Here is a 56,237-nt window from a genome sequence, read left to right as displayed (position 1 = left end):
TCTGACGGACTTCACCCACCTTGACCCGGCGCGCACCTACGTCGGCTCCTTCATGATGATCCAGAGCGGTCTGCTCGGCCGTACCCTGACCGGTTACAAAGAGGTCGGTGACGGCAGCATCCAGCTCGTCGGCGACCTCGCGACCGACTCGGGCAAGGACGTCGCCGGAGACTGCAAGACTTGGGAATTCACGCTCAAGGACGGCCTTAAGTACGAAGACGGCACCGTCATCACCGCTCAGGACGTGGCCTACGGCATCGCCCGCAGCTTCTCGCCCGAGCTCGCCGACGGCGCGCAGTTCCTGCAGAACTGGCTGCAGGAGAGCCGTGAGTACAAGGGCCCGTACGACGGCGCCGAGAAGGTCCCGCCGGGCGTCAAGGTCGACGGCAACAAGCTGACCTTCAGCTTCGACACCGCCCGTTGTGAGGTTCCCTTCGCGGTCGCGATGCCGAACACCACCCCGGTGCCCGAGGCCAAGGACACCAAGACCGACTACGACAACAAGCCGTTCTCGTCCGGTCCGTACAAGATCGAGTCGCGCACCCTCGGCGAGTCGATGACCCTGGTCCGCAACGAGCACTGGGCCGCCGACAGCGACCCGATCCGCCACGCGTACCCGGACAAGTGGACCTTCGAGTTCGGCACCGAGCCCAAGGACAACTCGGTCCGTCTCGACGCCAACGCCTCCGGCGATGAGAACCTGTGGTCGTTCACCGGTGTCCACCCCGACATCCTGGGCAACGTCACCGGCAACATGGACAAGTACAAGGGTCGTCTCGTCCACGGTGAGCAGAAGTACAACGGCTACCTGGCGATCAACAACCTGCGCGTGAAGGACCTGGCCGTTCGCCAGGCCCTGAACTACGCGGTGCCGCGTGACCGCTGGATCCAGCTGAACGGTGGCGAGTTCGCCGGTAAGCCGAACACGAGCTTCATGACGAAGTCCGTGCCGGGTTACAAGGAGTTCAACGTCTACCCGACCGACATCGAGAAGGCCAAGGGCCTCCTCGGCGGCAAGGCCACGAAGCTGCGCTACGCCTACTCCAACGACGGTGAACTGTCGGGCCAGATCGCCGACATGTTCAAGGAGGAGTACGCCAAGGCCGGTATCGAGCTGGAGACCATCGCCATCAGCCCGGACGACTACTACGGTCAGATCGGTGACCCGACCAACAAGTACGACCTGTACTGGGCCGGCTGGGGTGCGGACTGGCCGTCCGGCTCCACGGTCATCCCGCCCTGCCTGGGCGAGGACGGCCTGGTGCTCGACGCCAACACCGGTACGAACTACTCGTTCTTCACCGAGAAGACCATCGAGGACGAGATCGACCGCCTCAGCGGCCTGCCCATCACCGAGGCCCTCCCGGGCTGGGGTGAGCTGGACGAGAAGATCCTGACGGAGTTCGCGCCGTACGTGCCGCTGGACTCCAGCTACAACGTCTGGATCACCGGCTCCAACGTCGGCGGCCAGTACCTGCAGCAGAACCTCAGCACGGTCGACGTCACGAAGCTCTTCGTGCGCGACCCCGCGCTGAACGCCGGCTGATCACTCAGACAGGCGAAAGTACGATCGGCTGACCTGGTCAGCCAGGCGGGGCCACGCGTCACGGCGTGGCCCCGCCGCCCCGAAGGACAAGACAGCCGGGTCTCCGGCGCCGACCAAGGTGGTTTCATCCGATGCTGCGTTTTGTTGTGCGGCGACTACTCCTGATCGTCTTGACGCTGACGGTGGTCAGTTTCGGGACCTTCATGCTCTTCTTCGCCGCTCCCTCCGACCCGGCCCGGATCCTCTGTGGAACCCGGTGCCAGCCCGCACAGATCGAGGCGGTCCGCGACGGACTTGGGCTCGACCGGCCGATCATGACGCAGTACGTCGAGTACATGGGCGGCATCTTCGCCGGGCGGACGCTCGGTGAGGGTGACTGGGCCAAGGACTGCTCGGCCCCTTGTTTCGGCTACTCCTACACGCAGAACCAGGAAGTCTCGGAGATCGTGGCCCGGGCCCTGCCGGTCAGCGCCTCGGTGGCCATCGGCGCCTGGATCATCCAGACCCTGATCTCGGTCTCCTCGGGCGTGATCGCGGCACGCAAACGCGGAACGGCCGTCGACCGCGGCACCATCGCCGCGACCCTCATCGGCGGCGCGCTCCCCATCTACTTCGTCGGCCCGATGCTCCTGCTGATCTTCCGATATCAGCTGGAGATCCTGCCGCAACCCAGCTACACGCCGCTGCTCGACGATCCACTCGCCTTCGCCGGGGGCATGATAATGCCCTGGGCGACCCTGGCCATCGTCGGTTTCGCCTTCGACGCCAGGCTTTCCCGCTCGCAGATGCTGGAGACCTTGGACGAGGACTTCATCCGGACCTCACGGGCCAAGGGCCTCAAGGACCGGGTGGTCTTCTGGAGGCACGCGTTGCGCGCCTCGGCGACTCCGCTGGCGACGTCCGCCGGCCTCGGCCTGGGCGGCCTGCTCGGCGGCGCCGTGGTGACCGAGTCCATCTTCGGGCTCAACGGCCTCGGGAAGCTCAGCCTCGACGCGATCACGGCCCGCAACCTGCCGATCGTCATGGCGACCGTGCTGATCGCGGCGACCTTCGTGGTGTTCGGGACCTTCATCGTCGACATGTTGTACGCGGCCATCGACCCCCGTGTCCGGCTGAGCTAGGAGGCTTGGAGAGTTGAGCACCGTCACCACGGGCACCCCGTACCTAGAGGTCGAGGACCTGAAGGTCCACTTCAAGACCGAAGACGGCATCGTCAAGGCCGTTGACGGGGTCTCGTTCAGCGTCGAACGCGGCAAGACCCTCGGCATCGTCGGCGAGTCCGGTTCCGGTAAGAGCGTCACCAGCCTGACGCTCCTGGGGCTGCACAACATGCGCGCCACCACGGTCACCGGCCGGGCCTCGGTCGGTGGCACCGACGTGGTCGCCGCGCCGCACTCCACCGTGCAGAAGATGCGCGGCAAGGACATGGCGATGATCTTCCAGGATCCGCTGACCGCGCTGCACCCGTACTACTCGATCGGCCGCCAGATCGTCGAGGCCTACCGGATCCACCACAAGGTGTCCAAGGAGGTCGCGCTCAAGCGCGCCGTCGAGATGCTCGACCGGGTCGGCATTCCCGAGCCGCAGCGCCGGGTGAAGCAGTACCCGCACGAGTTCTCCGGTGGTATGCGCCAGCGCGCGATGATCGCCATGGCCCTGGTCAACGACCCGGACCTGATCATCGCCGACGAGCCGACCACGGCCCTCGACGTGACCGTCCAGGCCCAGATCCTCGACCTGCTCGGGGATCTGCAGAAGGAGTTCAACTCGGCGATCATCATGATCACCCACGACCTGGGCGTGATCACCCAGATCGCCGACGACGTGCTGGTCATGTACGGCGGCCGCGCGGTCGAGAAGGGCACCGTCGAGCAGGTGCTGCGCAAGCCGCACCACCCGTACACGTGGGGCCTGCTCAACTCGGTGCCCAGCCTGCACGGTGACGCCAGCGAGGACCTCAAGCCGATCCCCGGCAACCCCCCGAGTCTGCTCAACGTGCCTTCCGGCTGCGCCTTCCACCCGCGTTGCGCGCACGCCATGCTCGGCGGCGACGGTCCCTGCGCGAAGATCCGGCCCGAGCTGGAAGTGGTGCAGGGCCTGAAGAACCACACGGTCGCGTGCCACCTCTCCGAGGCCGTCCGCGCGACCATCAGCGATGAGGTCATTGAGAAGGTGGACGCCTGATGACGCAGACTGACGCGGCCGCGATTCCCGAACAGCGGGCGGCCGACGCCCGCGGGCCGATCATGAAGGTCAGCAAGCTGACCAAGCACTTCCCGGTGCGCGCGGGACTGCTCGCCACCAAGCAGAACGTCCGGGCCGTCGACGGGCTGGAGTTCGAGGTCGGCCGCGGCGAGGCCCTCGGCCTCGTCGGCGAGTCGGGCTGTGGCAAGACCACGACCGGCCGCATGCTGGTCCGGCTGCTGAAGCCGACCGCCGGTGAGATCGTCTTCGACGGCAAGGACATCACGCACCTGAAGGGTGGTTCCCTGCGCTCGCTGCGGCAGGAGCTGCAGATCATCTTCCAGGACCCGTACTCCTCGCTGAACCCCCGGCACACGGTCGGCGCGATCGTCGGCATGCCCTTGAAGGTCAACAAGATCAACCCGCCCGGCGGGGTCAAGAAGCGGGTCCAGGAACTGCTGGAACTGGTCGGGCTCAACCCCGAGCACTACAACCGCTTCCCGCACGAGTTCTCCGGCGGTCAGCGTCAGCGCATCGGCATCGCCCGCGCGCTCGCCCTGAACCCGAAGATGATCATCGCCGACGAGCCGGTCTCGGCGCTGGACGTGTCGATCCAGGCGCAGGTCATCAACCTGCTCCGGGAGCTGCAGCGCGAGCTGGACCTGTCCTTCGTGTTCATCGCGCACGACCTGTCGGTGGTCCGGCACTTCTGCGACCGCATCGCGGTGATGTACCTGGGGAAGATCGTCGAGGTCGGCGACCGGGTCCAGATCTACGAGAAGCCGTCGCACCCGTACACGAAGGCCCTGTTGTCGGCCGTTCCGGACGTGTCGAAGATCGGCGACAAGGCGACGGGCCGGATCCGGCTGGAGGGCGACGTGCCGACGCCGATCAACCCGCCGTCGGGTTGCCGCTTCCGTACGCGCTGCTGGAAGGCGACGGAGAAGTGCGCCACGGAGGAACCGCCGCTGGTGACCACGTCGACGGGCGCCACGGCGGCCTGTCACTACCCCGAGACCTACTGAACCGAAGGCTTTCCACCCGCACCTGACGGCCCCTCCCGTACCCACCCCACGGGAGGGGCCGTCGCGCTATGTTCTCAGCGTGATTGACGCGGCCAGACGAATCCTCTTCGTACACGCCCATCCCGACGACGAGAGCATCGGCACGGGCGCCACCATGGCCCTCTACGCCGCTGATCCGGGTACTCACGTGACTCTCGTGACGTGCACCCTGGGGGAGGAGGGCGAGATCCATGTGCCGGCTCTGGCGCAGCTGGAGGCGGCGCAGGCCGACCAGCTGGGCGGCTGGCGGATCGCCGAGCTCAACGCGGCCTGCGCGGCCCTGGGCGTCGAGGACCACCGCTGGCTGGGCGGGGCGGGCCGTTACCGCGACAGCGGCATGATGGGCCTGCCGACGAACGACAACCCGCGCGCGTTCTGGAGCGCGGACCTCGACGAGGCGGCGGCCCATTTGGCGGAGGTCGTGCGCGAGGTGCGCCCGCAGGTGGTGGTCACCTATGACGCGAACGGCTTCTACGGCCACCCGGATCACATCCAGGCCCACCGTGTCACGGTCCGCGCGATCGAGCTGGCGTCGGCGGATCACACGGTCGACAAGCTCTATTACACGACCGTGGCCCGCCGCGATCTGGCGGAGATGTTCGACCACTTCAAACAGTCGGCGGAGAACCCCTTCGCGGAAGTCGAACGCGTCGAAGACCTCCCTTTCGGAGCGAAGGACGAGGAAATCGACGCGCGGATCAACGCGACGGGCACGGGCGAACGGAAACTGGAGGCGCTGCGGGCCCACGCGTCGCAGATCCCCGGTGGGGACTGGATGTTCACCTTGGCGGCGGAACTGGGCGAGGCGGGCCTGGAAGTCGAGTACTACACGCTCGCGACGGGAAAGAGGGGCCCGGGAACGAGAACGGTGGAAGGCGGACCGGAGTGGGAGACGGACCTGTTCGCAGGTCTCGTTTAGTCCCGGGCCGAAGGCCCGGGACCGAAAGTCCCGGGTCCGGGGACGGAGTCCCGCAGCGGTCCGGACTCGGCGTGCCGACACGGAGCCCCCCGTGTCGCACACCCCCCTCCCATCCCCCCGAGCTACCCTCCCCAAGTGAGCACCGACACTTCCATGGCTTCCCCCGTGGATCCCAGCACGACCCCCGAGCTCCCCGCACGCACTCCGCCGCCCCCGCCGGCCCTGTCGCTGGCGATCCGCCTCTCGGGCGCGGCCCTCGTCGGTTCCACCGCCCTGGTCTTCGCGGTGATCGAGTCCTTCCTGGTCCCGTTGCGCTTTCACGGTGTCTTCCTCCCGGTCTCCGCGGCGATGGCCCTGATCGTCAACGCGGGTCTGACGATCCTCGCGGTGTGGCTGACGAACTGGCGCATCACCGCGCTGCTGCCGGGTGTCGTGTGGTTCGCGGTCGTCGTCGGCCTGTCGCGTCCCACGGGCGACGGCGATCTCGTGATCCCCGACGTCTGGCCGGGTTACGCGATGCTCCTGGCGGGCGCGGCCTCGGCGGTTGTCGCGGCGTACGTCGTGGTGACCCGGCGCCGCTGATTCCCCCAGAGGGCTTGCGCCGTGAGCTTCATCTCGGGTACATATTTGCCGTGAGCAATCCCCGCGCGCGCTGGATTCCCAGCGCAGTCTTCGCCGCCGCCCTCGTCGTCGTGTACGTCGGGGCCGCGTTCCTGATGAACAACAACGATTCCAGCAGCGAGGACGGTGACACGAACCTCGGCCTGGTCATGGTCGGGGTGATCGGTGTCCTCGCGATCGCGGCGGGCGTCTGGTGGGGCCGTCGTGGTTCGGTGCAGAACATGATCGCCGAGGCGGGCCTGGCGATCGTCGTCGCCGGGATCCTGTCGGTCGTGCTGGGGCCGCTCGCGGCGGGCCGCGGGCCTTTCGAGAACGGCCTCGGCGACTTCCTGGTCGCGCTGCTGACCTTCTGGGCGGTCACGATCGCGGGCGTCTTCATCGGCCTGATGGGGTTGACGCTGTTCGGCGCCGACTACCGCAGCCGCCAGCTGAAGAACACCGAGAAGTACTACTCGCGCGGCAAGCCGGTCAGGAAGCGCTAGGCGCCACGTAGTTGACGTAGGTGTGGTGGAGGGTGAACCCGAGCCGCTCGTAGAGCGCGATCGCGCCTTCGTTGAAGCTCTCGACCTGCAGGTAGGCCTGGTCGACGCCGGCCCAGGCGATGAGGGCGTCGATGACGTAGGTGGCCAGTCCGCGCCGTCGTGCCGCTTCGGCGACCTCCACGAGCGACAGCCCGAGCCAGCCGTCGCCGACGGCTCCGCGCGCGATGGCGAGGAGTTCGCCGTCGGCGCGCAGGGTCGCGAAACCGGTCCGGGGGGCGCCGGTGAGGACGCTCAGCGCGATCTGGGGGAGTGATCCGCGCCGGGCCGAGACCATGTTGAGGAAGTCCATGTTCGGGGCCTGCCCGATCGTCACCGGCGGCAGGTCGGGGCGGTCGGGTGCGGTCCAGTCGGTCAGGGACCGGGTCATCACGTGGGTGGGGGAGTTGCCGGTCCAGCCGCGCTCTTCGAGTTCGGCGCCGAAGCGCCGCCCGGAGGGCAGGGGAACACTGAACGCGGGGATCAGCCCGCGCCGCCGGTACCAGTCCTCGACTTCGGCGACGGCGTCGTCGAGCGGCATCCCGGGCTCACCGGCGGCGAGGGCGGTGTTGGCGCGGTAGGTCCAGCCGTCGGCCGCGCGCAGGATCCAGTCGCCGAGTTCGGCGGTGTCGGGGGCCGGCCAGTGAGCCGCGGCGACGCGTTCCAGCCGCGCGATGGCCGAGTAGCGGACCGGGCGCGGCGGCACCGGTTTGGCGGCCACGACCGCCTCGGTGTCGATCTTGAGTTCGGTGCCGTCGTCACGGCGGATCAGGAGAGAACGATCACTGATCTCCAGGAGCTCGCCGAGGACGTCGGTGAGCCTTTCGCGGCCGTCGCGCACCCCGGCATTTAGCCGGATAACGACCCGGCCCCCTACGTGTTCGGCCGTCAGTGAGGGCATGATGGGGCTCCCGGTTCGCGCGCGGACGTTGACCCACTAGTCTGGGCTTTCGGCAGCGAACCTACCTGCCGACGTGAGAGGACTGGCCGTGACATACATCATCGCCGAGCCGTGCGTTGACCTGCTCGACAAGGCGTGCATCGAAGAGTGCCCCGTCGACTGCATCTACGAGGGCAACCGGATGCTGTATATCCACCCCGACGAGTGCGTCGACTGCGGTGCCTGCGAGCCGGTGTGCCCGGTGGAGGCCATCTTCTACGAGGACGACGTGCCCGAGGAGTGGAGCGACTTCACCGGCGCGAACTACGAGTTCTTCGAGGAGCTCGGTTCGCCCGGCGGTGCCTCCAAGATGGGCAAGATCGAGAAGGACGCGACCTTCGTGGCCGGCCTGCCGCCCAAAGAGAACGCCGAGCACTGATCCTTGAGCCTGTCGGAGCGCCTGCCGGTCTTTCCCTGGGACCGGCTGGCACCCTTCGGTGACACCGCGCGCGCCCACCCCGGCGGCATCGTGGACCTGTCGGTCGGGACGCCCGTCGACCCGGTTCCGCCGCTGATCCGGGAGGCTCTCGAAGGCGCGGCGAACATTCCCGGCTATCCGCTGACCGCGGGCACGCCCGAACTGCGCGCGGCCCTCCGCGCCTGGCTCACGCTCCACTGTGGAGCGACGGGCGAGTTCGGGGTGCTGCCCACGATCGGTTCGAAGGAGCTCGTCGGCTGGCTGCCGACGCTGCTCGGCGTCGGGGCCGGTGACACGGTCGTGCTGCCGCGACTGGCCTACCCGACCTACGACATCGGCGTGCGCGTCGCCGGGGCCACCGCCCTGCTCGCCGACTCGCCCGACGAGATCCCCGCCGGGGTCCGGCCGTCGCTGATCTGGATCAACTCGCCGAGCAACCCGACCGGCCGGGTGTCCACTGAGGACGAACTGCGCGCCTGGGTCGCCTACGCGCGTTCAGGCGGCGCCGTGCTCGCCAGCGACGAGTGCTACCTGACTCTTGGCTGGGCCGCCTCGCCGGTCTCGGTGCTGTCCACTTGCGACGGTGACCACACGGGTGTGCTGTCGGTGCACTCGCTGTCGAAGCGCTCGAACCTCGCCGGATACCGCGCCGGTTTCCTCGGCGGCGATCCGAAGCTGGTCGCCGCACTGCTGGAGGCCCGCAAGCACACCGGCATGATCGTCCCCGCGCCCGTTCAGGCCGCGATGACCGCCGCTCTCGGCGACGAGTCGCACGCGCTGGCGCAGCGCTCGCTCTACGAGGGCCGCCGCGAGATCCTGCACGGCGCGCTGCTGTCGCGCGGGATGCGCGTCGACCACTCCGAAGCCGGGCTCTACCTGTGGGCGACCCGCGATGAGGACTGCTGGACGACCGTCGCCGAGTTCGCCGCCCTGGGCGTTCTCGTGGCGCCGGGCGAGTTCTACGGCCCCGACGGCGGCCGCCACGTGCGCGTCGCCCTCACCGCGACCGACGAACGCGTGAAGGCCGCCGCCGAGCGCCTCACGAGCTGACGACGCCATGCCCCGCCGCGGACAACTCGCCACGGGCGAGGACGAGTCGCGCTTCGCCACCCCGGCCAACGCCGACGAGCGCACGATGCTGGTGGCGCTCCTCGACGCCCAGCGCCGCACCTTCGCACTGAAGTGCGCGGGACTGTCGCCCGAACAACTCGCCACCCGAGCCGTCCCACCCTCGACGCTGTCCCTGCTGGGACTGCTCCGCCACCTCACCGACGTCGAACGCCGCTGGTTCCGCGCCGACATGGCCGCCGAGGACGCACCGCCGCTGTTCTCCTCCCCGGACGACCCCGACGGCGACTTCGATGGCGCCGTGGGGGACGCGGGCGTGGTTGAGGCCGCCTGGGCCGCCTGGCGGGCGGAGGTGGAGTTCGCGGAGGCCTTCACCGCCACCGCCGCCTCGCTGGACGTGGAGGGCGTCGACGGCTGGCGCGGGACACTGTCGCTGCGGTGGGTGCTCGCCCACATGGTCGAGGAGTACGCGCGGCACAACGGGCACGCGGACTTGCTGCGGGAGCGGGTGGACGGGGCGATCGGGTTGTAGGTCAGGGCCGCTCGGCGGCGGCGGCGTGCCAGAGGGCGGAGCGTTCTTGCGCCTCCTTCGACAGCTGGTGATCGGCGCCGAAGACACGGCTGGCGTTGCGGGCCATCTCCTCGTAGTCTCGTGCCGCAGCGACCGGGTTTCCCGCCGCTCCTTTCCATTCCGCGATGTTGCTTCTCGACACGAACGTATGCGGATGCTCTGGACCCAGTACGCGCAGACGATCGCGGAGTATCGCGCTGTGCGCGGTCAGCGCGCCGAGAGGATCACCGAGCTTGCCCACCAGTTGAGCCAGGTTGTTCCGGGTGATGAGCGTGTCGGGATGGTCCGGGCCCAGGAGACTGAGCCGGTCGCGGTAGAGCTCGTCGAACTCGACGTGTGCCCGCACCAGGTCTCCGGCGTCTCGACGTGCCGAGATGAGGTTCGAGCGTGCCTTGAGAGAGTATTCGTGATCAGGCCCCAGTCGCTCGACGCAGTCGCGGACCACCGCCTCCAGATGGCCGATCTCGCCTTCGGCGCTGGGCCCGGCACTTCGCCAGCGTGCGCGGTTTCCCGCGACGGCCAACGTGATCGCGTCAGCGGGTCCGAGAAATTCGCGGCACTCGTCAAGAAGGCGGTCGTAAGCTTCCACGGCCTCTTCGACTTCGCCGCGCAGGCCTTGGATCGATGCCAGCCCGGCACGGGCCAAGAGCACCGGGGGTACGTGGGGACCGTAGGCGTCCGTGCATCTGTCCCGGATTCGGAGATAGGCCGTGTAGGCGTCATCGAACTGGTGGATCGCGAGGAGACTTTGCGCGGAGTAGAGAAGGACGCGTGCGGTGGCGGGGTGAAGAAGCACGTCTCCGACGCTCTGCCACAGACTGTCGACGCTGGCTCTTAGCCTGCGACACAGCTCCGGCTCCGTGTGCGGCTCGGGCCACATGCGATGGAGACTCTGGGCGGCCTTTTTCGCGAGGATGGTCTCCTGAGCCGGGTCGAGACCTTCTCGAACCGTCCGTTGCACGAGCTGATGTACATGGACCATGTCCTCGCCGAGACGCACCAGGCTCAAACGCTGCAGGTTGGTCAACGCGTCATGACGCTCGAAGAGTTCGAGAGGGATCCCGTGTGGATCCAGCAGGCTGGCGAGTTCGAGCGCCCGGCTCGCCTCTCCCACCGGTTCGATCGCGTCGGCCGCTTCGATGGACAGTGACCATGTGGCGTGCAGGGCCCGGTGATGCCCGTCGGCCGGGAGGATCTGGTCAAGGCCGTGCTGCCGTTCGGCGAACCGCACCCGGTACTCGCCGCAGCTGAGTCGCTTGTCCTTCATGTACGCCGCCGCCTGCCCGAGCGCCAGCGGCAGGTGGCCCAGGTCGGCGGCCAGGGCGTCCGCGTCCGGATCGGCGCCGAGCCGCTCGTGCAGGTAGGTCGCCGCTTCGTCGGGGGTGAACAGACCGAGGTCGACCGCGGTCCTGCCGTCGCCGTCGAGGGCGGCGTCTCGCCTTCGCGTCGTCACCACCGTCCGTCCCCAAGCGACGTTCGGCGGCCACAGGCCGTCGAGGTCGGCCGGCTGGGCGAGGTCGTCCAGGACGACCAGCCACGTCTTCCCATGCGGTTCGGCGAGCCAGGCGAGGAAGCGCCGGGCGGCGACCGACGGGTCTCGATGAGGGTGGTCCTCGACCTCGGCGGCGGCCTGGGCGTACATGTCGATGATGCTCGCCCGTGTCGTCGCGGGAACCCACATCACCAGGTCGGCGCTCGCCTGGGCGGCGAGTCCGGCGGCGAACTGGGTCTTCCCCACCCCGCCCAACCCGCGCAGGATCACGCACCGGGCGTCGTGGCCGGTCTCGACCTCCCTCTCCACTCGCCCCGCCGCCCGCGGCGGCACGACACCCACATGGTGCGGCCAGGTGACCGGTGGCCGCCCCGCGAAGTGGTTGTGCTGCGTGTTCCCCGAGCCGAACTGGGTCCCCTTGAACTCGACCATCAGCTGAACGTGTTGTGCTGCGTGTTCCCGTCCCCGACCTGCACACCCTTCGCCTCGCGCAGGTCCACCGTGTACTTCCCGGCGGCATCGAGGACCCTGCGGGCGAGCGCGACGACGGCCTCGTCCTCGCCGATCCCACTTCCGTCCAGCACGGCCCGCCAGACGCCGGGCTCGACCTCCTCGGCCTCCAGCGCGTCGCGCACCTCGCGGCGTTCCGCCAGCTTCCGGGACACCGCGCCCTTGAGGGCCGCGTACGAGTCGCGGATGACGTTCCCGACGGTGTCCGTCGTCCCCGCCGTCGCTCCCGCGACCAGGGCCGCGATGATCAATTCTCCACCGGTCACGTGGTCCCCCTCAGAATCCGAACGCCAATTATGGCGTCCCGTTTCAAGGGGGTCCACAGTGCTCACTCCGCGGCCGTCCGCCCCCTCTTCGCCGCGACCCCCCACGTGAACACCGCCGCCCCCGCCGCGGTCGCCGCCAGGAGCAGGAACCCCACGAGGTACCCGCCCGTCGCGCTGTACACCGCGCCCATCACCAGCGGGGGGAAGAAGCCGCCGAGTCCGCCGGCGGCACCCACCACGCCCGTCACCGCCCCGACCCGGTCGGCGGGGACCAGGCGGGCGACCAGGGCGAAGACCGCGCCCATCCCCGCGCCGAGGCAGGCGGCCATGGCCAGGAAGCACGCCGTCCCGACCGGCACGAGCGGCGGCTCGAAGGCGACGATCGCGGCCAGGGCGGTCGTCACGGTGTAGGCGACGATGAGGATCTTGGCGGGGTCGACGCGGTCGGAGAGCCAGCCGCCGACGGGCCTCATGATCACGGCCAGCACGACGAAGCCGGCGGTGCGCACGGCGGCGTCGGAGCGTTCGAGCCCGAAGGCGTTGACCAGGTACGTCGGCAGGTACACGCTGAAGGCCACGAAGCCCCCGAAGGCGACGGCGTACAGGAACGACATCTGCAGCGTGACCGGCATCCGCAGGGTCGCCGCGAGCCGGGAGAGCATGCTCCCGGCGGGGACCTTGCGGTCGTCGCGGTCGCGCAGGGTCAGGTAGGCGACGGCGGCGTAGACGACCAGGACGACGGCGACCAGGTCGAAGGGGAACGCGAAGCCGTTGGCCTTGCTCAGCTGGACGGTCGTGAACGACGAGATCGCCGTCCCGCCCATGCCGGCGCCGAAGATGCCGATCGCGAAGCCGCGCCGCTCGGGCGGGTACCAGGAGTTCACGAAGGGCACGCCGATCGCGAAGGTCGTCCCGCCCAGGCCGAGGAAGAACCCGCCGATGACGAACTCGGCGAGCGAGTCGGCGACGTGCCCGAGGTAGAGCACGGGCAGCACCGTCAGCAGCGCGACGACGGGGAACATCCGCCGGGCCCCGAGCCGGTCGGTGAGGGCGCCGACCGGGATCCGCCCCAGCGAGCCGACGATCACCGGCACGGCCACCACGAGGGACTGCTCGAAGGAGCTCAGTCCGAGCCGCTCGGTCAGGGCCGCACCCAGCGGCGAGAGCAGCGCCCAGGCCCAGAAGGTCACCGCGAATCCGACGGTGGCCATCGTCAGCATGGCCCCGGCGTGGTGTTCGAGCGCCACGGCGGGCGAGCCGGTCGCCTTGCCTGCGTCTGCGGTCACGTGTGCCTCCTCGGTCGGTCCCGGCGACGAAAGCGGCGTGCGGGCGCCTCCTCTCTGGTAGTACAGGATGCGGGGCGGCAAATCCGGCACTTTGGACATCATGGTCCGTCCCGTGCCCCTGACGAGAGGACACCGGATGGGACCGCGAGACCCCGGCACCGACGGCCCCGCCGCCGAGGCCCTGCTGCGCCTCGGCCGGTTCTTCACGCGCCGGGAGGAGTCGGCCGACGGCCGGGCCGTCTTCCGTGAAGGCGGCCGCGAGGGCGACGTCTTCTACCGCGACCGCTGGAGCCACGACAAGGTCGTCCGCTCCACCCACGGCGTCAACTGCACCGGCTCGTGCTCCTGGAAGGTCTACGTCAAGGACGGGATCATCACCTGGGAGACGCAGCAGACCGACTACCCGTCGGTCGGCGCCGACTCCCCGGAGTACGAACCGCGCGGCTGCCCGCGCGGTGCCGCCTTCTCCTGGTACACCTACTCGCCGACGCGCGTGCGCTACCCGTACGCCCGCGGTGTCCTCGTCGACATGTACCGCGAGGCCAAGGCCCGTCTCGGCGGCGACCCCGTGGCGGCCTGGGCGGAGATCACCGGCGACCCCGACAAGCGCCGCCGCTACCAGTCGGCACGCGGCAAGGGCGGCCACGTGCGCGTCTCCTGGGACGAGGCCGTCGAGATCGTCGCCGCCGCGCACGTCCACACCATCGACGCCTACGGCCCCGACCGCATCGCCGGTTTCTCGCCGATCCCGGCGATGTCGATGGTCAGCCACGCCGTCGGCTCCCGCTTCATCGAGCTCGTCGGCGGCGCCATGACCTCCTTCTACGACTGGTACGCCGACCTGCCCGTCGCCTCCCCGCAGGTCTTCGGCGACCAGACCGACGTGCCCGAGTCGGGGGACTGGTGGAACGCCTCCTACCTGGTCATGTGGGGCTCGAACGTACCGGTCACGCGCACGCCCGACGCGCACTGGATGGCCGAGGCCCGCTACAAGGGCCAGAAGGTCGTGGTCGTCTCGCCCGACTACGCCGACAACACCAAGTTCGCCGACACCTGGCTCCCCGCCCAGCCCGGCACCGACGGCGCCATGGCCATGGCGATGGGCCACGTCGTGCTCAAGGAGTTCTTCGTCGACAGGCGGGTCCCGTTCTTCACCGACTACGTCCGCCGCTACACCGACCTGCCGTTCCTGATCACCCTGGAGGAGCGCGACGGCGCGCACGTGCCCGGCAAGTTCCTCACCGCCGCCGAACTCGGCGACACGGGCGAGGGCGCGGCCTGGAAGCCGGTCCTCCTCGACGGGCTCACCGGCGAGGCCGTCGTCCCCAACGGCTCGCTCGGGTTCCGGTACACCGAGAGCGGTGAAGGCCGCTGGAACCTCGACCTCGGCGAGGTCGAGCCGCTGCTGAGCCTCGCCGGAGAGCACGGCGAAGGCACCGCCGAGGTCCTCCTCCCGCGCTTCGACGCCCCCGACGGCACCGGCGGCGTCCTGCGTCGCGGTGTCCCGGTGAAGACCGTCGCCGGGAAACCCGTCACGACCGTCTTCGACCTCATGCTCGCCCAGTACGGCGTCGCCCGCGAAGGCCTGCCCGGCAGCTGGCCCACCGGCTACGACGACACCTCCGAGCCCTGCACTCCCGCCTGGCAGGAGGCGATCACCTCCGTCCCGGCCGCGCAGGTCGCCAAGGTCGCCCGCGAGATGGCCGCCAACGCCGAGGAGTCCGGCGGCCGCACGATGATCGTCATGGGCGCCGGGATCTGCCAGTGGTTCCACGGCGACGCCACCTACCGCGCCGTCCTCGCCCTGCTCATGCTCACCGGCTCCATGGGCCGCAACGGCGGCGGCTGGGCACACTACGTCGGCCAGGAGAAATGCCGCCCGGTCACCGGCTGGGCGACGATGGCGATGGCCACCGACTGGCAGCGCCCGCCGCGCCAGATGATCGGCACCGCCTACTGGTACACCCACACCGACCAGTGGCGCTACGACGGCTACCGCGCCGACGCGCTCGCCTCCCCGCTGGGCACGGGCGCCTTCGCGGGCATGCACACGATGGACACGGTGGCGCTGTCGGCACGGCTGGGCTGGATGCCGTCCTACCCGCAGTTCGACCGCAACCCGCTCGACCTCGCCGACGAGGCCGGGGACGGCGACGTCGCGGGCCACGTCGCCGGTGAGCTCGCCGCCGGGCGCCTGCGCTTCGCCGTCGAGGACCCCGACGCGCCGGAGAACTGGCCGCGCTGCCTGACCCTGTGGCGCGCGAACCTGCTGGGTTCCTCGGCCAAGGGCGACGAGTACTTCCTCAAACACCTGCTCGGCACGCACGACAACCTCCTGGCCGAACAGACCCCGCCCGACCGCCGGCCGCGCGACGTCGCATGGCGCGGGGAGGAGCCGCCACGCGGGAAACTCGACCTGCTGCTGTCGCTGGACTTCCGGATGACCAGCTCCACGCTCCTGTCGGACGTCGTGCTCCCGGCGGCGACCTGGTACGAGAAGCACGACCTCAACACCACCGACATGCACCCCTTCGTGCACGCCTTCAACCCCGCCATCGACCCGCCCTTCGAGTCGCGCACCGACTTCGACGCCTTCCACGCCGTCGCCCGCCGCTTCTCCGAGCTCGCCGGTCCGAGGCTCGGCGTCCGCCGCGACGTCGTCGCCGTCCCGCTCCAGCACGACACGCCCGGCGAGACCGCCCAGCCGGGCGGGACCGTCCGCGACTGGCGGACCGGGGAGGTCGAACCCGTTCCCGGCAAGACCATGCCGAACTTCGTGGTCGTCGAACGCGACTACGGCGCCGTCGCCGACAAGATGGCCGCGCTCGGGCCGCTCGTGGACACCCTCGGCGTCACCACCAAGGCCGTCACCTACCGGCCCGACGAGGAGGTCGAGCACCTCGCCGCCGTCAACGGCGTCATGGACTCCGGCGCCGCCGAGGGCCGACCGGCGATCGACACCGACGCCAAGATGGCCGAGACGATCCTGTCGCTGTCGGCGACCACGAACGGCCGCCTGGCCGTCCAGGGCTTCAAGGAGCTGGAGCGCCGTACCGGCGTGCGCCTGGCCGACCTCGCCGAAGGCAGCGAGGAGAAGCGGATCTCCTTCGCCGACACCCAGGCGCGCCCGGTCCCGGTCATCACCAGCCCGGAATGGTCGGGCAGTGAGACGGGCGGCCGCCGGTACGCGCCCTTCACCGTCAACGTCGAGCGCCTCAAGCCGTGGCACACGCTCACCGGCCGCATGCACTTCCTGCTCGACCACGACTGGATGCACGAGATGGGCGAGACCCTCCCCGTCTACCGGGCGCCCCTGAACATGCAGCGGCTGTTCGGGGAGCCCGAGCTCGGCGTCGACGGCGCCTCGGTGACCGTGCGGTACCTGACCCCGCACTCGAAATGGTCGATCCACTCCGAATACCAGGACAACCTGCTCATGCTGTCACTGTCGCGCGGCGGGCCGGTGGTGTGGATGAGCGAGCCCGACGCCACCGCCATCGGCGTCGCCGACAACGACTGGGTCGAGATGGTCAACCGCAACGGCGTCATGTCCCTGCGCGCGACCGTCACGCACCGGATGCCGCGCGGCACGGCCTTCGTCTACCACGCCCAGGAGCGCGTCGTGAACGTCCCGAAGTCGGAGACGACCGGCCGCCGGGGCGGGATCCACAACTCGCTGACCCGGATCCTCGTCAAACCCACGCACCTGATCGGCGGCTACGGGCAACTGTCCTTCGCCTTCAACTACCTCGGCCCGACCGGCAACCAGCGCGACGAGGTCACGGTCATCAGGCGCCGCTCCGACCAGCACGTCCGGTACTAGGCCTAGGGAGAAGCGATGCGCGTGATGGCCCAGATGGGCATGGTCATGAACCTCGACAAGTGCATCGGCTGCCACACCTGCTCGGTCACGTGCAAGCAGGCGTGGACCAACCGGGGCGGCGTCGAGTACGTGTGGTTCAACAACGTCGAGACCCGGCCCGGACAGGGGTACCCGCGCCGATACCAGGACCAGGAGAAGTGGAAGGGCGGGTGGGTCCGCGACAAGCGCGGCCGGCTCCGTCTGAAGGCCGGGGGACGGCTGCGCAAACTCTTCAGCATCTTCGCCAACCCCGTCCTGCCCAACATCCGCGACTACTACGAACCCTGGACCTACGACTACGACACGCTCACCAGCGCGCCCCTCGGCGACGACTTCCCCGTCGCGCGGCCCCAGTCGCTGCTCACCGGCGAACCCATGGACGTCGAGTGGAGCGCCAACTGGGACGACGACCTCGGCGGCGCCCCCGAGCACGGCCCGCGCGACCCGATCGTCGAACGGCTGCGGAAGGAGTCGCAGGACAAGGTCCGCTTCGCCTACGAGCAGGCCTTCATGTTCTTCCTGCCGCGCATCTGCGAGCACTGCCTCAACCCGTCCTGCGTCGCCTCATGCCCGTCGGGGGCGATGTACAAGCGCGCCGAGGACGGCATCGTCCTCGTCGACCAGGACCAGTGCCGCGGCTGGCGCATGTGCGTCACCGGCTGCCCCTACAAGAAGGTCTACTTCAACCACCGCACCGGCAAGGCCGAGAAGTGCACCTTCTGCTACCCGCGCGTCGAGGTCGGCCTGCCCACGGTGTGCAGCGAGACCTGCGTCGGCCGCCTGCGCTACATCGGCCTGTTCCTCTACGACGCCGACCGCGTCACCGAGGCCGCCTCCGCCGACGAGAAGGACCTCTACGAGGCGCAACTCGACATCCTCCTCGACCCCGCCGACCCGGCCGTCCAGGCCGCCGCCCGCCGCGACGGCATCGCCGACGACTGGCTGGAGGCCGCCGTGCGCTCGCCCGTCTACGCCCTGGCGAAGGTCCACCGGGTCGCGCTGCCGCTGCATCCGGAGTTCCGGACGCTGCCGATGGTCTGGTACGTCCCGCCGCTGTCGCCGGTCGTCGACCGCCTCACCGAGACCGGGCACGACGGCGAGTCCGGCGAGAACCTCTTCGGCGCCATCGAGACCCTGCGCATCCCGGTGGAGTACCTCGCCGAGCTGTTCACCGCCGGCGACACCGCACCCGTCACGCTCGTGCTCCGCAAACTCGCCGCGATGCGCTCCTACATGCGCGACGTCAACCTCGGCCGCCCACGCGACGAGTCCCTCGCGACGGCCGTCGGCATGACCGGCGGGGGACTGGTCGAGCTGTACCGGCTACTCGCGATCGCCAAGTACGAGGAGCGCTACGTCATCCCGACCGCCTTCGCCGGCGACGCCTCGAAACTGGAGGAACTCGGGTGCAGCCTCGACGTCGAAGGCGGGCCCGGCATGGGCGGCAGCGGGCCCTTCGGTGAAGGCTCGGGCCGCCCGGCGCCGGTGTCGGTCGAGACCTTCCACGCTCTGCGCGACCGCCAGTCGAGCGAGGACATCGCCGCGACCGGGCCCAACGCCGGGCGGATCAACCTGCTCAACTGGGACGGCCGCGGCCGTCCCGACGGACTGTTCCCCGAGCCCAAGGGCACGGCGAAGGAAGAGGAGCCCACGGCATGACCACCGTCTCCGCGCGAGCCCAGGCCGTCGCGCTCCAGGCCGCCTCCATGTGCCTCCAGTACCCCGACGCGGCCCTGCTGGCGCAGCTGCCCGTCGCGGCCGAGGCGGTCGACGCGCTGCCGCCGTCGCCCGCACGGGAGCGGCTGGGGCACTTCCTGGACCGCGCCGGCGCGACCGAACCCGGCGAACTCGCCCGCCACTACGTCGAACTCTTCGACACCCGCAAACGCTGCTGCCTGTACCTGACCTGGTGGAGCGACGGTGAGACCCGACGGCGCGGCAGCGCGCTCGCCGGGCTGAAAGAGCGCTACCGGCGGGCGGGCGCCGACTTCGACCACGCCGAACTCCCCGACTTCCTGCCCGCCGTGCTCGAATTCGCCGCGACCGTCGACCTCGCCACCGGACTCGAACTGCTCCAGGAGCACCGGCCCGGACTGGAACTGCTCCGCCTGGCGCTGCTGGAGGCGAAGACCTTCTACGCGGCCCCCGTCGAGGCCGTCTGCGCGCTGCTGCCGGGCGCCTCGCCCGCCGACGTCGAGGCCGCCAAGGCGCTCGCCCGGGGCGGGCCGCCGCGTGAGCAGGTCGGGCTGGAGTTGCTGCCGTACGCGGCGGGGGCCGGGCGGTGAACGCCGTGGACGTGCTGCTGTGGGGGATCGCGCCGTACGTGGTCGTGGCGGTCCTCGTCGGCGGGACGATCTGGCGGTATCGCTACGACAAGTTCGGCTGGACGACGCGGTCCTCGGAGCTCTACGAGTCGCGGCTGCTGCGGATCGGGAGCCCGCTGTTCCACTTCGGGCTGCTCGTCGTGATCGTCGGGCACGTCATCGGGCTGGTGATCCCGCAGGGCCTCACGGACTCGATGGGGCTGAGCGAGCACGCCTACCACGTCCAGGCCCTGGCCCTGGGCGGCGTCGCGGGCGTCTGCACACTCGCCGGCGTCGCGATCCTGGTCTACCGCAGGCGCACGACCGGGCCGGTGTTCCGGGCGACGACGTGGAACGACAAGGGCATGTACGTGGTCCTGGTGGCGGCGCTCCTCGCGGGACTCGCCACGACCCTCCTCGGCGCCGCGGGCGACAGCCAGGGCAACTACCGCGAGACGGTGTCGCCGTGGTTCCGTTCGCTGTTCGTGCTCCAGCCGGAGGTGACGGTCATGGCCGAGGCGGGGCCGGCGTTCCACGTGCACACCCTGATCGGGATGGCGCTGTTCGCGATCTGGCCGTTCACACGACTGGTGCACGCGTTCACCGCACCGGTGGCGTACCTGTTCCGGCCGTACGTGGTCTACCGCTCCCGCGACGCCCGGCCGGGCGCGAGCGCGCGGCCGGTGCGGCGGGGGTGGGAGTTAACCCACCGGCGACACCACCACGGCCGTCCCGTACGCGCACACCTCGGCGCCCGTCTCGGCCTCGGTCACGTCGTAGCGCATCGCGATGATCGCGTTGGCGCCGCGCGAGCGCGCCTGCTCGATGAGGCGTTCCATCGCCTGGTTCCGGGACTCCACGAGGGTCTTCGACAGGCCCTTGAGTTCGCCGCCGACGAGGGACTTCAGTCCGGCGCCGATCTGGCTGCCGACGTGTCGTGACCGCACGGTCAGGCCGAAGACCTCGCCGATGACACGGTCGACCCGGTGGCCGGGGATGTCGTTCATCGTCACGACCAGCATCCCCGACGACGCGTCCACGCCGCCGCTGTACTCCTCAACGCCCATGTGTCCCCCAATGTGGAATGTGCACTCGACGCTAGCGCGCCCGCGCCGCGCGGCGGGGGTTCTCGGGGGATGTCGGGGTCGGGCCGCGCGCTCGGTCGCCGGCGCTGACGCCGGAAGCGATTCGCCCGTGCGCGCTCGACGGTTTCACGCTCGTTCCTCGCGGTGAGGCGTCGCCGGGCGGTGGGCCGTCATCGAGGGCGTCGACGCGAGTCACGAAGCGGTTCTCCTCCCATCCGTCGCACCCCGCGTCTATCGTCCCCGCAGGACTCACGAGGAGGCGCCGCGATGGCCGACCCGCAGGAACCCCGCATGACCGCGAAACGCTTCCACGCGCGACCCGGCGTCGAGGACTGGCGCGTGCTCTTCTGGGGCGCCCACGCCTTCTACGCCGCCGACTCCCTGACCCACGCGGTCGCGCTGGCGAGCGCGGTCGCCGAGATCGCCGACGGGCTCGACCACCATCCCGACCTCGACGTGCGCCCGCACGGCGTCACCATCCGCACGCGCACCCGCCGCGGCGGTGGTCTCGGGCCGCTCGACGCCGAGCTGGCCCGCCGGGTCCAGGAGTTCGCGCGCGGGGAGGGCTACCGGCCCGACCCGTCGACGCTCATGGTCACCGGCATCGCCGTCGCACAGGACCGTGACGCCGACGTGCGCCCGTTCTGGGCGGCGATCATGGGCTACGAACCGCTCGACGACGCCGACGCGGTCGACCCGCAGCGCCGCAACCCGCACGTGTGGGTCCACGAGCTGACCCCACCGAAACCCGGGCGGGGCCGCACCCACATCGACCTGTCGGTTCCCGCCGACCACGCGAAGGCGCGGGTCGAGGCGGCGCTCGCCGCGGGCGGGCGGCTGGTGAGCGCGTCGCCGGAGGGCTGGACGATCGCGTCGCCGGACAACCACGGCGTCGACATCGCGATCTGGCCGGACTTCGAGGACTTCGGCGAGGACGGGTAGCGGCCGGGTGGGTGCCCGGCCACCGTCTGAGGCTGGTGCCTAGTTCTTGTGCAACGCCGCGTTCAGCCCGCCCCACGTCCCCGTGCGCGGCTTGGCCTCCAGCGCGCCGGTCTGCGAGTTGCGCCAGTACAGCAGCCCCTTGGCGCCCGACAGTTCGCGCGCCTTGACGACCTCGCCGTCGGGCAGCGTGATCTTCGAGCCCGCCGTGATGTAGCAGCCGGCCTCGACGACGCAGTCGTCGCCGAGCGAGATCCCGATCCCGGCGTTGGCGCCCAGCAGGCAGCCCTCACCGATCGTCACGACCTCCTTGCCGCCTCCCGACAGCGTCCCCATGATCGACGACCCGGCGCCGATGTCGCTGTTGTCGCCGACGACGACGCCCGCCACGATCCGGCCCTCCACCATCGAGGTGCCCAGGGTCCCGGCGTTGAAGTTCACGAAACCCTCGTGCATGACGGTCGTGCCCTCGGCCAGGTGCGCGCCGAGGCGGACGCGGTCGGCGTCGGCGATGCGCACGCCGCTGGGGACGACGTAGTCGGTCATGCGCGGGAACTTGTCGACGGAGTAGACCTCCAGCCGGTGCCCTTCCAGGCGCAGCGCGAGGCGGACCTCCTCGACGCGGTGCGCGGGGATCGGCCCCAGATCGGTCCACGCGTTGTTCGACAGCAGCCCGAACACACCGTCCAGGTTCGCCTGGTGCGGCTTGATCAGACGGTGCGACAGCAGGTGCAGGCGGAGGTACGCGTCGGCGGCGTTCTGCGGCGCGTCGGCCAGCGACGCGATGGTCGTCGTGACCTGTTCGGTCTCGATCCCCAGGACGTCGTCCTCGCCGGGCTCGAAGTCGAGTTCGGTGGGCTTGGCCTCGCCGAGGCCGAGTTCGGCGTACCAGACGTCGAGGACGGTCCCGTCGGCGTCGAGGTGGGCCTCGCCCACGCCCCAGGCGGAATCAGTCAGGTAGGTGGTCACGGGGCAAGGGTAACGAGGCGGCGGTCACCGCCCGGCGGCGGTGAGCAGGTCGTGCATGGCGCCCAGCGGCAGCGCCGGGTGGATCGAGGCGTTGTGCGCGACGAGCGGGTCGGTGTCGGCGAGCAGCGTCAGGACCGAGGCCGACGGGAGCGCCGGCGACTCCAGCGCCAGCAGCCGCAACCGCACCTCGGACTCGGCGGCGAGCCGGGGGAGAGCGGAGGCGGGGAAGGCCGGGTGCCGGACGTAGCCGATGCCGACCTCGCCGACGCGCTCGAACTCGCGCGTGAAGGCGACGAGCACGTCGGCGGGCGTCGACGAGTGCCGCGCGGCGAAGCGGCGGACCCAGGTGTCGGCGTCGGTGAGCAGGTTCGAGGCGACCCGCGCGGGGAGTTTCGGGTTGCGCGCGACGGCCCGGCGCAGGAAGGGGTAGGGGGTGCGCAGGAAACCGACCTGCGTCTCCATGAGCTCGCCGCGGACCCAGGACGCGTCGCCGGACAGGGCGTTGTCGAGCTGGATCGAGGTCACCACGTCCCGCCCGCCGCCGGTGAGTTCGGCGTAGACGCGTTCACGGACGTCGCCGCCGACGTCGTGGCGGACGAGGGCGGTGGCGCGCACCAGCGGGCTCGGGTCCTCGATGAGCTGCTTGACGACCTCGGGTGCGACGCGCGGGTTCCCCGCCAGCGCCGCCCGCACGAAGACGTCCTCGTCGGCGGTGAGCGCCCTGGCGAGCTCCTCGGGCACCTCGGCGCGCCCGAGGACGGCGACGCGGACCTCGAAGTCGTCGTCGGCGAGCAGCGCCTTGTGCGTCAGCGGCGTGTTGTGCGCCCCCGTGGCCACCCCGAGGCGGACGCGCCGCTCGTGGTCGACGGCGAGCCGGACCAGGGTCCGCTCGGCCACATGCCCCACTCGCGCCACGGCCTCCCGCACGTAGGCGTCGGGATGCCCGGCGAGCTCCTCGCGGATCTCGGTGGGCGCGTGCCGGTTGGCCGCGAGCCGCACGGCCGTGTAGGCGTCGGCGTCGCGGTGGAGCCTGCGAGCGTGCTCCGGATCGAGGTCCGCCCGCCCCGCGATGACCGCCGCCGCACCGGGCAGTCCCTCCAGCCGTGCGAGGACCTCCGGCGGGGCCGAGGGGTTGGCCGCGATACCGAGCAGCGTTTCGACGTGGTCGCCCATCGATCCATGATGCCCCCGCCACCCCGACACGCCCGGTCCCCGCCTCACGAGGCCACCCGTGTCACACTCCCCCCATGAAGGCGCGCATCACCGCAGACCAGCACCTGCTCGACTCGAACCGCCGCTCGGAGTGGAAGCAGAAGGACGCCTGGCGCACCCTGCGCATCCTCTCGGAGTTCGTCGACGGTTTCGACACCCTCTCCGACATCGACCGGGCCGTCGCGGTCTTCGGTTCGGCGCGCACGAAGCCCGAGACACCCGGGTACGCGCTCGCCGAGGAGGTCGGTGCCGCCCTGGCCAAGGAGGGCTTCTCGGTCATCACCGGCGGCGGGCCGGGCGTCATGGAGGCGGCGAACAAGGGCGCCGCCGAGGCCGGCGGTGAGTCCATCGGCCTCGGCATCGAGCTGCCCTTCGAGCAGGGCCTCAACGGCTATGTCGACATCGGCCTCGACTTCCGCTACTTCTTCGTCCGCAAGACGATGTTCGTGAAGTACGCGCAGGCCTTCATCGTCCTCCCCGGCGGTTTCGGCACCATGGACGAGCTCTTCGAGGCGCTCACCCTGGTCCAGACCAAGAAGGTCACGCAGTTCCCGGTCGTCCTGCTCGGCACCGCCTACTGGGGCGGCCTCGTCGACTGGCTGCGCGGCCGCATGCTCGAAGACGGCATGGTCAACCCCGCCGATGTCGAGCTGATGCTGGTCACCGACGACGTGGCCGAGGCCGTCGCGCACATCGTCGCCGGCTGCAACACCAAGCCCGGCAGCGGCGGGGACGCCGCCATGCCCAGCTAGGTCAGCCCGGACGGGTCGTACGACGGCCCGTCCCCGGCCTGCTCGTGACGGGCGTACATGTCGGCGCCCGTCGTGATCATCTTGGCGATCACCGACTCGTACTTGATCGTCTCGACGACCTTCAGCGCCTTCTGGAGCTTGGCGAACACCGCCATGGCCTTCCGCACCCACGTGATCGCCGTCAGGTAGGTCCGGGCGGCCTCGACCGCCGTGATCACCGCCTGCGCCGCCGTCGAGGCCCCGAAACTCGGCCCGGCCGCGGCCAGCGCGGTCAGCCACTTCGGGATTTGTGCGATGAGGAACTTCGTCAGCTCGCCCTTGATCACCGCCTGGAGACTCGTCGCCAGCAGCGACGCGCCCTGCAGCACCAGCCGGACGCGCGTGACGTCGTTGGCCGTGGCGGCGATCGCGTCGGCGCACTCGCCGAGGCGGGTCTTGGCGACGGTCGCCGCGTCGCCGCGCCACGCGCCGATGTCCTCGCCGGGGACCTTCCCGACGTCCTCGGAGATCGCCGCCAGGGCCGCGGTGACGCGGTCCCACTTGGCGATCTCCAGGTCCATGCGCTCGGGGTTGCCGGTGACGAGCCCGAGGAGGTCTTCGAGGGGCTGGATGAAGTCGATGAGGAAGGACACGACCGTCCCGGCGAGGAAGTTCACCGGGTCGGTGATCGCGCCCAGGCCGGTGTAGAAGGTCCCGGTGATCTCACCGAAGAGGCCGGTCACGTCGGAGAAGTCGAAGCCGTCGCCGAAGGCCGCGGACTTGGTCGCGATGCCCTTGGCCTGCGCGTAGCCGGGCAGGCCCGCCGCGGCACCGGAACCGTCGAAGAAGCCGGGGGAGTTCGTGACGCCGGTGTCGTCGCCGACGTCGGTGGAGGATGTGCCGGATCCCATGTCGCTCAGCCCTCCCAGGTTCCGCCGTCGATGCGGGCCCGGATCTGGCGCATCGTGTCGGCGTTGTCGGTCTCCGACAGGTGGTAGTTCGCCGCGCAGGCGTCGATGCGGGTCGCGTGGGAGGTGAGGACGGCGGAGATCCTGCCGAGGTGTTCGTGGAGCTCCTCGGCCTTGCTCCAGTAGAGGGGCGCCAGGGCGAGGCCGGGTAATCCCCAGGTGTACCAGTCGGGGTCGGCGTCGTCGGCGAGGTCGGCGGCGCGGCCGGCGTGTTCGCCGAGGGTGTTGAGCCGCGTGGAGGCGGCGGTCATGCCGGGGAAGTCCACATGGAGGGGTTCAGCCACTTCGGGTCCTTTGGGGGCGTTGGTGTGGGCCACGCACACACTGCCAGACCCGGTCAACGTTCCGTACGCGCGATCCGAGCCGCGGCCCACCGTGTCCGGTCTCACACGGTGGGCTCGTCCGCTAGAGGCTGCGCTTCGGCGCCTTCGGCGCCTTGTCTCCACGGATCGCGGCGACCATGTCGAGCACCTGGCGGGTGGCCGTCACGTCGTGCGCGCGGAAGACCCTCGCTCCGTGCCAGGCCGACACCGCGGTCGCGGCGAGGGTCCCGGGGAGGCGGCGGTTCACCGGCAGGTCGAGGGTCTCGCCGACGAAGTCCTTGCGGGACAAGGCGACGAGCACCGGCCAGCCGGTCGCGACGAGTTCGTCGAGGCGGCGGGTCAGCTCCAGGGAGTGGACCGTGGCCTTGCCGAAGTCGTGCGTGGGGTCGATGAGGACGCCGTCGGCGCGGACGCCCGCGTCGAGGGCGCGCTGGGCCGCCTGGCACAGCGAGTCGGTGACCTCGGCGACGACGTCGTCGTAGGTGACCTTCCCGGCGATGGTGCGGGGCCGCATGCCGCCGGTGTGCGAGCAGACGAGCCCGGCGCCCGCCTCGGCGGCGACCGAGACGAGTTCGGGGTCGGCGCCCGCCCACGTGTCGTTGATGAGGTCGGCGCCGGCCGCGGTGGCCTTCTCGGCGACCTCGGCGCGCCAGGTGTCGACCGAGATGACCAGGCGCGGGTGGCGCTGGCGCAGCTCGGCGATGAACGGCACGGTCCGCTGGATCTCCTCGTCGACGCTGACCTCGTCGCCGGGGCCGGCCTTGACGCCGCCGATGTCGACGATGTCGGCGCCGTCGGCGACCGCGCGGTCAACGGCCGCCAGAGCCGCCTCGAAGGCGAAGTTGGCGCCCTTGTCGTAGAAGGAGTCCGGGGTCCGGTTCACGATCACCATGAGGGCGAACGCGCCCGGCCCGAAGGTCCGGGAACCGAGCCGCAGTGTACGAGAGGGAGTGGGTTGCTGTGGAGTTGTAGTCATAGAAGCCAATTGTCCTGGGGGAGGAGGAAGCATCCGGGCCATTGTGCCCCGGGCGTCCGTGGAAAGATGCGTCAATGGGCCAATTCCTGATCCTGCTAGTCGTGGCGGCCATTGCCGTCGGCCTGGTGTTCGGCGTGGTGGTGTTGGCGACCGGTAAGGACGACGGACTGCGCCCGGTCTCAGCCGACGGGGTCTCGATCGGACTCCCACCGGACCGTCCGCTGTCCGAGGACGATGTGCTCACCGCCCGTTTCGATACCGGTCTGCGGGGTTACCGCACCGGCCAGGTCGACGACGCTCTTGCCCGGCTCGCGTACGACGTGGGCTTCAAAGATGAATTGATCAAAGTACTGGTCTCCGAAGTGCAGGCGTTGCGTGACGGGCGTTCCGACGACGCCGAACGACTCCGTCTGGCCCGCGCCAAGGCTATCGGTGAGACCACAGTGGACACACGGCGGCCGCCGGTCGACGGTGCTGACGCCGAGCCGTCGGCCGTTACGGACGACGCCGGCGCCCCGGCGGCGTCCCCGGTGCGGGCCCCCGCCGACACCGCCGGGGAGCCCTCCACGCCCGCCGAAACGCAGGAGGAGAAGACCCCGTGAGCGGTGCCCTGCCCGGCCCCGACGGCCTCCCACGCTGCCCGTGGGGCGCCGGCCCCGAGATCTACACCGAGTACCACGACAACGAGTGGGGCAGGCCCCTGCGCGGCGATGACGCCCTCTTCGAGCGCCTCAGCCTGGAGGCCTTCCAGTCGGGACTGTCGTGGATCACGATCCTGCGCAAGCGCGAGAACTTCCGCGAGGCCTTCGACGGCTTCTCCATGGAGAAGATCGCCGAGTACACCGACGCCGACTTCGACCGGCTCATGGCCGACGCCGGCATCGTCCGCAACCGCGCCAAGATCGAAGCCGTCATGGCCAACGCCCACGTCGCCCTCGACCAGCCCGAAGGGCTGTCCGACCTGCTGTGGTCCTTCGCGCCGGCGCCCCGGCCGAGGCCCGAGAGCTTCGACACCGTGCCCGCCGTCACGCCCGAGTCGAAGGCCATGGCCAAGGAACTGCGCAAACGCGGATTCCGCTTCATCGGGCCCACCACCGCCTACGCGATGATGCAGGCCGTGGGCATGGTCGACGACCACCTCGCCGACTGCTGCGTGCCGCCCTACCCGGGGTAGGGCTGCTCGCGCCGGCCGCCGACATGATGTGATGTCGGCATGGCGCACTGGCTGATCGTGGTTGACGCGGCGGAGTACCAACGGCAGCTCATGTACGCCACCGACACGGTGGCGCTGCCCGACACCGCCCCCGCCGACGGTGACACCGTGCTGCTCGCCGCCGACGGCAACCTCTTCGGCGCCGGAATGGTCGCCGACGGGAAGGTCGTCTACACCCACCGCGTCCTCGACGAACCGACCGCGATCGACACCGGCGCCGTCGGATCGATTCCGCTCGACGTCGAGACCTACGCGCGGCTGTGGGGACTCATGCCCTCGGAGTGGGCCGTGACGGCACCCGTGCGGGACTACCTGGTGAGCGTGACGATCCCCGTCGAGGCGAGCTCGCACGCGGAGGCCGCACGGCTGTACTGGTCCTACGTGGCCGAACTCGGGCCCGCCGAACTGCCCGCCTTCGTCGCGCCCTACGGGAACGAACTCGACATGCGCGCGTACGTGCTCGGGACGCCGCACGAGATGGATCCCGAGGAAGAAGACGAGGACGAGGACGAGGACGACGAGTGAGGCGCGGCTGTGCTCGTTCGGGCGGCGCGAACGAGGCCGCCTGAGGAGTAGGGGATCGGGCTGCGGCCCGCCACCGTGGGCGGGCCCTCGCCCAGAACCTCAGTGCCCGTGACGGGCCAGCCCGGTCACGATCCCGGGCGCCTTCGGCGTTGTCGTGGCCTGCGCGTCGCGCGGCGCCGGGGCCGCGTCGAAATGGTCGGAGACGGCGCCGCTGACCGGGCCGCGGCGCGGTTCGAAGGGGACGTTCCAGTCGCCGGACTCGCGCGAGTCCTTGCCCAGCCACGGGACGAGCAGCGCGAGCGTGAGCAGGATTGCGAACAGGACCAGTTCCATGACACTCCTCCAGAGTGTTGAAGCGACCTCCCGGTTGCGGGTGCAAGTCCAGTGTCGGCACAATGGACTGAAACTGGCCTGGCCAAAGGAGCGAAAAGTGGACCGTTCCGAAGTGCAGGAGCTTCTCGGTGACTGGTCGGCGGGCAACGGCCCGCTCTACCAGCAGCTCACCGACCGGCTCCGCCGCGCGATCACCAACGGCGACCTCGTTGTGGGCGAGCGCCTGCCATCCGAGCGCGCACTCGCCGAGGCCCTGGCGGTTTCCCGCGCGACGGTGGTCACCGCGTACGAGGCCCTGCGCGCCGAACGGCTGGTCGTCAGCAGGCAGGGAAGCGGCACGGTAGTGGCCCGGTCCAATCTGACGGACGTGGCCCGCCGTGCCCAGGACGGCCGCGTCCAGGGCGGACAGGCCGGGATCATCTTCCAGCGGCTCCTCGACGGTCCGGGACGCGTCATCTCGCTCAGCTGCGCGTCGGAGCCGGGCTCGCCGTGGATCCGCGACGCGCTCGAAGACCTGCTCCGCGAGGACCTGCCGACCCTGCTCGCCGACAACGGCTACCACCCGCGCGGCTGGGAGCCGCTGCGCATGGCCGTCGCCGCCCAGTACCGGGAGCAGGGGCTGCCGACGACGCCCGACCAGATCCTCATCACGACCGGTGCCCATCAGGCCATCGGCCTTGTCGCGCAGCTCTACGCGCGCAAGGGAACGCGGGTCGTCGCCGAGTCGCCGGGCTGGCCCGGCTGTCTCGACGTCTTCCGGGACAGGGGCGCGCAGGTGCTCGGGGTCTCCCTCGACGACGAGGGCATCTGCGTCGTCGGAACCGAGCGGGCCTTCACCGAGCACCAGCCGGCGCTGCTGTACGTGATGCCGACCTATCACAATCCGACGGGCCTGGTCATGTCCTCGACCCGGCGCAGGCGCCTGGCCGACCTCGCCGCCCGCTTCGACGTGCCGATCTGCGAGGACAACGCCTTCGACGGCTACGCGTCGGCGAAACCCCCGCCGCCCATCGCGTCCTTCGCGCCGAAGGGCGCCGAGGTTTTGACGATCGGGTCGCTCGGGAAGCTCGTGTGGGGCGGCCTGCGCATCGGGTGGGTCCGCGGGCCCGCCGGGATCATCGACCGCCTGGCCCGCCGCAAGGTCCTCGCCGACCTCGGCGGCCCGCTGCTGGAGCAGGCCCTGGCCGCGCGGCTGATGCCGTCGCTGTCGGCGATCCGCGCCGAGCGCTCCGCCGAACTCGTCGAGCGCCTCGAAGTGCTGGAGCAGCTGCTCCGCGACCAGCTGCCGGAGTGGTCGTGGCGGCGGCCGGACGGCGGCGGGTCGCTGTGGGTGCGACTGCCCGGCGTCGACGCGCGCGTGTTCGCGCAGGTCGCGCTGCGGCACGGCGTCGAAGTCGTGCCGGGGACGGCGATGTGCGCGGACAGCACGAGGTTCGCCGACCACATCCGCCTGCCGTTCACGTTCTCGAAGTCGGAGCTGGACTCGCTGGTGTCGCGCCTGGCGGCGGCGTGGACGGAGCTGCGCAGGCACGGGCCGGCGGAGGTCGTGCCGGAGCGGGTGATCGTCTAGGGGAACGGCTCCAGGCCACCGTCATCCTGGAGGTGCAGCGGGCGATCAAGCCCGAGAAGCGGCGGACCTGGCCGAGTTACGTCGCCGATGTCTGGCGCCGGACCGGAAAGCCGGTCTATCTCGTCGTGATCTGCCCGGACGACAAGGTCGCCGAGTGGGCGAGGCAGCCGATCGAGATCGGGCCGCAGGTGACGCTCACCCCCGGCGCGATTTCACCGAGCATGGTCCCATTGGTGGGCAGGGACGACGAGCAGATCCCATCCATCGACATGGCGGTGTTCTCGGCGTACATGCATTCGGACGGACCGCACGGCGAGCAGGCGCTGCGCGCGCTGATCGAACGGCTGGACCTGCTCGACGTCGCCGACGCCGAGTTTTACATTGGAAGTCTGGAGGAGACCTTGTCCACGCAGTCCCTGGAAACCCTGGAGGGTTTGATGAGCTCAGGCACACACGACTTCCAGATCTACAGCAAGAGGCGTTACGAGGAGGGGCTGGCCGAAGGCCGCGACGAGGCCCGCATCGAAACCGAGCAGGAGGCCGTCCTCAACGTCCTCGCCGTCCGAGGCATCGCCGTCGACCCTGAAACGCTCGAACGCATCCGCTCCTGCCAGGACTTCAACATCCTGAAGGTCTGGCACATGCGAGCTGTGACCGTCGACGAGGTCGCCGAGATCTTCACCTGACGACCGACCCGGCGCCCCACCCCCGCCGGGCCGTCGCCTCCGTCGAACCCCCTAGCGCCCCTCGAAAACGATCGGCCGCTTCGCCACGAACGACTCCACCGCGCCCTTGTGGTCCGCGGTCTGCGAGCAGCGCAGCTGCGCCTCCGCCTCCAGGTCCAGCGTCTCCGACAGCGGCACGTGCTCGGCCGCCGACATCGTCCGCTTGATGTACGCGTACGCCACGGTCGGCCCCTCCGCGAGCCTCGCGGCCAGCTTCTGCGCCTCGGGCAGCACGTCGTCGTCGGTCTCGGTCAGCGTCCCGACCAGGCCGATCCGCAGCGCCTCCTCGGCCTTCACCTTCGTCCCGAGCATCAGCATCTCGGTCGCCTTGGCGTGCCCGACGAGTCTCGGCAGCGTCAGCGACGCGCCCGTGTCCGAGGTCAGGCCGATCCCCGCGAAGGCCATGCTGAAGCTCGTCCCGGGCCCGCCGACGCGGAAGTCGGCCAGGAACGCCAGCGACGCGCCCGCGCCCGCCGCGGCACCGCGCACGGCCGCGACGACCGGCTTCGGCATCGCCGCGAGGGTCGCCGCGATCGGGTTGTAGTGCTCGCGGACGGTGGTCAGCGGGATGCCCGCCTGGAGGTTCGCGACGTGCTCGCGCAGGTCCTGCCCGACGCAGAAGGCGCGGCCGGCCCCGGCCAGCACGATCGCGCGGCACGTGGGGTCGGCGGACAGGGCCGCGAGCTGGTCGCGGAACGCCGCCTTCAGCTCGTCGGTGAGGGCGTTGAGCGCGTCGGGACGGTTGAAGGTCAGCGTCACCACGCCGTCGGCGCGGTCGATGAGCAGCGTGTCGGTCACTGGTGGCACCTCGTTCTCAGATGGTCTCGCTGAGCATACGGTCGACATGGCGGTCGGCCGCCGGTCGCAGGCGCGCCGCCTGCGCGTCGAAGAAGGCCGCGGCGGCCGAACCGGCCCAGCCCTCGGGCAGGAGCGCCGACGGCAGCTGCGGGTCGCGGAAGAGGAAGGCGCGAAAGGCGTGCACGAGCCGGAAGCGCGCGGCGTAGGCGGCCTCGGCGGAACTGGTCGGCCCGACGCCGCCGACGACCGGTTCGAGCTCGTCGATGAACTTCTCGTAGGCGAGCTCCAGTTCGCGCAGGTCCCAGGCCCGCCGGACGAGCGCCACGGGATCGCCGGCGTGCCTGGCGTCGAAGCGTTCGAAGGCGACGCCGGTCTCGGTGAGCAGCGGCCCGACCTCGTCGGCGTGCCACGGTGACACCCACGTCGAGGTGCTCCCGCCGAGGTGGCCGTAGCCGAACAGCTGGAGTTGCGCGGCCAGCCGCGCGCGGGTGCTGCGGTCGGCGGGCGGCTCGACGACGAGGAGGTCGAAGCCGCCGTCCCATTCGCGGCGGTTGGTGCGGTAGATGCGCCCGGCGGCGGAGTCGAGGCGGCGCACGGCACGCCCGGTGAGGGCGTACCCGCGTTGCCGGCCGAGGCGGGTCGCGGTCAGCCAGTCCTGGCGCATCATGCGCGAGACGGCCGTGCGCACGGCGGGCGCGGCGATGTCGAGGGGTGCGAGCAAACGCACGAGGGCGGCGATGGGCGCGGCGCCACCGCGATTACGCAGGTAGTCGCCGTACAGATCAAACAGGGCAGACCGGGCTCGCACGACCGATCATTGTGACAGTACTGCAACAAAAATGCCAGACCTTGTCACAACCGTGCCGGGGCGGTTTGGGTTTTGAGGCCTCCATCGGGGAAGATTATTCGTCGGTGGCGTACAGCGCCACTGGTCGTGGCACCGCCCGCCCCCGGCGGCCAGGTGCCTGGCTTGTGTGAACCCGCGGGCGACCGCGGCATTGGATCGAGGGGAGACAACACATGGCGGCCATGAAGCCGCGGACGGGCGACGGTCCGCTGGAGGTCACCAAGGAAGGCCGCGGCATCGTCATGCGCGTTCCGCTCGAAGGCGGTGGTCGACTCGTACTTGAGATGACGCCGGACGAGGCTCAGTCACTCGGCGATGCGCTGAAGTCCGTCACGGAGTAAGAACTGCGGAGGCGGCGCACCGTGCGCGCTCTTCAGGACAGAACTCCCTCCGGCCTTCCATATCTCAGCGGGACCCGGCCCCACCACGCGACCGGGTCCCGCTTTCGCATGTCCGGCCTCGCGCGCCACGCGGGGTTTCCCGCCCGGCGGCCGTTCGTGACGGGGGCACGCTCCCGCGCCCCCGGAGCCGCGTGGGCGCCGGTGTGATGCCGGCGCGGCCGAAGTTCGCGCCCACGTGCCCGTTGCCCTGTCGCCGGGGGTTTCCCGCCCGGCGGGCGTTCGCGACCGGTCGAGCTCTCGCACGTTCGCCGTCCCATGCCGCGAGATCTCCCACCCGACGCCACCCCGTCGGCCCTCGCGTCGAAGCACCCGCCGCACCTCCGCCCCACCCACAGCGCCGGTGCGACGCCCTCACCCACGTCCCCACCGGGCGACAACGCGAGCGCCGCGGCGAGGCTCAGGACGGTCGGCTCACGTCGTTGATCGCCGCCTCACGGCCCCTCCCCGGCGCGATGCCGAGCGTGCCGGGCCCGTCCCCTCGACTGTGCCCTCGGTCACCCGGCTGACCAGGGGCCGGATCTTTCGCCGCACCGCGAGTGATCCGGCGCGTCCCCCGCCACCCCGTCCCACCAGCCTCTCCGGCGACGGCCCGCAGGCGTGGCGGCCACCGCCCGGTCCCGCAGTTTGACCGGCCTCATTACGATGACCGTTCCGCATGACAAGCTTGATGCGCAACCACCCATGCGTCGCCATCGGCGACCGGCGCGAGAACGCGCGGCGGGTCCACCCACGGCAGGCTGGGACCGGGAGGAGAACGGCGTGACAGACGGCGGCAACGCGGCGGGTGCCGCGCGGCAGAACGGACACGCTCCGCCACCACCTTCGGGGATGGCGCCGCAGTGGCCGTACGCGTCGCAGCCGCCCGCCGGCGCCTACGCGGCACCACAGGCACACCCCCAGCACGTACCGGCGCCCCCGACCGCCCAGTTCCAGCCGCAGCCCCCCACCGCCGCCACGGTCAAGAACGCCGCCGACTCTCCCTGGTGGGCCTCCAACGCCGCCAGCGACCCCTGGCGCGACCCCGCGGCCTCGGCCGCCGTCGTACAGACCGCCCCGCCCGCCGGGCCGCCGACGGACCCGATGACCGCCCCCGCGCCCGCCGCGGCCCCGCCTCCCGGCGACCGGCGCGGCGCTCTCGGCCTCGTCTTCACCGTGGCGCTCATCACAGCCCTCCTCGCGGGCGGCCTCGGCGCCGCCATCGGCGTCCTCGCCACGCGGGGCGGCGGCGGCACGACGACCAGCGGCGGACCGCCCGTGGAGCGGCCGGTCGGCTCGGTCGCGCAGGTCGTGTCGACCATCGCCCCGAGCGTCGTGACAATCATGATCGAGGGCCAGGAGGGCGAAGGCAACGGCTCGGGCCTGATCATCAGCGAAGACGGCTACATCATCACCAACAACCACGTCGCCAACCCGGCCGACCTGCACGACGTCGAGCTCACCGTCGTCTTCAGCGACGGTTCGAGCGCGCCCGCCGAGTTCAAGGGCAGTTCCGTCGAGTCCGACATCGCCGTGGTCAAGGTCGACAAGTCCGGCCTGCCACCGGTGACGATCGCCGACTCCGAGCAGCTCGCCGTCGGCGACCCGGTGCTGGCCGTCGGCGCCCCGCTGAACCTGCCCGGCACGGTCACCATGGGCATCATCAGCGCCCTCGACCGGCCCGTCGTCGCCGGTGAGAGCAACGACTCCTCGGTCACCGCGGCCATCCAGACCGACGCCCCCATCAACCCGGGAAACTCCGGCGGCCCGCTCTTCGACGCCTCCGGCCGCGTGATCGGCGTCAACGCCTCCATCGCGACCTTCCAGAACTCCGACGGCCAGGGCGGCAACATGGGCATCGGGTTCTCCATCCCGATCAACCTGGCCAAACGCCTCGCCGACGAGATCATCGCCGACGGGAAACCCTCCCGCACGGTCATCGGCATCGAGACCTCGGAGACGCCGAGCCCGGACGGTGTGACGGTGAAAAAGGTCGTCAGCCCCGGCCCGGCGGCCTCGGCCGGCATCCAGGACGGCGACGTCATCACGACCTTCAACGGCAAGCACCTCACCGACCCGGTGGAGCTGGTCGCGCTGGTGCGCAAGTACCCCGCCAACACGATCGTCGAGATCGGTTTCCTGCGCGACGGCGCCGAGCGGGAAGTGTCGGTGACGCTCGCCGCCGACGAGGAATGATCCACCCGCCCACTGTCGTCTCGCCCGACTTCTGAGTACTCTTCGGGCGGAGCGGCACAGGTCTTCGCACGACGGTCCGCCGTTCCGCGGAGCACAGCTAGGGAGCGCAGCGCATGTTCGAAAACCTCGGCTGGCCGGAGATTCTGGCCCTGCTGCTCATCGCGCTGTTCGTGCTGGGTCCCGAGCGGCTGCCGAAGATCCTCGCCGACATCGGCCGGGTCCTGCGCAAGGTCCGCAACATGGCGTCGTCGGCGACCGCCGACCTCAACAAGGATCTCGGCACGAATCTCGACATCACCGACCTCAACCCGAAGACCTTCATTCGCAAGCACGTCTTGAGTGAAGAGGACGAGGAGGCCCTGAAGCGCCCGCTCCAGGCGGCCTTCGAGGACCTCAAGCGCGACACCGACGGCGTCCGCGACACCCTCCGCGACACCGCCTCGGGCATCTCCGCCCGCGACTCCGGCACGGCCGCGAAGTCGGCCTCGGCGGTCTCCGCCGACGACAAGACCCCGGTCACCGACCCCCCGCGCGGCCGCACGGCGAAGTACGACCTCGACGCCACCTGACCCGCGCCGAGAGCGCCCGGAACTTCGGGCGAACGGGAAACTTCACGAGGGTTTCCGCTGTGTAAAATCCCGCTCATGAATCACACGCCCGCCGTGACCATCGTGGTTCCCGTCTACAACGCGATGCCATGGCTGACCGAGGCGATCAATTCGATCCTGGCCCAGACGATCGGCCGAGATCAACTGGAGATCATCGCCGTCGACGACGGTTCCACCGATGGCAGTGGGGCGGAATTGGACCGTTTCGCCGCGGCCGAATCCTGCATCAAAGTGATTCATCAGGAAAACTCCGGCGGTCCCGGAAAACCGTGCAACGTCGGCCTCGACAACGCCACCGGTGAGTACGTGTACTTCGTCGGCGCCGACGACTACCTCGGACCGAAGGCCATGGCGAAGATGCTCGACATGGCCCGCCGCGCGAAGTCCGACATCGTGCTGGGCAAGATGGTCCCCGCGCCCGGCTTCGGCAACCGCGCCCCGCGCGGGATGTGGGGCCGGAACGAGGCGAAGGTCGATCTCCTCACCTCGCAGATCTACCTGGCGCTGAGCCAGGTGAAACTCTTCCGCCGCGCCTTCGTCGAAGGGCACGGCCTGCGCTTCCCGACCGGTCAGCTGGTCTCCTCCGACCAGCCGTTCACGGCCGAGGCCTACTTCCGCGCCGAGGTGATCTCGGTCGTCGCCGACTACGACTGCTACTACGTGCGCAACCGTCCCGACGACAGCAACGTCACCCGCCGCACGCACGACCCGCTGCCCTGGCTCGACCAGGCCGAACGGCTGCTGAACACGATCGCCGAATACGTTCCGGCGGGTCCGGGCCGGGACAATCTGGTGACCCGCCACTTCCGTTTCGAGATCCTGCCCTGCCTCGGTTCGAAACACCCCCGATTCGCCGACCGGTGGCTCAACGGCAGCAGCCCCGAAGAACAGCGGAAAGTGCTCGACCGGGTCAAGGAATTGTGCGACACCTGGCTTACCGACAATGTGCTCGACAAACTGGCACCGGACCTGCGGGTTCGCGCCTACTGCGTCCGTGAGAACAAGACCGCGGAACTGACCGACATCATCACCGCGCAATTGTCAATGCCCGAAAAGGCGATCACCGACGGCGGCCGCGTCTACCTGCGCCTGCCCCATTTCCGTGACGAGTCGGCGCGGATTCCCGACCGGATGTTCGAGCTGGACAACATCCGCGTCGTCCACCGCCTCGACTTCGTCGACTGGACCGCCGCGGGCCTGCTCACCGTCGGCGGGCACGCCCACCTGACGCAGGTCGACACCGACGGCCAGACCGTCGAGCTGCTGGTCCGCAAGCGCGGCTCCGACGTCGAGTACCGCATCGCCGCCGCCCAGAGCGAGACTCCCGAGCTGGCCGACGCGTCGACCCCCTACGACTACACCCGGGCCGGTTTCCGCGCCGGAGTGGACTTCGCGACCCTCGCCGCCGGTGCGCCCGCGGGCAAGGGCGTGTGGGACCTGTCCCTGTCGGTCAGTTCGAAGGGCGTGACCGTCGAGCGCCGCCTCGGCAGCGAACGTGCCAAGGACATCGCCACCGGGCACCGCCTGCGCGTCCTCCCCGACGGCGAGGGTGGCCACCGCTTCGCCGACGGCTACTTCGGCGTCGCGGGAAACCTCAGCGTCGACGTGGGCGGGAAACTCAAGGCCGTCGCCGAGAACGTCCGCTGCACCAGGCTCGACTCCTCGCGCACCAGCCTCGACGTGACCGCGCGGATGCCGCTGTCCGACGTCCCGGACGAGCTCGACGTCTCCCTCGTCGTCACCCGCTCGGGGAAGACCGTCGCGCTGCCCACCGAGCTGTCCTTCGACGAGGACGGCGTGACCGCGACGGCGCACCTCTCCGCGCCCATGCTCAAGCTGCGCCCGGGCACGTGGGCCGTGAAGGCCCGCATCGCCCATGAGGGCGGCGGCCGCTCCTTCCCGGCCATCCGCAAGGGCGGCAAGCCTGCCGAGGTCGGCGTGCTCCCCCGGATCGGGGCGCTGCTGCGGAAGGTCTTCGGCTCCTAACGCGGGCACCTCGACGGGGTCGGGCGCCGGGTCCTCATCGGGCCCGGCGGTCACCGCCGCCCGGGCCGGAGTGCCTCGCAGACCGAGGTAGACCCGGTCGAGGACGTCGGCCTGGGCCTCCCAGTACCACTGATCGAGCAGGCCGGGGCGCCGGTAGACCGAGCGGTACCTCTCCGGGTCGGCGAGGACGGCCCGGACCGCGCGGACGTAGTCGCCGGTGTTCTCCGCCTCGAAGACCTCGCCCTGGCCGGTGGCGCGGGTGGTCTCGGCCATCGTCTTGACGTCGCTGACGATCAACGGCAGCCGCGCGTGGGAGTACTCGAAGAACTTCGTGATCAGCGCGATCTCGTGGTTCGGGAAGTGGTGGATCGGGATCACACCGACGTCGGCCGAGGCCAGGTAGGCGACCACCTGCCAGTCGGGCACATAGGGCAGCACGTGCACGCGCTCGGCCGCGCCGAGTTCGCCGGCCCGCTCGACCAGCGCCTGGACGTGCGCCGAATCGGGCCTGGCCACGACCAGCGCGACGTGCGCGCCCGGCAGCCGCGGCAGGGCCTCGATCATGGTGGCGATGCCGCGCTGGGGCGCGACGGCGCCGCTGTAGACGAGTAGCGGGGTCCCGGCGTCGAGCCCGCACTGTTCGCGCAGGTCCGGCATCGGGACGGCCTCCCGCGCGGCCGGGACGTCCCGCTCGGGAGCGTTGAGGACGACGGCGGGCGTCTCGGTGAGACCGTGGGTCTCCCGGAGCAGTTCGGCGAGCCCGTCGGAGACGGTGACGACGTGGTCGGCGTACTTGGCGAACTCGCGTTCGGCGGCGAGCATCGCCGGCTTCCAGCGTTCGTTCCTCGACCACGAACAGATGCCGGGGAGGAACTCGTGGGCGTCCCAGACGAGCTTGACCTCGCGGCCGCTCGACCGCGCGCGCAGGGCGGCCCGCGCGCCGACGCCGAGCATGCGGAAGTCGTTGGCGTGGATGATGTCGGGCTTGAGCCCGTCGATCGTCTTGCCGTAGGCCAGCTCGAAGTCCCACAGGCTCGGGTCGATACGGCGCCAGGCACGGTCGCCCATCAACCGGGTCCAGAGCCGCACCGCGAAGCGGTCGGTGGGGGTGCTGCTGTTCTTGCGCAGGGCCGCGACGGCCTTGGTGTGGCGGACGCGCATGCGCACCCAGCGGCGCCGGACGCCCGCGGCGATCCGGGCGAGTTTCAGCCGGACCCGCCCGAACTGGAAGGACAGGCCGGTGTCGCCGGCGTTCCTGCGGACGCCCAGCAGGCTGCCGCGGAAACGCAGCTCGGCCTGGCGGGCGCGCAGCTGCTGCGTCCGGTAGCTCGACAGGTGGCCGGCCCGATAGGCCAGCGGGTGGCGCCAGAAGAGCCTGCGGAACTGCTCGGGATGCTTGTGCAGGACGTCCTTGAACGCCAGCAGGCGTACTTCGGCCCCGCCGAGGCGCCAGGTCTGCGGGGGGACGGCTCCGTTGGCGCGTCCCAGGAGGGTGACGTCCCAGCCGCGCGCGGCCGCCGAGCGGGCCGCCTTCTGCACCCGTGAGTCCCCGTTGACCTGGTTGTCCACCAGCATCACGATCCGCCCGCGGCTCTCACCGGGGACGGCGATGTCGTCAGGCAAGGCTCCCCCTATGCCAGGGTCGGCTGTTCCCCACCGACCGGGATGGCGCGCGGTGCCCGCCGGCCCGTGCCGGTGCCGGGGACTTCGCGCGTGCCCGGCCGTGGGCCGGGATTCCCGTCGCCCGCGTGGTGCGTGCGCTCGTGTCCGGCGGACGACGGTCCACGGCGCCTGGTCGCTTAACGGATCATATCGGGCGAGGCCGGGCGGGAGGCGGTTCTCGACGCTTCCCGGAACACGGCGAAGGCCACCCGCACACGGCGGGTGGCCTTCGTTCCGGGCCGGGGCGTCAGGCGCCGATGACCACGTGTTTCACGCCGTCCCAGTTCGCCGGGTCGGTGACGCGGCGGCCGTCGACGACGACGCGCACACCGGGGAAGTCGGCGGCGCCGAGCTTCTTGTACTCCTCGTGGTTCGACTGGATGATCAGCGCGGTGACCGGCGCGCCCTGGTGGGCGGGCAGGCCGAGCTTCGCCAGCTCGTCGGGGGTGTACATCGGGTCGCTCACGTACGGGACCGCGCCACGGGCCCGCAGGGCCTCCACGACCGGGAAGACGCCCGAGAAGGCCGTCTCCTTGACCCCGCCGCGGTAGGAGGCGCCGAGGACGAGCACGGCGGCGCCGTCGAGGACGCCGTAGGACTCGGCGAGCAGCCCGACGCTGTACTCCGGCATCCCGGCGTTGGCCTCGCGGGCGGCGCTCACGACGGTCGCGTCGGGGTCGTTCCACAGGTACAGGCGCGGGTAGACCGGGATGCAGTGCCCGCCGACGGCGATGCCGGGGGAGTGGATGTGGCTGTAGGGCTGGGTGTTGCAGGCCTCGATGACCTTGGCGATGTCGACACCGGCCGCGCCGGCGAAGCGCGCGAACTGGTTGGCCAGCCCGATGTTGACGTCGCGGTAGGTCGTCTCGGCGAGCTTGGCCAGCTCGGAGGCCTCGGCCGAGCCGAGGTCCCAGACGCCGTTGGGGCGGCCCAGGTCGGGACGCTCGTCGAACTCCAGGACGGCCTCGTAGAACTCGACGCCCCTGCGGGCCGAGGCCTCGTCGATGCCGCCGACGAGCTTCGGGTAGCGGCGCAGGTCGGCGAAGACACGGCCGGTCAGGACCCGCTCGGGGCTGAAGACGAGGGAGAAGTCCTCACCCGGGGTCAGGCCGGAGCCCTCCTTGAGCATCGGGGCCCAGCGCGTGCGGGTGGTGCCGACCGGGAGCGTCGTCTCGTAGCTGACGAGCGTGCCGGGACGCAGCCCGGCGGCGATCGACTTCGTCGCCGAGTCCATCCACTTGAAGTCGGGTTTGCCGTCCCCGTCGACGAACAGCGGGACGACCACGACGACCGCGTCGGACTCGGCCGTGGCGGCCGCGGTGTCGGTCGTGGCCGACAGCAGGCCCTCGGCGACGACCTTCTCCAGCTTGGTGTCCAGGTCGGTCTCACCCGGGAAGGGCACGACGCCCGCGTTGACCAGCCCGACGACCTTCTCGTCGACGTCGGCGCCGATGACCCGGTGGCCCATGGACGCGAATTGCACGGCCAGGGGGAGACCGATCTTTCCCAGAGCGACTACACAGATCCGCACTGTTGTTTCCTTCCGAAGAGAACAGCCCGCGCTGTGGGGACCCGTCGGGCGACGGGGAGGGATCGGGCGACGGCGGTCGTCACGCCGACGTGCCGATGCTCGCGGCGTCGGGGAGGGCCTCACCGGCGGGCTTGGGCACGACCGGTGCGGGGGCCTGCGGACGGGGGACCGCGGGCAGCAGCTTGGTGTAGACCTCGTCGAGGATCTCGGCCTGGGCCTCCCAGGTCCACTGCTCCAGCATCCCGGGAGTCTCGTAGACGGCCTTGTAGCGCGCCGGGTCCTCCAGGACCTTGCGCACGGCACGCACGAAGTCCTTCGGGTCCTTGGCCTTGAAGACCTCGCCCTGACCGGTCCGGGTGACCATCTCGGCCATCGTCCGCACGTCGCTGGTGAGCAGCGGGAGCTTCGCGTGGGAGTACTCGAAGAACTTGTTGCTCATCGCGATCTCGTGGTTGGGCAGGTGCACCAGCGGGGTGACCGCCATGTCGGCCGGCGCCAGGAACTGCGTGACCTGCCAGTGCGGCACGTACGGGAACACGTGGACGCGGTCAGCGACGCCCAGCTCACGGGCCTTGACCATCAGGTCGTCGATGAACGGGGTGCTCTTCTGCCCCGGGGGGAGCGAGACCAGCGCCAGGTGCACCTCGGGCAGGTCGGGCAGCCCTTCGACGACGGTGTCGACACCGCGGACGGGCGCGACGCCGCCGCAGAAGACCATCAGCGGCGTCGCGGCGTCGATGCCGCACATGGCGCGCAGGTCGGCGACGGGCTCGCCGCCCTCGTCGAGGCCGGGGTCGAAGCTCGGCGCGTTGAGGACGACCGCGGGCGCCTCGGCCAGCTTGTGCTCGTTGATCAGCAGCTCGCCGAGGTTCTCCGAGACGGTGACGATCGCGTCGGCGAAACGCACGTGCTCGCGCTCGTGCAGGATGTTGCCGGGCAGCCAGCGGATGCTCTTGGTGCGCTGGTTGAGGCCGGGCAGGAACTCGTGCGCGTCCCAGACGAGCTGGATCTCATGGCCCTTCAGGGCCGCGCGCATCTTGGCGCGGGCGCCGACGCCGAGCATGCGGAAGTCGTTGGCGTGGATGAGATCGGGGCGCATCTTGTCGAGGATGTCGGCCCAGGCGATGTCCCAGTCCCACAGGCTTGGCTCCAGGCGGCGCCAGGCGCGGTTCCCGCCGACCGCCGACCAGAACTTCAAGGTGAGGTTGTCGATCGGCGACGCGACGTCGATCCGGGCCTCTTTGAGCGCGGCGGTCTGCTTGAGCCGGAACTTGACGACACCGGCCCAGATCGAGGTCGCCACGCGCCGGGGCAGCTGCGCGAGGTCGCGGAACCGGTAGGAGAGCCGGGAGCGTTCGCCGAGCTTGACCTCGTAGCGCCACAGCGTCCGGCGGGAGCTGATGTTGGCCCACGCGGACTTGACCCGCTGCTTCTTGAACTTCGCGATCGGGCTGACCGGGTTGTAGGCGAAGGGCCGGCGCAGCGGGGCGGAGCGGAAGTCGTGGCGGCGGCGACGCTGCCTCGGCGTCGGCAGGAGCAGCACCTCGGCCTGGCCGATCGCCCACGAGTGGCGCTCGCCGTCGGGCGAGCAGCCGATCAACGTGACGTCCCAGCCGGCGGCGGCGGCCGAGCGGGCTTCCTTCTGCACACGGGAGTCGCCGTGGACCGAGTTGTCGACGAGCATGAGCACTCGTCCCCGGGTTTTCCCGGAAGCGCCCGTGGTCTGCGTTGACATGGACTGTCTCTCCAAGGTCTAGGTCTAGTTCAGGTGTTCGGCGAGCACCTGAATGACGCGCTCGGCGGCGCGGCCGTCGCCGTAGGGCGTGCCGCGCTCCTCGTCGGGAGCGGTTCGGGTCGCGATCGCGTTCCACTCGTCGCGGCCGAAGTCCCAGGGCTGGTCGGCCAGGACGTTCCAGCCGCCTTTGAGGGTCTCGGGCCATTCGGTCTCGGAGCGCAGCGTGGTGCAGGGCCGTCCGAGCAGGTAGGCCTCCTTCTGGAGGCCGCCGGAGTCGGTGACGACGCCGCGGGCGCCGAGCACGGCGGCGACCAGCCCGGCGTAGGGGAGGGGCCGGCCGACGCGCACGGCACCGGTGTCGAGCTTGATGCCGTGCTGCTGGGCCCGGGCGATCAGCCGCGGGTGGGCGAGCAGCGCGACGGGGACGGGCAGTTCGGCCATGGCCTCGACGAGCGCGGCGAGCCGGGCCGGGTCGTCGGTGTTCTCGGCGCGGTGGAGGGTGGCGAGCAGGTAGGGCTCGCCGGGGTCGACGCCGTCGGGGAGGACGGGCCGCGCGTGGCGGCCGGCGACGACGGCGTCGCGGATGCGCAGGCAGATGTCGACCATGACGTCGCCGGTGAGGACGGAGCGGTCGGCGAGGCCCTCGGCGGCGAGGTGGCGCATGGCCTCCTCGGTCGGGGCGAGGAGGAGGTCGGCGGCGTGGTCGGTGAGGACCCGGTTGTGTTCCTCGGGCATGCGGCGGTTGAAGGACCGCAGGCCGGCTTCGAGGTGGGCGACGCGGAGGTGGAGTTTGACGGCCGACACCGCGCCGGCGAGGGTCGAGTTGGTGTCGCCGTAGACGAGGACCCAGTCGGGGCGGTGCTCCTCCATGACCGGGTCGAGGGCGCCGAGGACGGCGCCGGTCTGCACGCCGTGGCTGCCGGAACCGACGCCGAGGTGGATGTCGGGGGCGGGGATGCCGAGGCCGTCGAAGAACACGTCGGACAGGTCGGCGTCGTAGTGCTGGCCGGTGTGCACGATGACGTGCTCGTGCCCGGTGCCGGGGAACGCGGCGGCGACCGCCGCGAGTTTGACCAGCTGGGGGCGGGCCCCGACGATGCTCATGACCTTCACTGCGCTGCGCCTTTCGCGTTCACGGCTGGTTCGCCGACGGTGACGGTGAGGCCCCGCTCGGCCGATTCGAGGATCGCCGCCGAGACCTCGACGTTGCGCAGGCCCTGGCGGAGGGTGACGATCTCGCTGGGTTTGCCGTCGACGGCGTCGCGGAAGCGCTCGTGCTCCACGAGCAGCGGTTCCCGGCGAAGGATGGCATACCGGATCATATCGCCCGAGGTGACGCCGGAGAAGGTCCGCAGCGCCTCCCACTCGTTGCTGGCCGCGCCGTTCGAGTAGAACGTGAGGTCGGCGGTGAGGGTGTCGGCGACGAAGCAGCCCAGCGCGCCGGTGACCGCGGTGAAGCGCTCCTTGAGCGGGCTGAGCCAGTTGACCAGGTGGCTGACCATGGTCCCGTCGTCGAGCGAGGCGACGACGGCGACCATGTCCTCGTGCTCGCGCCCGCTCTTCTGGACGGTCCGCGCCGACACGGTCGCGTAGCCGCTCCCGGTGACCCACGAGGTCAGGTCGATGTCGTGGGTGGCGAGGTCCTTGACCACGCCGACGTCGGCGATCCGGTTCGGGAACGGCCCCTGGCGGCGGGTCACGACCTGGTAGATGTCGCCCAGCTCGCCGGCCTCCAGGCGTTCGCGCAGGCTCTGCAGCGCCGGATTGAAACGCTCGATGTGCCCGACCCCGGCGACGAGCCCGCGGCTCTCGAAGGCCTCGACGAGCCGCGCGGCGGCCTCGACGGTCCCCGCGAGGGGCTTCTCGATCAGCGCGCACACGCCGTTCTCGGCCAGCCGGAGCCCGACGCTCTCGTGCAGCGAGGTCGGGCAGGCCACGACGGCGTAGTCGACGCCCGCGGCGAGCAGCTCGTCGAGCTCGGCGAAGACCGGCGCGCCGTAGGCCGAGCGGCGCGGATCGCCCGCCGGATCGACCGAACCGGCGAAGTCCACACCGTCCAATGTGGACAGAATGCGGGCGTGGTTGCGTCCCATGGCGCCCAGCCCGATCAGTCCGGCCCGCAGTCGCCTGGTCTGTCCCGTCACGGCTTTAGCGCCCCTCTCCCACTTCGTTGACGCCGGTCACGATCCGGTCGAGCTGCTCGGCGGTCAGCGAGGGGTGCACCGGCAGCGAGAAGACCTCGCGGGCCGCGCGAGCGGTCTCCGGGAGATCCCACGCGCGCACGGGCTTTCCACCCACCGGCTCGCGGTAGGGCTTCAGCTCGTGGATGGGGGTGGGGTAGTAGACGGCGTTGCCGATACCGCGCTCGGTGAGGGCGGCCATGAAGGCGTCGCGGTCACCGGCGTAGCGCACGGTGTACTGGTGGTAGACGTGCCCGACGCCCTCGGCGACCGGCGGCGTCTCCACCGCGGTCAGCCCGGCGTCGAGGACCTTGGCGTTCTGGCGGCGCTGCTCGGTCCAGCCGGCGAGCTTCGTCAGCTGCACCCGCCCGACGGCGGCGGCCACGTCGGTCATGCGCATGTTCGCGCCGACGATCTCGTTGGCGTAACGCTGCTCCATGCCCTGGTTGCGCAGGAGGCGCAGCGTCCGGGCCAGGGCCGCGTCGGCGGTGGAGACCATGCCGCCTTCGAGGGAGTGCATGTTCTTCGTCGGGTAGAAGCTGAAGGCCCCGGCGGCACCGAAGGCGCCGACCTGGCGGCCGTTCTGCGTCGCGCCGTGCGCCTGGCAGGCGTCCTCGACGACGGCGAGCTGGTGCTTGTCGGCGAGGGGCTGGAGGCGGTCCATGTCGGCCGGGTGACCGTAGAGGTGGACCGGCATGATCGCGGCCGTGCGCGGGCCGATCTCGGCGGCGACGGCGTCGGGGTCGAGCCCGTAACTGCCCGGCTCGATGTCGGCGAAGACCGGCTCGGCGCCCACGAGACGCACCGCGTTGGCCGAGGCCGCGAAGGAGAAGGACGGGACGATGACCTGGTCGCCCGGGCCGACGCCCAGCGCCAGCAGCGTCAGCTGGAGCGCCGAGGTGCCGGAGTTGACCGCGACACAGTGCCGGCCGTCGACGAGCTCGCCGAACTCCTCCTCGAAGGCCGCGACCTCCGGGCCCTGCACGACCCGGCCACTGCGCAGTACGCGGACGGCGGCCTCGATCTCTTCTTCGCCGATCACCGGTTGCGCGGCGGGGATGGGGGCTCCACCTGCGGCCATGTGCCAAAACTCCCTGCGGATTGCGTCGCTGCGGCGCCCGGTGGATCCCACCGGCTCGCCCATGGTCGACCCCCGGTGTCCCGGCCGGTCTCGCCTGGAAGATTAACGCACGGCATCGGATCGGTTTATGGCACCTGAAAGCAGTTCGATCAGGGCTTCTCCCCGAGTGGAACACGAGGTGACCGCCGGTGTCGCGGGCTCGGCGGAATTCACTTGTCGTTCACGCGGAATGAGCCTCCGGCCCGCCGGTGGGGCGGGCGTCCGGGCCGGTGCCGGCGCGACCGGCGAATAGTGCCGAAACGTACACCGGCGGCCCCGAATGGGACCGCCGGTGAGTGGCGAATGACGCGGTGGAATGAACTCACAGTTCCTTGAGGACGGAGTTCTCCAGCTTCTTGAACAGGGCCCAGCCGAGGAACAGGACGACCACGCACACCCCGGCGGTGTACCCGAGCAGACCCCAGCTGGGCAGCTCGTTGGGGTTCCAGGCCGCGTGGTGCAGCTGAATGATCCCGACGTACGGGTTGGCCATGTAAACGCCCTGGAGCCAGCCGGGGACGTTCGAGGGGTTGGCGTCGTCGCCGAGGACCTTCGTCAGCGGGTAGATGATCGGCGCCGCGTAGAACAGCACGCGCATCGCCAGGCGCATGAAGCGCTCGACGTCGCGCATCAGCACGTTCACCGACCCGAGGATGAAGGCCAGCCCGACCAGCAGGCAGGTCTGCAGCAGGATCGCCAGCGGCAACGCCCAGATCGAGCTCTTGAACCCGCTGCCGAGGAAGATCGCGAAGAGGATGATGATCGGGATGCCCGCGGCGAACTCCGCGAAACGGGCGACCACCTTGGCCACCGGGAAGATCTCCCGCGGCACGCGCATCGTCGTGATCAGCGAGGACTGGCTGGTCAGCGCGCGCGTCGACTCCGACATCGCCGAGCTCGCCCACTGCCAGGCGAAGATGCCCGACACGACGAACACGGCGTAGTCGCCGCCGTCGACGTTCTTGCCGCTGTGGCCGTACAGGATGCCGAAGACGAAGTAGTAGATCGCCGCCATGCCCATCGGCTCGATCAGCGACCAGAAGTACCCGAGCACCGAACGCTGGTATTTGACCGCGAGGTCGCGCTGCACCAGCGTCGTGAGCGTGGAACGGTTGCGCCACAAGGCGCGCACCCCGGTCGCCTTGCCGAGGGTTCGTCCGATCACCGTCACCGGAGCGACCCCTTTGTTCGTGACACGAGCTCTCCCCTGCATAGGAGTGGATGCGGCAGGGGCTCATAGTAGAGCGATCGCCGAAGGCGGAATCTACTGGTCCTGCGGAGAACTCCGCCCATCCGGCGCCGGCGAACGAAACGCCTGAAAGGTACGGGATCGGGCTTCGGTCAGTTCGCGTGAATCGACTCGCCGCCGTCGACGACGAGGACCTGCCCGGTCATGTAGGAGGCCTGCGGGGAGCACAGGAACGCGATCACCGAGGCGACCTCCTCCGGCGTTCCGGGGCGGCCCATCGGGGCGTCGAGTCCGCGCTGGAGTTCGTGCACCGTCGACGATCCCGTGCGGATGACGCCCGGCGCGACGGCGTTGACGGTCACGCCGTCGGCGACCAGTTCCATCGCCAGCGCGCGCGTCAGCCCGAGCATCCCGGCCTTCGCCGAGGCGTAGGCCGCCTCGGCGGGCACGGCCTTGAGCAGACCCGCCGTCGCCGACACGTTCACCACGCGGCCCCAGCCGCGCTCGGCCATGCCCTGCACGAAGGCGCGGCTGACCAGGAACGCCGTCGACAGGTTCCGGTCGAGTTCCTGCCGCCATTCCTCGAAGGTCAGCTGCGCCACCGGGCGCAGCACGGCCGGGCCCGCCTTCGAGTTCAGTCCGGCGTTGTTGACCAGTACGTCCACTTCGCCGACCTGCTCGGCGATCGCGTCGGCCACCCCGGCGACCTCGGCGTCGTCGGTCAGGTCGGCGACGAAGCCGAAACCGCCGATCTCGCCGGCCCGGTCGTGGATCCGCCGCGTCGTCGACACGATCGCGACCTCGGCCCCGAGCGCGCGAAGCTCCCTGGCCACCGCGAAACCGATGCCGTCGGGGCTGCCCGCCCCGGTCACCAGCGCCACCTTGCCGTCGAGACTCCCGGCCGACTGCGGATCGACCTGGGCGCGGCGGTTCATCGTGGGGTGCGGAATGACGTCCGGGTGGGAACGTCGTGGCGGTACGGGGGTCATAGCGCTGATCCTCCCATGGACGAGAATCGAAGGCATGCCTAGCACGCCGAGCAGACCCGTCACAGTCATCACCGGCGCGTCGGCCGGAATCGGCCGCGCGGCCGCCGTGGAACTGGCCCCGCGCGCCGAGATCGTGCTGGTCGGACGCGATCCGGAACGGCTCGACGACGCCCTCGCGGCGGTCGTCGCCGCGGGCGGTCACGACGCCGCCGCCTACCGCTGTGACTTCGCCGACCTCGCCGCCGTCCGCGACCTCGCCGCGGTGCTCCACGCCACGTACGAACGCGTCGACGTGCTCGCCTGCAACGCCGGTGTCCTGGTGCCGAAGGCGACGACCACCACCGACGGTTTCGAGCTGACCGTGCAGGTCAACCACCTCGCCGGTTTCCTGCTGGCGAACCTCCTGCGCGACCGGCTGACCGGCGGGCGCGTGATCACCACGTCCTCGGGCGCGCACATCGGCGGCAGAATCGAGCCCGGGGCCTTCGGGACGCCCGCGAAGTACCGGCGCTGGAAGGCCTACGCCGACAGCAAGCAGGCCAACATCCTCTTCACCCGCGAGGCCGCCCGCCGCTGGGGACCCGAGGTCCTCACCGCCGCCTTCCACCCGGGCGCCGTGCGCTCCCGCTTCGGCGACGACAACCCCTTCTTCCGGCTGGCCAAACGCCTCCCCGGTTTCGTCAGTCCCGAGACCGGCGCGAAGACCCTGGTGTGGCTGGCCACGGCGGCGCCCGGCGACTTCACCTCCGGCGGCTACTACGTCCGGGGCAAAAGGCATGCGCCGTCGGCGGCGGCCTCCGACGACGAGGTCGCGCACGAGCTGTGGGAGTCGGGGGCGAAGGCGGTGGGGTTGCGGTGAGACCGGGGCATCGGCCGAGCACGCTCCCGTCCGATCTTCCGGCGTGACACCATGCCACCTATGGAAGCCTTCGGCGACGCGGTGGTCCGGCTCGCGGTCGAGACCGTCCGCCTGTCCCTGGCGGCCGCGCCCGTCGATCCCGACGCCCTCCTGCGCGAGGACGACCCGCCGCGCCTGCGTGAGCCGGGGGCGTCGTTCGTGACCCTGGAGCGCGGCGGGCGGTTGCGCGGCTGCATCGGGACGCTCCAGGCGCAGCGGCCGCTGTACGTCGACGTCGCCCGCAACGCCGAACGTTCGATGAGCGACCCGCGGCTGGCGCCCGTCGACGTCGACGACTGGCCCGTCCTCACCGTCAAGGTCTCGGTCCTCACGGCCCCCGAGCCCATCGAGGGCGGCGACGACGCGCGCGTGCTGATGGCCGCGTTGCGGCCCGGCGTCGACGGCCTGATCCTCAGCGACGACAAGCGCCGCTCGACCTTCCTGCCCTCGGTGTGGCGCCGCCTCGACACGCCGGAGAGGTTCCTCGCCGCGCTGCTCCGCAAAGGCGGCTGGAACCGTTGGCCCGAAGGCGGCCTGAACGCCCGCCGCTATGAGAGCCTGGAGTTCGTCTCGACCCCACCACCCGGAGGCCGCACGTGACGACCGCACCCGCGCCGGAACTGCTCGCCGAGGCCGTCAAGAAGGCCGCCGTCGCCTGGATCTCCTGCGGCGGCGCCGATCCGCGGCCCGTGTGGGTCGTGCCGCTGGAGGGCAGGCTCTACACCGTCGTCGGCCCGCGCGAACAGCCCGACCCGGGCCTGTCGCGCGATCAGCGCCCGCTGGTGACACTGCGCGGGGACCACGGCGGCGCGATCGTGACCTTCCCGGCGAGCGCCTCGCGCGTCGATCCCGGTGGTGAGGCCTGGGACGAACTGGTCGGGCAGCTGAGCGCGAAACGGCTCAACCTCTCCGGCGACGACGACACCGCGGCCCGCTGGGCCGCCGAGTGCGCGGTGTGGGAACTCGCGGGCTGACCCGCTACTTCCCTTTCCCCACCTCGTCCAGCAGCCGGTTCATCTCGCCGCGCACGAAGTCGCGTGTGGCGACTTCGCCCAGTGCGATCCGCAGCGCGGCCAGCTCGCGCGCGAGGAACTCCGTGTCGGCCTTCGCGGCCTCGGCGCGACGGCGGTCGGCCTCGATCTGGACCCGGTCGCGGTCGGTCTGCCGGTTCTGCGCGAGCAGGATCAGTGGTGCCGCGTAGGACGCCTGGGTGCTGAAGAAGAGGTTCAGCAGGATGAAGGGGTAGGGGTCCCAGCGCAACCCGAAGATCCCCACCAGGTTCAGCGTGATCCACAAGATCACGAAGCCCGTCATGTACACCAGGAACCGCGCGGTCCCCATGAACCTGGCGAAGCGTTCGGCGAAGGCGCCGAAGGCGTCCGAGCTGATCTTCGGGAGCCGCAGGCGCGAGGGCGGTTTGGGTTCCGACAGGCTCCGGCCGCCGGGGGTGTCAGTCATGCGCCCGGTCCCGCCAGTCGGTGGGCAGCAGGTGGTCGAGGACGTCGTCGACGGTCACCGCGCCCACGAGCCTTCCCTCGACCTCGACCGGCAGCGCCACGAGGTCGTAGGTCGCCATCTTCCGCGTCACGGTCGTCAGGTCGTCTCCCGGGTCGAGCGGGTCGATGTCGCGGTCCACGATGGACCCGATCAGGTCGGAGGGCGGCTCCCGCAGCAGCCGCTGGAAGTGGACCATGCCGAGGTAGCGGCCGGTCGGCGTCAGCGACGGCGGCCGGCACACGAAGATCTGCGCGGCCATCGCCGGGGAGTTCTTCGGCTCCCGCAGCAGGGCCAGGGCCTCGGCGATCGTCGTGTCGGGCGTGAGGATGATCGGCTCGCTGGTCATGATGCCGCCGGCGGTGCCGGGCACGTACTTCAGCAGCTGCCGGACCGGACTGGCCTCCTCGGGCTCCATCAGGTCGAGCAGCTCCGAGCGTTCGTTGACCGGCATCTCGGCGAGGAGGTCGGCGGCGTCGTCGGGCTCCATCTCCTCAAGGACGTCGGCGGCGCGGTCCCGGCCGAGGGCGGCGATGATCTCCAGCTGTTCGTGTTCGGGCAGCTCTTCGAGGACGTCGGCGAGCCGGACGTCCTCCAGCGCGGCGGCCAGTTCGACCCGGCGGCGCTTGGGCAGGTCGAGCATCATCGTCGCGACGTCGGCCGCGCGCATGGCCTCCACGAGGGACAGCAGGCCCTGCGTGCCCTGCTGCCCGGTCGGCGCGACCAGGCCGGTCACCTCGTTCCAGTCGAACTGGTTGAGGTGGGCGCGGCCGAGGCGCCCGGTACGTTCGCGGACGGCGATACGCGCCAGTTCCCAGTCACCGATGCCGGGGGAGCGGCACATGGCGACGTCGGTGACCTCGCCGCCGCGGGCGGCCGCGCCCTCCTCGACGCGGACGGTGACCCGCCGGTCGAGGAGTTCGCCGAGGACGAGGATCTCGCCGGGGCGGGACTCGAACTTGCGCAGGTTGAGCTGCCCGGTCGACAGGACGACGGCACCCGCGTCGACGCTGGTCACGCGGCCCATCGGGATGAAGATGCGGCGCCAGGCGCCGATCTCGGCGACGAGCCCGAGCACCCGCGGGGGCGCGTTGCCGGGGCGGGGGCGCGCGACGGCGTCGCGGACGCGGCCGACCTGGTCCCCGTTGGGATCGAAGATCGGCGTACCGGCCAGCCTGGCCAGGTAGACGAGCGCCGCGGTTGCCACACCGGCAGCCTAGTCGCTGTCGATGTTGGGGACCGCGCTCTGCCGTAGGCTTCGGCGCATGTCCGTGACCTTTGAGATCGTCGACGTCTTCTCCGGCCGCGCCTACACCGGCAACCCGCTCGCCGTCGTGTTCGGCGCCGAGGGTCTGTCCACGGAGCGGCTGCAGGCGATCGCGCGCGAGTTCAACCTCTCCGAGACGGCCTTCGTCCTCCCGGTCACCGAGGAGGGCGCGGACTACCGGGTGCGGATCTTCACGCCGGGCGCCGAGCTGCCTTTCGCGGGGCACCCGAGTGTCGGTACGGCGGTGACGTTGTTGCGCCGAGGTGACCTCAAGGCCGGGAAGGTCGTCCAGGAGTGCGGTGCGGGTCTGCTCGATCTGACGGTCGCCGACGACCGCGCGACGCTGACGGGCGCCCGCCCGTCGCCGTTGCGGGCGCTGGACGCCGGGCCGCTGCTGTCGGCGGCGGGTCTCGTCGCCGGGGACCTCGCGGGCGAGCCCTACGCGACCGGTTCGGGCCTTGAGCACAGTTTCCTGCCGGTGCGGCCCGACGCGGTGGCCCGCGCGGCGAGCAGCCCGCGCCGGGACGTGCCGAAGGTGTACCTGTTCGCGTGGGACGCCGAGGCCCGCCGTGCCCACGCGCGCCTGTTCGCGCCCGGCATCGGCGTCGCCGAGGATCCGGCGACCGGTTCGGCCGTGCTCGGGCTCGGCGCGTACCTGGTCGGCACGGGCCTGCTGCCCGCCGACGGGGTGTCGGCGTACACGGTGGACCAGGGTGAGCAGATCTCGCGGCCTTCGGTGCTGGAGTGCGAGGTGACGGCCGAGGGCGGCGTCGCCGTCGGCGTCCGGGTGACCGGCGAGGTCGTCGCGGTCGCGAAGGGCGAACTCGTCGCGCTGCCGGATTAGTCGCGCCACACCCCGTTTCGTCCCGCCCCCTCCCGGGGTAAGCCCTTCCGAACGCCGGTTGCACCGAACGCGCCCCGAATCCCGTCGCGATCATCACCGGTGAGTGGCGCCACAGCCACTGGGCGTGTCGGTCCCGGCGGACCACCCTGGAGCTTTTGGGCCGGACACGACGACGGAGGTGCCGTGAGCGAAGAGCAGCAGCCGAGCGGGAAGCGGTTCGAACTCAGCGGTCTCCAGGTGGCGGCCGCGACCGCCGCCGCCGTCACCGCGACGGTCGTCGCCTCGACCCTCGGGGTCGCCGGGACGATCATCGGCGCGGTGCTCGCGAGCGTGATCAGCACCGTCGGCTCCGCGCTCTATCTGGCCTCCATGACGCACACCAAGGAGAAGCTGCGGGCGATCCCGAAACGCTACGACGTCACCAGGATCGCCGGAGCGACGCCGACCGCGGTCGTCACCGAGGAGCACCCGCCGACCGAGGTCATCCGCCTGCCCGCGCCCGGTTCCGACGGCGACGCCACGGTCATCCGCGACGGCGGTGACCGGACACGGGAGCAGGCCCGCCCCACGGGCCGGGCCACGGTCACCCTCCCCGCGCCCGAGCCGGAGGAGGAACGCCGGCCGTTCCTCACCCGCTGGAAGGCCGTCGCGCTGACCGCCCTCGTCGTCTGCGGGCTCACCTTCGGGGTCGTCACCATCGCCGAGGCGCTCCTCGGCCAGCCGCTCGCGGGTCTCTTCGGGCAGGCCGACGGCGCCACCGGCACCAGCCTCAACAACGGGCCGCCCGTCGATCGGGACGACCCGCCGGAGGACACACCGGAGAAGCCGCCGCCCGCCTCCGAGGAGACCGAGGCCCCCACCACCGACCCGGCCACCCCGGGCGAGTCGCCTTCCTCACAGCCCTCCTCGCCGTCGCCGTCCCCGTCGTCGTCTTCTCCCTCGTCAAGCCCGTCGGACACACCCGGTGACGGGGGTCCCGAGGCGCCGGACGCGCAGGGCGGCTGACGGTTACCGAGACGTAGAGTGGGAGCCATGTCCGCGCCTAGCACCACCATGGAAGACGCCGTTCGCGCAGCACTGGCGACCGTCGACGACCCCGAGATCCGCCGTCCCATCACCGAGCTCGGGATGGTCGACACGGTGACGATCAGCGGCGACCTCGTCGAGGTCCGGATCCTGCTGACCATCGCGGGCTGTCCCATGCGCGACAAGCTCCAGCGCGACGTGACCCTCGCCGTCACCGAGGTCCCCGGTGTCGCGCGGGTGACCATCGACTTCGGTGTCATGTCCGACGCGCAGCGCAAGGACCTCCAGTCGAGCCTGCGCGGCGGCGACCGCGCCGAGCCCGTCATCCCCTTCAGCCAGCCCGGTTCCCGCACGCGCGTCTACGCCGTCGCGTCCGGCAAGGGCGGCGTCGGCAAGTCGAGCGTCACGGTGAACCTGGCCGCCGCGCTGGCCGCCAAGGGCCTCCAGGTCGGCGTCGTCGACGCCGACATCTACGGCCACTCCGTCCCGCGCATGCTCGGCGCCGACGGGCGTCCCACGCAGGTCGAGGAGATGATCATGCCGCCGCAGGCGAGCGGCGTGAAGGTCATCTCGATCGGCATGTTCACCCGCGGCAACGCCGCCGTCGTGTGGCGCGGGCCGATGCTGCACCGGGCACTCCAGCAGTTCCTCGCCGACGTGTACTGGGGCGACCTCGACGTCCTCCTCCTCGACCTCCCGCCCGGCACCGGCGACATCGCGATCTCGGTCGCGCAGCTGCTTCCCGGCGCCGAACTGCTCGTCGTCACCACGCCCCAGATGGCCGCCGCCGAGGTCGCCGAACGCGCCGGCGCGATCGCCATGCAGACCCACCAGCGTCTCGCCGGCGTCGTGGAGAACATGTCCTGGCTGGAGCTGCCCGACGGCTCGCGCATGGAGGTCTTCGGCGCGGGCGGCGGCGCGGCGGTGTCGGAGGCGCTGACCAAGCTCGTCGGCGCCGAGGTCCCGCTGCTCGGCCAGATCCCCCTCGAACCGGGTCTGCGCGAAGCCGGTGACGCCGGTGAGCCCTTCGTGCTGCGCAGCCCCGGCACCCCGGCCGCGCGCGCCCTCAACGCGATCGCCGACCGGCTCGCGCTCCGCCGCGAAAGCCTCGCGGGCAAGCCCCTCGGGCTGCTCAACGGGCCGGGCGGGCGCAAGTAGACACGCGAAAAGGCGGGGCCGGGAGGCCCCGCCTTTCTCCTGCGGTCTACATGACGAAGATCAGGCCCAGTCCGACGAGCACGTCCACCACACCGCACGCCTCGGCGTAGGAGCGGACCACGGCCCTGCCGGTCTTGAGGTGCCAGAAGTCCCACCCGCCGTGGAAGAGCCAGCCGGCCGCGATCAGGTAGCGGGCGAGCTCCGGCTCGACGACCAGCGCGACCAGTCCCAGCGCCCCGAAGGCGAGCATCCCGAGAGCCTGGAGCCGGAAGGTCCCCGACGTGCGCGAGTGCCCGTCGAGGAAGCCCCACACCAGGACCACCAGCGCGATCCCGAACAGGACCGACGAGGGCGGGATGACCTCGACGAAGCGCAGGACCCCGATGAGCAGGGTGCCGATCAGGACGGTCGGCCAGGTCGCCTTCGGCCGGCCGAGCTTGGCGACCAGCAGGTAGACCAGGGGGAGCAGCGGGAAGAGCTGGATCAGCGGCTCGGCGCCGTCGCCGTTGTCGAGGATCATGGCCGCCGAGGCGGCGATGGCGGCGAAGGTCGGCCAGCGGTCGAGGACCGGGCGGTACCAGGGGCGGCGGACGGGGAGGGGCTCGATGGTGGCCACGACAGTTCCTTTCGGGGGTCTCGGGGTTTAGCGCAGGCCGTACTCGGTGGGGCGGATGAACATGGCCAGCAGCATCAGGGGCGCCATCGCGATGTGCTCGACCATCATCAGGCCGTGCTCGGTGATGACACCGGCCCACAGCAGGGCCAGGCCGCCGAGGGCGGGCACGAACATCGCGGCCGTCATCTCCCAGCAGGGCGCCCAGCGGTGGCCGCGGACGCGCATCCACACGACCATGCCGACGGACATGTCGAAGGCCATCAGCAGCGCGTCGGCGGCGGGCTGGCCGGGGATCTCGGCGCCGGTCAGGGCCAGGACGCCCATGCGGGCGCCGCCCAGGACGGCCATGCCGACGAACATCGCCGCGACCATCTCCAGGAAGTGGCGGGTGAAGGGCCACCAGCCCTTGCGGGCGTGGTGGTCGTGGTGGGAGCTCTTGGCGGGGGCGGTGGTGTTCACTGTCGTCTCCTCGATACAGGGGCGGGGTATCTCCGTAAGAACAGCCTCGCCGACGCGGGCGGCCGCCAGTAGTGCCGAAACCGCAGGTCTGTGCGGACGGATGTCATGGAAGGCGATGAC

54 protein-coding genes and 3 pseudogenes (1 of these 57 cut by a window edge) are annotated in these 56,237 nt (G+C 70.8%); 32 read left to right on the top strand and 25 right to left on the bottom strand.

What is annotated here, in order from left to right; genetic code table 11:
• The 7 genes from HNR73_RS05360 to HNR73_RS05330 form a co-directional block, all read left to right on the top strand.
• A protein-coding gene (locus HNR73_RS05360; RefSeq protein WP_203685960.1) for an ABC transporter substrate-binding protein crosses the window boundary here: on the top strand, positions 1–1,546 show its 3' portion. It extends 212 nt beyond the left edge of the window; only the last 1,546 of its 1,758 coding nucleotides appear in the window; its start codon lies beyond the left edge, outside the window; it ends in the stop codon at positions 1,544–1,546.
• 131 nt (positions 1,547–1,677) lie between these two features.
• Positions 1,678–2,667, top strand: coding sequence for an ABC transporter permease (locus tag HNR73_RS05355; protein ID WP_184786130.1), 990 nt, complete (start codon positions 1,678–1,680; stop codon positions 2,665–2,667).
• A gap of 13 nt (positions 2,668–2,680) precedes the next feature.
• The gene (locus HNR73_RS05350) at positions 2,681–3,730 is read left to right on the top strand and encodes an ABC transporter ATP-binding protein (RefSeq protein WP_184786129.1); all 1,050 of its coding nucleotides are present in this window, start codon (positions 2,681–2,683) and stop codon (positions 3,728–3,730) included.
• Complete coding sequence (locus tag HNR73_RS05345; protein WP_184786128.1) at positions 3,730–4,755, top strand: ABC transporter ATP-binding protein; 1,026 nt, start codon at positions 3,730–3,732, stop codon at positions 4,753–4,755. The genes HNR73_RS05350 and HNR73_RS05345 overlap by 1 nt, the downstream gene beginning before the upstream one ends.
• A 79-nt stretch (positions 4,756–4,834) precedes the next feature.
• Positions 4,835–5,713, top strand: coding sequence for an N-acetyl-1-D-myo-inositol-2-amino-2-deoxy-alpha-D-glucopyranoside deacetylase (gene mshB / locus HNR73_RS05340; protein ID WP_184786127.1), 879 nt, complete (start codon positions 4,835–4,837; stop codon positions 5,711–5,713).
• A 135-nt stretch (positions 5,714–5,848) separates the two neighbouring features.
• Complete coding sequence (locus tag HNR73_RS05335; RefSeq protein ID WP_184786126.1) at positions 5,849–6,295, top strand: hypothetical protein; 447 nt, start codon at positions 5,849–5,851, stop codon at positions 6,293–6,295.
• A 50-nt stretch (positions 6,296–6,345) separates the two neighbouring features.
• Positions 6,346–6,816, top strand: coding sequence for a hypothetical protein (locus HNR73_RS05330; RefSeq protein WP_184786125.1), 471 nt, complete (start codon positions 6,346–6,348; stop codon positions 6,814–6,816).
• Here the strand turns inward: HNR73_RS05330 and HNR73_RS05325 are convergent.
• Complete coding sequence (locus HNR73_RS05325; protein WP_184786124.1) at positions 6,803–7,753, bottom strand: GNAT family N-acetyltransferase; 951 nt, start codon at positions 7,751–7,753, stop codon at positions 6,803–6,805. The two genes, HNR73_RS05330 and HNR73_RS05325, sit on opposite strands and share 14 nt — an antisense overlap.
• Positions 7,754–7,841: 88 nt before the next feature.
• On the opposite strand from HNR73_RS05325, the gene fdxA reads away from it, so the two are divergent.
• From fdxA to HNR73_RS05310, 3 genes are all read left to right on the top strand, one after another.
• Positions 7,842–8,171, top strand: a complete 330-nt coding sequence (fdxA, locus tag HNR73_RS05320; RefSeq protein WP_184786123.1) for a ferredoxin — start codon at positions 7,842–7,844, stop codon at positions 8,169–8,171.
• 3 nt (positions 8,172–8,174) lie between these two features.
• A complete protein-coding gene (gene dapC, locus HNR73_RS05315; protein ID WP_221330721.1) occupies positions 8,175–9,260 on the top strand; it encodes a succinyldiaminopimelate transaminase in 1,086 nt (361 codons plus the stop codon).
• A gap of 85 nt (positions 9,261–9,345) precedes the next feature.
• The gene (locus HNR73_RS05310; RefSeq protein WP_239122032.1) at positions 9,346–9,810 is read left to right on the top strand and encodes a mycothiol transferase; all 465 of its coding nucleotides are present in this window, start codon (positions 9,346–9,348) and stop codon (positions 9,808–9,810) included.
• A gap of 1 nt (position 9,811) precedes the next feature.
• On the opposite strand, the gene HNR73_RS05305 is transcribed toward HNR73_RS05310, so the two are convergent.
• Positions 9,812–11,587 carry a tetratricopeptide repeat protein gene (locus HNR73_RS05305; protein ID WP_505862679.1) on the bottom strand — a complete coding sequence of 592 codons (1,776 nt, stop codon included), beginning with the start codon at positions 11,585–11,587 and terminating at the stop codon, positions 9,812–9,814.
• On the opposite strand from HNR73_RS05305, the gene HNR73_RS05300 reads away from it, so the two are divergent.
• Complete coding sequence (locus HNR73_RS05300; RefSeq protein ID WP_184786120.1) at positions 11,490–11,780, top strand: hypothetical protein; 291 nt, start codon at positions 11,490–11,492, stop codon at positions 11,778–11,780. The genes HNR73_RS05305 and HNR73_RS05300 overlap by 98 nt on opposite strands.
• Here HNR73_RS05300 and HNR73_RS05295 read toward each other — a convergent pair.
• Positions 11,773–12,117, bottom strand: a complete 345-nt coding sequence (locus HNR73_RS05295; RefSeq protein ID WP_184786119.1) for a hypothetical protein — start codon at positions 12,115–12,117, stop codon at positions 11,773–11,775. The genes HNR73_RS05300 and HNR73_RS05295 overlap by 8 nt on opposite strands.
• A 62-nt stretch (positions 12,118–12,179) precedes the next feature.
• The gene (locus tag HNR73_RS05290) at positions 12,180–13,337 is read right to left on the bottom strand and encodes an MFS transporter (protein ID WP_184786333.1); all 1,158 of its coding nucleotides are present in this window, start codon (positions 13,335–13,337) and stop codon (positions 12,180–12,182) included.
• A gap of 202 nt (positions 13,338–13,539) precedes the next feature.
• On the opposite strand from HNR73_RS05290, the gene HNR73_RS05285 reads away from it, so the two are divergent.
• The 4 genes and pseudogenes from HNR73_RS05285 (at position 13,540) to narI (ending at position 20,361) form a co-directional block, all read left to right on the top strand.
• Positions 13,540–17,226, top strand: a complete 3,687-nt coding sequence (locus tag HNR73_RS05285) for a nitrate reductase subunit alpha (protein WP_184786118.1) — start codon at positions 13,540–13,542, stop codon at positions 17,224–17,226.
• Between the two features lie 15 nt (positions 17,227–17,241).
• A complete protein-coding gene (gene narH / locus HNR73_RS05280; protein ID WP_184786117.1) occupies positions 17,242–18,924 on the top strand; it encodes a nitrate reductase subunit beta in 1,683 nt (560 codons plus the stop codon).
• Positions 18,921–19,550, top strand: a complete 630-nt coding sequence (gene narJ, locus HNR73_RS05275; RefSeq protein ID WP_184786116.1) for a nitrate reductase molybdenum cofactor assembly chaperone — start codon at positions 18,921–18,923, stop codon at positions 19,548–19,550. The genes narH and narJ overlap by 4 nt, the downstream gene beginning before the upstream one ends.
• A pseudogene (narI, locus tag HNR73_RS39505) lies at positions 19,547–20,361 on the top strand (respiratory nitrate reductase subunit gamma). Before narJ ends, narI begins: the two are co-directional and overlap by 4 nt.
• Here the strand turns inward: narI and HNR73_RS39500 are convergent.
• Positions 20,345–20,575 (bottom strand): annotated as a pseudogene (locus tag HNR73_RS39500) (YbjQ family protein); the annotation flags it as partial. The pseudogenes narI and HNR73_RS39500 overlap by 17 nt on opposite strands.
• Positions 20,576–20,920: 345 nt before the next feature.
• Here HNR73_RS39500 and HNR73_RS05260 point away from each other — a divergent pair.
• Positions 20,921–21,595, top strand: a complete 675-nt coding sequence (locus HNR73_RS05260; RefSeq protein ID WP_184786114.1) for a VOC family protein — start codon at positions 20,921–20,923, stop codon at positions 21,593–21,595.
• 39 nt (positions 21,596–21,634) lie between these two features.
• On the opposite strand, the gene dapD is transcribed toward HNR73_RS05260, so the two are convergent.
• Entirely contained in the window at positions 21,635–22,561 is a 927-nt protein-coding gene (gene dapD, locus HNR73_RS05255; RefSeq protein WP_184786113.1) for a 2,3,4,5-tetrahydropyridine-2,6-dicarboxylate N-succinyltransferase, read from the bottom strand.
• A 24-nt stretch (positions 22,562–22,585) separates the two neighbouring features.
• Complete coding sequence (locus HNR73_RS05250) at positions 22,586–23,734, bottom strand: hypothetical protein (RefSeq protein WP_184786112.1); 1,149 nt, start codon at positions 23,732–23,734, stop codon at positions 22,586–22,588.
• A 74-nt stretch (positions 23,735–23,808) separates the two neighbouring features.
• Between HNR73_RS05250 and HNR73_RS05245 the strand changes: the two genes are divergently transcribed.
• Entirely contained in the window at positions 23,809–24,525 is a 717-nt protein-coding gene (locus tag HNR73_RS05245; RefSeq protein WP_184786111.1) for an LOG family protein, read from the top strand.
• Here the strand turns inward: HNR73_RS05245 and HNR73_RS05240 are convergent.
• The 3 genes from HNR73_RS05240 to folP all read right to left on the bottom strand — a co-directional run bounded on the left by HNR73_RS05240 (position 24,522) and on the right by folP (position 26,771).
• Positions 24,522–25,415: a hypothetical protein gene (locus HNR73_RS05240; protein ID WP_184786110.1), complete on the bottom strand. Its 894-nt coding sequence runs from the start codon at positions 25,413–25,415 to the stop codon at positions 24,522–24,524. The genes HNR73_RS05245 and HNR73_RS05240 overlap by 4 nt on opposite strands.
• Positions 25,416–25,420: 5 nt before the next feature.
• Positions 25,421–25,756, bottom strand: coding sequence for a hypothetical protein (locus HNR73_RS05235; RefSeq protein ID WP_184786109.1), 336 nt, complete (start codon positions 25,754–25,756; stop codon positions 25,421–25,423).
• Positions 25,757–25,877: 121 nt separating this feature from the next.
• Complete coding sequence (gene folP, locus HNR73_RS05230; protein WP_184786108.1) at positions 25,878–26,771, bottom strand: dihydropteroate synthase; 894 nt, start codon at positions 26,769–26,771, stop codon at positions 25,878–25,880.
• 74 nt (positions 26,772–26,845) lie between these two features.
• On the opposite strand from folP, the gene HNR73_RS05225 reads away from it, so the two are divergent.
• The 3 genes from HNR73_RS05225 to HNR73_RS05215 are packed head-to-tail and all read left to right on the top strand — an operon-like array spanning position 26,846 to position 28,509.
• Positions 26,846–27,373: a DivIVA domain-containing protein gene (locus HNR73_RS05225; RefSeq protein ID WP_184786107.1), complete on the top strand. Its 528-nt coding sequence runs from the start codon at positions 26,846–26,848 to the stop codon at positions 27,371–27,373.
• Between the two features lie 8 nt (positions 27,374–27,381).
• The gene (locus tag HNR73_RS05220; RefSeq protein WP_221330756.1) at positions 27,382–27,945 is read left to right on the top strand and encodes a DNA-3-methyladenine glycosylase I; all 564 of its coding nucleotides are present in this window, start codon (positions 27,382–27,384) and stop codon (positions 27,943–27,945) included.
• A gap of 39 nt (positions 27,946–27,984) precedes the next feature.
• On the top strand, positions 27,985–28,509 hold the full coding sequence (locus HNR73_RS05215) for a hypothetical protein (RefSeq protein WP_184786105.1): 525 nt from the start codon (positions 27,985–27,987) through the stop codon (positions 28,507–28,509).
• A 99-nt stretch (positions 28,510–28,608) separates the two neighbouring features.
• On the opposite strand, the gene HNR73_RS05210 is transcribed toward HNR73_RS05215, so the two are convergent.
• Positions 28,609–28,842, bottom strand: a complete 234-nt coding sequence (locus HNR73_RS05210; RefSeq protein WP_184786104.1) for a hypothetical protein — start codon at positions 28,840–28,842, stop codon at positions 28,609–28,611.
• A gap of 97 nt (positions 28,843–28,939) precedes the next feature.
• On the opposite strand from HNR73_RS05210, the gene HNR73_RS05205 reads away from it, so the two are divergent.
• Together HNR73_RS05205 and HNR73_RS05200 are read left to right on the top strand one after the other, a co-directional pair.
• Positions 28,940–30,412, top strand: a complete 1,473-nt coding sequence (locus HNR73_RS05205; RefSeq protein WP_203685956.1) for an aminotransferase-like domain-containing protein — start codon at positions 28,940–28,942, stop codon at positions 30,410–30,412.
• A 32-nt stretch (positions 30,413–30,444) separates the two neighbouring features.
• Complete coding sequence (locus tag HNR73_RS05200) at positions 30,445–31,098, top strand: hypothetical protein (RefSeq protein ID WP_184786102.1); 654 nt, start codon at positions 30,445–30,447, stop codon at positions 31,096–31,098.
• A 51-nt stretch (positions 31,099–31,149) separates the two neighbouring features.
• Here the strand turns inward: HNR73_RS05200 and HNR73_RS05195 are convergent, their stop codons facing one another.
• Together HNR73_RS05195 and HNR73_RS05190 are read right to left on the bottom strand one after the other, a co-directional pair.
• Entirely contained in the window at positions 31,150–31,935 is a 786-nt protein-coding gene (locus HNR73_RS05195; RefSeq protein ID WP_184786101.1) for an enoyl-CoA hydratase-related protein, read from the bottom strand.
• A gap of 16 nt (positions 31,936–31,951) precedes the next feature.
• Entirely contained in the window at positions 31,952–32,743 is a 792-nt protein-coding gene (locus HNR73_RS05190) for a PaaX family transcriptional regulator (protein ID WP_184786100.1), read from the bottom strand.
• Between the two features lie 212 nt (positions 32,744–32,955).
• Here HNR73_RS05190 and HNR73_RS05185 point away from each other — a divergent pair, with 212 nt between their 5' ends.
• From HNR73_RS05185 to HNR73_RS39495, 4 genes are all read left to right on the top strand, one after another.
• The gene (locus tag HNR73_RS05185; RefSeq protein ID WP_184786099.1) at positions 32,956–33,123 is read left to right on the top strand and encodes a DUF3117 domain-containing protein; all 168 of its coding nucleotides are present in this window, start codon (positions 32,956–32,958) and stop codon (positions 33,121–33,123) included.
• Positions 33,124–33,942: 819 nt separating this feature from the next.
• Positions 33,943–35,355, top strand: a complete 1,413-nt coding sequence (locus tag HNR73_RS05180) for a S1C family serine protease (protein ID WP_239122027.1) — start codon at positions 33,943–33,945, stop codon at positions 35,353–35,355.
• Positions 35,356–35,468: 113 nt separating this feature from the next.
• Positions 35,469–35,924 carry a twin-arginine translocase TatA/TatE family subunit gene (locus HNR73_RS05175; RefSeq protein ID WP_184786098.1) on the top strand — a complete coding sequence of 152 codons (456 nt, stop codon included), beginning with the start codon at positions 35,469–35,471 and terminating at the stop codon, positions 35,922–35,924.
• A 75-nt stretch (positions 35,925–35,999) separates the two neighbouring features.
• The gene (locus tag HNR73_RS39495; protein ID WP_184786097.1) at positions 36,000–37,949 is read left to right on the top strand and encodes a glycosyltransferase family 2 protein; all 1,950 of its coding nucleotides are present in this window, start codon (positions 36,000–36,002) and stop codon (positions 37,947–37,949) included.
• A 15-nt stretch (positions 37,950–37,964) separates the two neighbouring features.
• Here the strand turns inward: HNR73_RS39495 and HNR73_RS41155 are convergent.
• From HNR73_RS41155 to HNR73_RS05130, 8 genes and pseudogenes are all read right to left on the bottom strand, one after another.
• Positions 37,965–39,524: pseudogene (locus HNR73_RS41155) on the bottom strand (glycosyltransferase family 4 protein); the annotation flags it as partial.
• 334 nt (positions 39,525–39,858) lie between these two features.
• Entirely contained in the window at positions 39,859–41,142 is a 1,284-nt protein-coding gene (locus HNR73_RS05160; protein ID WP_184786096.1) for a nucleotide sugar dehydrogenase, read from the bottom strand.
• Between the two features lie 79 nt (positions 41,143–41,221).
• Entirely contained in the window at positions 41,222–42,877 is a 1,656-nt protein-coding gene (locus tag HNR73_RS05155) for a glycosyltransferase family 4 protein (RefSeq protein WP_260336936.1), read from the bottom strand.
• Between the two features lie 24 nt (positions 42,878–42,901).
• Positions 42,902–43,990 (bottom strand): non-hydrolyzing UDP-N-acetylglucosamine 2-epimerase, encoded by a 1,089-nt coding sequence (gene wecB, locus HNR73_RS05150; protein ID WP_184786095.1) that lies wholly within the window; start codon positions 43,988–43,990, stop codon positions 42,902–42,904.
• Positions 43,987–45,021, bottom strand: a complete 1,035-nt coding sequence (locus HNR73_RS05145; RefSeq protein ID WP_184786094.1) for a Gfo/Idh/MocA family protein — start codon at positions 45,019–45,021, stop codon at positions 43,987–43,989. The genes wecB and HNR73_RS05145 overlap by 4 nt, the downstream gene beginning before the upstream one ends.
• Positions 45,022–45,025: 4 nt before the next feature.
• Entirely contained in the window at positions 45,026–46,138 is a 1,113-nt protein-coding gene (locus HNR73_RS05140) for a DegT/DnrJ/EryC1/StrS family aminotransferase (protein WP_184786093.1), read from the bottom strand.
• Between the two features lie 361 nt (positions 46,139–46,499).
• Entirely contained in the window at positions 46,500–47,339 is an 840-nt protein-coding gene (locus tag HNR73_RS05135) for an ABC transporter permease (protein WP_239122030.1), read from the bottom strand.
• Between the two features lie 179 nt (positions 47,340–47,518).
• Positions 47,519–48,301, bottom strand: coding sequence for an SDR family NAD(P)-dependent oxidoreductase (locus HNR73_RS05130; RefSeq protein ID WP_239122029.1), 783 nt, complete (start codon positions 48,299–48,301; stop codon positions 47,519–47,521).
• 88 nt (positions 48,302–48,389) lie between these two features.
• Here HNR73_RS05130 and HNR73_RS05125 point away from each other — a divergent pair, with 88 nt between their 5' ends.
• The 3 genes from HNR73_RS05125 to HNR73_RS05115 are packed head-to-tail and all read left to right on the top strand — an operon-like array spanning position 48,390 to position 50,227.
• A complete protein-coding gene (locus HNR73_RS05125; RefSeq protein WP_184786090.1) occupies positions 48,390–49,214 on the top strand; it encodes an SDR family NAD(P)-dependent oxidoreductase in 825 nt (274 codons plus the stop codon).
• Positions 49,215–49,274: 60 nt separating this feature from the next.
• Positions 49,275–49,853, top strand: coding sequence for an AmmeMemoRadiSam system protein A (amrA, locus tag HNR73_RS05120; RefSeq protein WP_184786089.1), 579 nt, complete (start codon positions 49,275–49,277; stop codon positions 49,851–49,853).
• Entirely contained in the window at positions 49,850–50,227 is a 378-nt protein-coding gene (locus HNR73_RS05115; protein ID WP_184786088.1) for a hypothetical protein, read from the top strand. The genes amrA and HNR73_RS05115 overlap by 4 nt, the downstream gene beginning before the upstream one ends.
• Positions 50,228–50,231: 4 nt before the next feature.
• Here HNR73_RS05115 and HNR73_RS05110 read toward each other — a convergent pair whose 3' ends face one another.
• The gene (locus HNR73_RS05110) at positions 50,232–50,711 is read right to left on the bottom strand and encodes a DUF1003 domain-containing protein (RefSeq protein WP_184786087.1); all 480 of its coding nucleotides are present in this window, start codon (positions 50,709–50,711) and stop codon (positions 50,232–50,234) included.
• Entirely contained in the window at positions 50,704–51,954 is a 1,251-nt protein-coding gene (locus HNR73_RS05105; protein WP_184786086.1) for a magnesium transporter MgtE N-terminal domain-containing protein, read from the bottom strand. Before HNR73_RS05105 ends, HNR73_RS05110 begins: the two co-directional genes overlap by 8 nt.
• 58 nt (positions 51,955–52,012) lie before the next feature.
• Here HNR73_RS05105 and HNR73_RS05100 point away from each other — a divergent pair, with 58 nt between their 5' ends.
• The 3 genes from HNR73_RS05100 to HNR73_RS05090 all read left to right on the top strand — a co-directional run bounded on the left by HNR73_RS05100 (position 52,013) and on the right by HNR73_RS05090 (position 55,042).
• Positions 52,013–52,858: a PhzF family protein gene (locus HNR73_RS05100; protein WP_184786085.1), complete on the top strand. Its 846-nt coding sequence runs from the start codon at positions 52,013–52,015 to the stop codon at positions 52,856–52,858.
• Between the two features lie 183 nt (positions 52,859–53,041).
• A complete protein-coding gene (locus HNR73_RS05095) occupies positions 53,042–53,863 on the top strand; it encodes a hypothetical protein (protein WP_184786084.1) in 822 nt (273 codons plus the stop codon).
• Positions 53,864–53,890: 27 nt separating this feature from the next.
• Positions 53,891–55,042 carry an Mrp/NBP35 family ATP-binding protein gene (locus HNR73_RS05090; RefSeq protein WP_184786083.1) on the top strand — a complete coding sequence of 384 codons (1,152 nt, stop codon included), beginning with the start codon at positions 53,891–53,893 and terminating at the stop codon, positions 55,040–55,042.
• Between the two features lie 46 nt (positions 55,043–55,088).
• Here the strand turns inward: HNR73_RS05090 and HNR73_RS05085 are convergent, their stop codons facing one another.
• Both HNR73_RS05085 and HNR73_RS05080 read right to left on the bottom strand, forming a co-directional pair.
• Positions 55,089–55,658: a hypothetical protein gene (locus HNR73_RS05085; protein WP_184786082.1), complete on the bottom strand. Its 570-nt coding sequence runs from the start codon at positions 55,656–55,658 to the stop codon at positions 55,089–55,091.
• A gap of 27 nt (positions 55,659–55,685) precedes the next feature.
• Positions 55,686–56,117, bottom strand: a complete 432-nt coding sequence (locus tag HNR73_RS05080; protein ID WP_184786081.1) for a hypothetical protein — start codon at positions 56,115–56,117, stop codon at positions 55,686–55,688.
• Positions 56,118–56,237: the final 120 nt, after the last annotated feature.

The organism is Phytomonospora endophytica (genome assembly GCF_014202425.1).
Taxonomy (GTDB): Bacteria; Actinomycetota; Actinomycetes; order Mycobacteriales; family Micromonosporaceae; genus Phytomonospora; species Phytomonospora endophytica.
Note: the sequence above shows the minus strand (reverse complement) of the source record. Positions and strands in the feature narration are given on the sequence as shown.

Excerpts from the sequence above, each read along its gene's own strand:
- HNR73_RS05290 (WP_184786333.1), bottom strand. The coding sequence starts at position 13,337 with ATGCTGACGATGGCCACCGTCGGATTCGCGGTGACCTTCTGGGCCTGG.
- HNR73_RS05125 (WP_184786090.1), top strand. The coding sequence starts at position 48,390 with ATGCCTAGCACGCCGAGCAGACCCGTCACAGTCATCACCGGCGCGTCG.
- HNR73_RS05355 (WP_184786130.1), top strand. The coding sequence starts at position 1,678 with ATGCTGCGTTTTGTTGTGCGGCGACTACTCCTGATCGTCTTGACGCTG.
- HNR73_RS05140 (WP_184786093.1), bottom strand. The coding sequence starts at position 46,138 with ATGGCCGCAGGTGGAGCCCCCATCCCCGCCGCGCAACCGGTGATCGGC.
- HNR73_RS05110 (WP_184786087.1), bottom strand. The coding sequence starts at position 50,711 with ATGACTGACACCCCCGGCGGCCGGAGCCTGTCGGAACCCAAACCGCCC.
- amrA (WP_184786089.1), top strand. The coding sequence starts at position 49,275 with ATGGAAGCCTTCGGCGACGCGGTGGTCCGGCTCGCGGTCGAGACCGTC.
- HNR73_RS05245 (WP_184786111.1), top strand. The coding sequence starts at position 23,809 with ATGAAGGCGCGCATCACCGCAGACCAGCACCTGCTCGACTCGAACCGC.
- HNR73_RS05325 (WP_184786124.1), bottom strand. The coding sequence starts at position 7,753 with ATGCCCTCACTGACGGCCGAACACGTAGGGGGCCGGGTCGTTATCCGG.
- HNR73_RS39495 (WP_184786097.1), top strand. The coding sequence starts at position 36,000 with ATGAATCACACGCCCGCCGTGACCATCGTGGTTCCCGTCTACAACGCG.
- folP (WP_184786108.1), bottom strand. The coding sequence starts at position 26,771 with ATGACTACAACTCCACAGCAACCCACTCCCTCTCGTACACTGCGGCTC.
- HNR73_RS05225 (WP_184786107.1), top strand. The coding sequence starts at position 26,846 with ATGGGCCAATTCCTGATCCTGCTAGTCGTGGCGGCCATTGCCGTCGGC.
- HNR73_RS05215 (WP_184786105.1), top strand. The coding sequence starts at position 27,985 with ATGGCGCACTGGCTGATCGTGGTTGACGCGGCGGAGTACCAACGGCAG.
- HNR73_RS05130 (WP_239122029.1), bottom strand. The coding sequence starts at position 48,301 with ATGAACCGCCGCGCCCAGGTCGATCCGCAGTCGGCCGGGAGTCTCGAC.
- HNR73_RS05310 (WP_239122032.1), top strand. The coding sequence starts at position 9,346 with ATGCTGGTGGCGCTCCTCGACGCCCAGCGCCGCACCTTCGCACTGAAG.
- HNR73_RS05090 (WP_184786083.1), top strand. The coding sequence starts at position 53,891 with ATGTCCGCGCCTAGCACCACCATGGAAGACGCCGTTCGCGCAGCACTG.
- HNR73_RS05175 (WP_184786098.1), top strand. The coding sequence starts at position 35,469 with ATGTTCGAAAACCTCGGCTGGCCGGAGATTCTGGCCCTGCTGCTCATC.
- HNR73_RS05240 (WP_184786110.1), bottom strand. The coding sequence starts at position 25,415 with ATGGGATCCGGCACATCCTCCACCGACGTCGGCGACGACACCGGCGTC.
- HNR73_RS05285 (WP_184786118.1), top strand. The coding sequence starts at position 13,540 with ATGGGACCGCGAGACCCCGGCACCGACGGCCCCGCCGCCGAGGCCCTG.
- narH (WP_184786117.1), top strand. The coding sequence starts at position 17,242 with ATGCGCGTGATGGCCCAGATGGGCATGGTCATGAACCTCGACAAGTGC.
- HNR73_RS05155 (WP_260336936.1), bottom strand. The coding sequence starts at position 42,877 with ATGTCAACGCAGACCACGGGCGCTTCCGGGAAAACCCGGGGACGAGTG.
- HNR73_RS05185 (WP_184786099.1), top strand. The coding sequence starts at position 32,956 with ATGGCGGCCATGAAGCCGCGGACGGGCGACGGTCCGCTGGAGGTCACC.
- HNR73_RS05345 (WP_184786128.1), top strand. The coding sequence starts at position 3,730 with ATGACGCAGACTGACGCGGCCGCGATTCCCGAACAGCGGGCGGCCGAC.
- HNR73_RS05260 (WP_184786114.1), top strand. The coding sequence starts at position 20,921 with ATGGCCGACCCGCAGGAACCCCGCATGACCGCGAAACGCTTCCACGCG.
- HNR73_RS05210 (WP_184786104.1), bottom strand. The coding sequence starts at position 28,842 with ATGGAACTGGTCCTGTTCGCAATCCTGCTCACGCTCGCGCTGCTCGTC.
- HNR73_RS05250 (WP_184786112.1), bottom strand. The coding sequence starts at position 23,734 with ATGGGCGACCACGTCGAAACGCTGCTCGGTATCGCGGCCAACCCCTCG.
- narJ (WP_184786116.1), top strand. The coding sequence starts at position 18,921 with ATGACCACCGTCTCCGCGCGAGCCCAGGCCGTCGCGCTCCAGGCCGCC.
- HNR73_RS05100 (WP_184786085.1), top strand. The coding sequence starts at position 52,013 with ATGTCCGTGACCTTTGAGATCGTCGACGTCTTCTCCGGCCGCGCCTAC.
- HNR73_RS05300 (WP_184786120.1), top strand. The coding sequence starts at position 11,490 with ATGTCGATGATGCTCGCCCGTGTCGTCGCGGGAACCCACATCACCAGG.